The sequence below is a fragment of the Streptomyces sp. NPDC029169 genome, from assembly GCF_055563935.1.
The window spans coordinates 1-57,671 of record NZ_JBVHXA010000001.1 but is presented as its reverse complement, the minus strand read 5'-3'; the positions used below and the strand labels follow the sequence as shown (position 1 = coordinate 57,671).

The following is a 57,671-nucleotide window of genomic DNA, read 5'->3' as shown; positions in this document are numbered from 1 at the left end:
GCTCCAGGGCGGCCCGGAAGCGCTTGACCACGGTCTCGCGCTCGGCCTCCGGCGCGCCGAAGGGGATGAGGTCGTCGTCGTGGAAGGTGACGCCGTACGCCCCCAGTGCGGCGAGCCGCTCGACCGACTCGACGGGGTCGAGCGCGGGGCGGGTCGCCTCGCCGAAGGGGTCGCGGCCCTGCCAGCCGACGGTCCACAGGCCGAAGGTGAACCGGTCCTCGGGGGCGGGGGTGAAGCGTTCAGTCATGGTCTGTCCCATTTCCTTCGATCCATGGGGAAAGAGGGGCGTGGCGAGGCCTGGCCCCTCTATTTGTTTTCTGAGATAACTAATACCGGCACGGGCGGTCCCGCGCCAGAGTGGTCAGGCGGTTCGACGAAAGGTGAGACCCATGGCGAGGACGCGCCCCGCGCGCCCGGTCGTGATCGGTGTGGACAGTTCCACCCAGTCCACGAAGGCGGTCGTCGTGGATGCGACCACCGGTGCCGTACGCGGCCTCGGACGGGCTCCGCACACGGTCACGGGGGAGGGCGGAGCCCGCGAGAGCGACCCCGAGCAGTGGTGGTCCGCGCTGCGCGAGGCGGTCGCGGCGGCGCTGGCCGCCGCCGGCGTACGACCGTCGGCCGTCACCGGCATCGCCGTCGCCGGCCAGCAGCACGGCCTCGTCCTCCTCGACCCGGCGGGCCGCCCGCTGCGCCCCGCGGTCCTCTGGAACGACACCCGCTCGGCGCCGCAGGCCGCCGAACTCACCGACGCGCTCGGCGGCCCGGACGGCTGGCTCGCCCGGACCGGCTCGCTGCCGGTGGCCTCCATGACCGCCACCACGTGGCAGTGGCTGCGCGCCCATGAACCCGCCGTGGCGGCCGCGGCGGCGGCGGTCCGGCTGCCCCACGACTTCCTCACGGAGCGGCTCTCCGGCGTCGCCGCAACCGACCCCGGGGACGCCTCCGGCACCTGCTGGTACTCCACGGCGACCTCTGCCTACGACCCCGAGATCCTCCGGCTCCTCGGCCTCGACCCGGCCCTGCTGCCGGCCGTCGCCCCGAGCGGGGCCACCCGCGTCGGCACGCTCACCGCGGACGCCGCCCGGGCCCTCGGACTGCCGTCCGGCGTCGCCGTCGCCGCCGGTACGGGAGACAACATGGCCGCCGCCGTCGGCCTGGGCCTCGGCGGCGCGGGGCTCCTCGATCATCCCGTCGTGAGCCTCGGCACCTCGGGAACGGTCTTCGCCGCCACGGGTACCCGTCCCGCCGCACCCGGCCTGGCGGGGTTCGCGGCGGCCGACGGTACGTACCTGCCTCTGGGCTGCACCCTCAACTGCTCACTGGCCGTGGACCGGTTCGCCGGGCTGCTGGGCCTCGACCGCGAGGACGCCGGGCCCGGCGACGGGGTCGTCGTCCTGCCCTACCTCGACGGCGAACGCACTCCCGACCTGCCGCACGCCACCGGCCTCGTCACCGGCCTGCGCCACACCACCACGCCACAGGCCATCCTCGGCGCGGCCTACGAGGGCGCCGCGTTCACCGTGCTGCGCGCCCTCGACGACCTCCTCGCCGCCTGCGGCCTCGATCCGGCGGACCCGGCGGTACGGGACCGTCCGCTGCGCCTGATCGGCGGCGGCGCCCAGGGCCGTGCGTGGCGGGACACGATCCGCCGCCTCTCCGGTCGGCCCCTGGTCGTGCCCACCGCGACCGAACTCGTGGCCCTCGGCGCGGCCGCCCTCGCCGCCTCCGCCGCGACCGGCGAGGACCCGGTCGCTCTCGCCACGACGTGGGGAACGGGACACGGCGAGACAGTGGAGCCGGTCGCCCGCGACGAGGAGACGTGGGACCGGATCGCGACGGTCCTGGACCGAGCCGCGCCCAGCCTCCTCACCTGACCCGCACCCGCCACCACGGCTTCGTGCCCGCCCCCCTTCGCACCCTCCGAGGACTCCGATGAAGTTCACCGAAGGCTTCTGGCTGATGCGCGAAGGCGTTCACGCCTCGTATGCCACCGACGTACCCACCATGCCCCGACGGCGGTCAGCCGGCGCTGCCACGGAAGGGCCGTCGGTGGCGGCGGGCTTCGCGACGGCTCGTACGCGCGTCGTGGTGGCAGCCCGCCATCTTCTGACGGGCCGCCAGCATCCTCAGCATCCAGATGAGCTCCTTGCGGTTCCTCGGGTCCATCGCCGCGAGTCGGCGGTAGGCCTCCACCGCCCGCTCCATCGCTTCGAGGGCCTCCGGACGGCGGCCCGCCCTCCACAGTTCGTCGCCGATCGACAGCAGCGTGGAGGCGAGCAGGTATGTATAGCCCGACGGATCGTGCCGGGCCAGACCCCGCTGCACGTCGGCGACCTCCTCCATGAGAGGGATGTCCGCGGGTTCGCCCACCCGCGGGCATGCCCTGTACAGGCGGGGCAGGAGATGCTTCCCGTACCTCGTCACGTCCACGCGGGCCATGTACCGGAACACCGCGAGTTCCACGGCGTCCACGGCGTCCGAAGCCTCCTGGGGGTCGTATTCCACGTAAGGGAGGCCGGCGCGACGGCTCGCCGGGGGCGGACCGAAGGAGAGCAGCTCGGCCTCGTCGAGAGCCGTCCGCGCGTCCGCGGGCCGGCCGGCCGCTGCGAGGGCCCTGGCGTGGATCCGGAGGGACTGTTCGAGATCCTCCGCCAACGCGAACCGGTTCGCCTTCACCCGCCGACGGTTGATCTCCACCGCGCGGGCGCTCGCCGCCAGGGCCCGCTCACGCCAATCGGTCCCGTCTCGCAGCTGCGGGCTCTGGGTCAGCAGGAGACGTGCCAGGTTGGTCAGGGCCGTCGCCAGTGGCCCTTCGCGGACCGGCGAACCGCTGCCGGTCTCGCGCTCCAGGAGGAGGACCGCGGCGTGCGTCGCGGCGAGCGCGGCCGGCTCCCGCAAGGCGGCCAGCAGGGTGACACCCAGGCCGAGGAACTGGAGGCCCAGCGTGTGTTCGTACACACCGGGACGCTCCTCGGCCAGCAGGCTGACCAGTTCCAGCGATTCGGCGTACGCACGCAGGGCTTCGATGTCCCGCCCGCTCTGTCGAAGCACTGCCGCGTAGTTGGTCAGGGCATCGGCCAGTGGGGCTCGGTGGGTGCCCGGGTCGGTCGACGCCAGACGGCGCAGGACCTCGACCGCGCGGCCGCCCGCCTCGACGGCCTCCGGCAGGCGGTCGAGGTGGTTGAGGCTCGCGCAGAGGTTGTTCAGCGCCATCGCCAGGCCTGCCGTGTGCCCCGCCGGGTCCCGTGCCGCCAGACCGTCGTACAGCTCGACGGCCCGTACGGTGGCGGCGTTCGCATCGAGGAGCCGTCCGGAGCCCACCAGGGCGAAGGCGAGTTTGGTGTGCACCTCGGCGTGCCTGACCGGGTCGTCGGAGGTGGCCAGCCAGTGGGCGGCGAGACGTTCGACGAGGACGGTGCGGGGTGGGTCGAATTCGGGGCTCTCATGGGTGGGCAGCTCCGCCTCGATGGCCTCCAGCAGCCCGAAGTCGATGTCGTCCAGGGCCAGAAGTGTGCCGAGCGCCGGGCCCCCGGCCGCGACGGCGAGCCAAGGGGCCCGTCGCAACAGCGGGTACAACTGGTCGTGGCGCACATGCGGCCAGCGCGCGGCGGAGGCGGCCAGGAAGGTCAGCGCGCGCGGTGCCCAGGAGGCCGCCGTCCGGTCCACGCCGCGCGGCAGCAGCGCGCGGAGGGTCGGCGGAGCCCAGGGGGCCGAGGGATAGGCGGTCTCGGCGCTGTGCCCGGGGAGGGTGAGGGCGAGGAAGTCCTCGGCGAGCCGGTCCGGCAGCAGGGGTTCGAGTACGGTCGACCGGTCGGGTTCGGGCGGCGGGTAGCAGGTCGTGTGGTCCGTGAGGGTCCGCTCGGCAGGGTGCTTCAGGGCGGGAGAGTTCGCGGCCACACGCTCGACGACGCCGAGTCCGGTACGCCGGGCGACCGGCCCCGTGAGGGCAGCCGCGAACACCGTCCGGTTCATCACCTCGGGCGGCGTGGTCCAGGTCCGTCCGACCGCGGCGGGGCGGCGGCCCGCGTCCTGGGTGTGGAGCCGGGCCCAGTGGGACCTTTCCCGGTTGAGCAGGTACGTGACCAGAAAGGCGGCGTCCGTGGGTGGCCGCTCGCCGGTCACGTGGGCGTCGACGGCCACCAGGGCGGCCATGTGGATGCTGAGCGTCAGCCCGAAGTCGCCCCCGTCCAGGGACATCGGCGGCTGAACCTCCGCGGCGGACGCCAGGTTGCGGCAGGCGGCGAAGGCATCCCGGGCGACACGGAACATCTCCGCGCGCGGCCCGCCCTCCCCACCCTCCCCGCCCGGCAGCGGCTCGAGGATCTGGGTGGAGGTGGCGGCCCCGACGTCGTTGAGAGTGGCCTGCACGGCCGGCCACATGTCGGAACTGCGAGCCAGCAGTAGCACGCGCGTCGGCAGGCCTGAGCGGTGGAGGAGCCGGTTGCTCAGGAGCCAGGTCAGATGCGGCAGCGGCCAATGGTCGGCGTAGTCGACGACGAGGAGGAGCCCGGCCGCGTCGTCGGTCCCCAGATCCACGCTCTCGTCGGCGGCGGGTGCCAACACGTTGCCCGGGCCGTGGATGGCCCTGACCACCTTCCAGCCGTCCGCGAGGGCTTCCCGGGCGAGGGCCGCCGCGAGGCGGCTCTTGCCCTGGCCGCCGGGTCCCTGAAGCCACCGAACGGCCAGGCGGCGCCTCGAGGAGCGCCAGGCGTGCAGATCGGCGAGCTCCTCGGCCCGGCCGGTGAACGGCACGATCTCGTGGCGGGCGCTCAGCATGCGGCTGGGCAGCTCCTGCAGCCACTCAGGATCCGCCTCCGGGGCGGGGCGCCAGTTCTCCAGTACGTAGACGGGCAGCCCGTCCACGTAGACGTGGATGTCACCCCCGATCACCGCGTAGGCGAACCCGCCCTTCGCGCTGACGTGTTGGCGTGCGGCGGAGGGGTCCTGACCGCTCATGCGGGGGCGTCGCCGGAGGCCGGACGGTGATGGTGCACCTGGACGCTGCTGCCGGGCCCCTGTGCTCCGAAGGCCGCGCCGCCCGCGTGCGCGGTGATGTGCTGAGACCAGCTCTGCGCGGCGTGGGGCAGGGCGGCCTCCTCGACCAGGGCCCGCAGCTCGTCGGCCGCCTCGGGGTGGTCGCGCAGCAGCGCGGCGATCCGGCGTGCCCACGGACGCACCAGGTCGCCGCGGACGCCGTCGGTGTCCTCGCCCTCTTCGAGGACGAGTTCGGCGTCGCCGTCCAACTGGGCCCGCAGGGCCGCCGCTCGATCCTCATCCCGGCGCCGGAAGAGTTCCACGACCCGGTCCCGTGTGCCTTCCCAGACGTTGGTGGCCATCGCCGCCACGAGGGTGGTCGCCCCGGTCATGGCCAGGACGGTCATCGGATCCGACATCAGAACCCCTGTCACTCGCTGAAGTTGCCCGATTCAGACTAGTGACGGTGCGGTGCTCCTCCCGCTCGAATCCCTCGATGGAGTGGCGTGGAGACCGGTGCCTGTCCTCCACGAGATCTCAGGTGCGCCGTTTCGTCTCGCGCACAGCGCGGGGCCCGGCACCGGAAGGCATCGGTGCCGGGCCCTGCTGGTCGACTTCGGCCGGACCCTCAGCCGGCGAAGTCGACCCGCGCGAGCCGAACAGGCCCGCGCAGCCTGATGTGCAGGTCCGTCACGCCGCGCGCGAGGATCCCGGCACCGAGGGTGGTGTACGCGTACCGGCCGCCGGTCGCCGGGACGTCGATCACGACCGGCGCCGTCCGGCCGCCGAGCGCCAGCTCGACCCGGCCTTCGCCCGCGACCTCGACGGCCACCTCCGTCACGCCGTCCCCGAAGTCGCAGTTCAGGAAGACCAGTTCGCCCTCGCGCGCTTCGCCGGCGGGCGTCACGGCGTCGCCCGACACCTTCGTCCGGTCCACGATCTCCGTGCCCGTCTGCTCGTCGTAGTCGACCGCGGCGAGACCGCCCTCAAGCACTGGACGCGGACCGGGGCGCACCCTGTCGAGCTCGACCGTGACCGAGCGCCGCACGTCCGCGCTGGACGCGCCGACCTGGATCTCGTACGCCCCGGGCTCCACCGTCCACCGGCCGTGCGCCACGTCCCAGAAGCCGAGCGAGGAGCGCGGGACCTCGAACGACACCGTCTCGGAGGCGCCCGCCGCCAGGTGCAGTCTGCGGTGGGTGAGGAGTTCGCGGTGCGGGCGCGGTACGGAGGGGGCCACGGCCCGCGCGTACACCTGCACGACCTCGTCCGAGGCGACGGCGCCCGTGTTGGTGACGGTGCACGTCACCCGTACGACCTCCGCGTCGACCGAGGCCGACAGCTCCTCGTAGGCGAAGGAGGTGTACGACAGGCCGTGGCCGAAGGGGAACAGCGGAGTTCCGTCGAAGTACAGATACGTCTGGCGGCTGCCGATGATGTCGTAGTCGAGGATGCCCGGCAGGTCGGCGTCGGAGGCGTACCACGTCTGCGGCAGTCGGCCGGCGGGGGAGACGTCCCCGGCGAGCACCCTCGCCAGCGCCGTGCCCGCGGCCTGGCCGCCGTGTGCCGTCCAGAGCAGGGCGGGCAGCGTGGCGGCGGCGTCGGGAACGGCGTACGGGTAGGCGGAGACGAGGACGAGGGCGGTACGGGGGTTGGCGGCGTGGGCGGCCCGCCACAGCCGCTCCTGGTGGGCGGGCAGCGCGAGCGTCGCCCGGTCCTCCGTCTCACGGCCGCACAGATGGGGGTCGTTGCCCGCCACCACCAGGACCACGTCCGCTTCGCCGGCGGCCCGGGCCACCGCGTCCTCGCCCCGCTCGACGGTCTCGATCGTGAAGGTCTCGGCCGATGCGCGGTCGGCGGCAACCTTTACGCCCTCGGCGGCGACACACACGTATCCACCGGTCGCGACGTGCACGAGGAGGTGCCCCGAGTCATGGCCCGTCCCCCGTGCCTCGAACCGGAAGGCCTCCTGGACGACCCAGCCCCCCGGCTGGTCGGCCGAGGCCCGTACCAGGCGGTCGTCGGCGACGGACAGATACCGGCCGTCCGGCGCGCGCAGCGTCAGCAGGCCGCCGCCCCAGTCGATCAGCGCGAACTCCGAGCCCTCGGCGTCCGTGGTCAGCGCCGGAAGGTCGGTACGCCCGGCGAGGAGGGCCGGGTCCAGAGCGCCCTCCGCGCCACGCGTCTCGTCCGCGACGCCGCTCTCCGGAACCCGCAGCCGGGCACCGGACTCGGTCCTCAGCCGCACCCGGTCCACGCCCTCGGCGAAGACGAGGTGCTCGGCCCCGAACCGTTCGCGCACTCCGTCCAGCGGGGTGGAGCGGCGCAGCAGACTCCCGCTGTACCAGTCGAGCTTGCACGCGTCGCCGAGCAGCCCGACCACCGCGATCCGGGTGCCGGGGCGCAGCGGCAACAGCGGGTTGCCGTCCTCGGCCGGACCGTTCTTGAGCAGCACGACGGCCTGCTCCGCCGCCTCCTGGGCCAGCGCCCGATGAACGGGCGTGTCGAAGTCCTGTTCGTCGGCGTAGGGGTCGAGCCCGGGATCGAACTCTCCCAGGGCGAAGCGCACCGCCAGCCGGCGACGCACGGCGGTGTCGATGTCCTCCTGGCCGATCAGCCCCTGCTCCAGCGCGCCCCGCAGCCGGACCACGGTCGTCGTGCTGTCGGCGCCGTGGTCCGTGAACGAGTCCACGCCGGCGAGCAGCGCGGCGGCGGTCGCCTCCTCGTGCGTGGCGAAGTACCTCTCGGAGTCGACGAGATGGGAGGGCGCCCCCGCGTCGGAACAGACCAGCAGCTCCTGTTCCGTCCAGGTCCGCAGGTGCTCGCGCAGATACGGCGAGAGGTGGTTGGGACGGCCGTTGACCAGGTTGTAGGCAGGCATGACACCGGCCACTGCGCCCGCCTCGACGGCGCCGCGGAAGGCCCGCAGGTCGTACTCGTGGAGAACGCGCGGACGGACCGACGCGGACGAGGTGTCACGGTCAGCCTCGTTGTTGTGGGCGAGCCAGTGCTTGAGGACGGGCGCCGTGCGCCAGTACGTGGGGTGGTCGCCGCGCAGCCCCCGGGTGTACGCCGTCGCGAGGGCGGAGGTCAGGCCCGGGTCCTCCGAGTAGCCCTCCTCGCCGCGGCCCCACAGCGGGTGGCGCAGCAGATTCACCGTCGGGGCCCAGACGTTGAGCCCGACACGGTCGTCCTTGGCGCGCATCGCGCGGGCCTCCCGCGAGACGGCCTCGCCGACCCGGCGCACGAGCGCCGGATTCCAGGTGGCGCCGAGGCCGACGGCCTGCGGGAACACGGTGGCCGGGCCCATCCACGCGACGCCGTGCAGCGCCTCCTGTCCGGTGCGGAACGCCGCGAGGCCGAGGCGGGGAACGGCCGGGGCGAACTGGTGCAGCATCGCGATCCGTTCAGCCGGGGTCAGCCGGTCGAGCAGGTCATCGACGCGCCGGCCGACAGGCATCGCGGGGTCACGGAAGGGCGGCCGTTCTGCGGTCACGTGCACATCCCTGGGCAGTGGAGGGTCTCGGCACTTTTCGAAGCGCTTCGATGCTCTGCCTGAGGCCGGGACCATGTCAAGGCACATGGCGCGATCGGCCCCCTCCAGGCTCCCGCACTCAAGGGATCCCGTGGCGCGGCGAGTTGGTCGAGGAATCTTGGGATCGACTCTTGCCGGGCCGGTGGGCTTCACTTAACCTCGCAGCAACATATCGAAGCGCTTCGACGCAGGGACTGCGTCGACAGCGCCGCGGGTCGCCGTGCCCGCCAGCCTGCCCGCCTCACACATCGCAGCCGACCGGCGGTACGCCCCGCCGGATGTCCTGGCGCGCCACGAAGGGTTGACGCAATGACGCCGAACGCCGTCACCACGGGTTCCCCGAGTTCCTCAGGGATCTCCGGGGGTTCCTCCCCGAGCCGGAGAGGCTTCCTCGGATCCACCGCCGTCGCCGCGGTCGCCGTGGCGGGCGGAATGCCGCTGCTCGCGGCCTGCGGCGGCGGGGAGACCGGGAAGAAGGACGGCACCACCACAGGCAAGGACGCGCAGAAAATCCTCCCGTCGTACGTCGCGCGTACCGTCGTCACCCCCGACATCGCCCCGAAGAACGGCTCGGCGGCCGGATTCACCCGCCCCATCGCCACGGCGCAGCTCGCCACCTCGGTCGCCGCCAAGCGCGGCAAGGGCAGCACGATCCGCGTCATGGCCCCTCTCTGGGGCACCCCGCCGGCCAACGACAACCCGTACTACACGGCCATGAACGAGGCCATCGGCGTCAAGACCGTCTGGCAGAACCAGGACGGCAACGTCTACGACCAGAAGCTCGGCGCCGTCCTCGCCTCCAGCGACATTCCCGACCTCGTCGTCGTCCCCGGCTGGAACCTCGGCGGCAAGATCCCCAGCGCCATCAACGCCAAGTTCGAGGACCTCGGCCCGTACCTCTCGGGCGACAAGGTCAAGGCGTACCCGAACCTCGCCGCCATCCCCACCGACGCCTGGCAGCGCTCCATCTTCGGCGGCAAGCTGCGCGGACTGCCCATGCCGGCCTCGTACGTCACCAACATCGCGCCCTTCTACCGCAAGGACATCTTCGACACCAAGGGCTGGCAACTCCCCAAGAGCGCCGAGGAGTTCTTCGCCCTCGCCAAGGAGATCACCAGCGCCAAGGCGAAGGTCTGGGCCTGCGACGACATGACGTGGACCGCGTTCAACATGTTCGGGGTCCTCTCCGGCAGCGAGAAGTCGCTCGGCTGGCACATGGTCGACGGCAAGCTGATCAACCGCATCGAGACGCAGGAGTACCTCGAAGCCCTGGAATGGACCCGCAAGCTCTACGACGCGGGCCTGGTCCACCCGGACGCCAAGGCGCAGAACCAGGGCGACGCCGGCAACCGGTTCACCGCCGGACAGGTCCTCATCTACAACAACGACCTCTCCCACTGGTACGCCAAGACCACCGAACAGGCCGCTCAGAACCCGAAGTTCGCCATCTCCGCCATGGACATCCCCGGGCACGCGGGCGGCAGTCCGAAACTCTGGGCCACGAACCCGGCCAACATCTGGGCCTTCGTGAAGAAGGGCAGCTCCAAGGCGGTCATCGAGGACATCCTCGCCATCGCCGACTTCACCGCCGCTCCGTACGGCACCAAGGAGCGGATGCTCACCGACTACGGCGTCGAAGGCGTCGACCACACCGTCAAGGACGGCCTTCCGGTCAAGACAGACCAGGGCAACAACGAGGTCAACAGCTCCTGGCTCTTCGTCGCCAGCCCCGCCCCCTACGTCGCCCACCCCGACACCCCCGAGGTCACCCGGGCGATGGCCGAGTGGCAGCAGCGCATGGGCGCCTTCACGAGCAAGTCCTCCTTCTACGGGATGACCGTCACCGAACCCTCCCAATGGACCGGCCTGATGAACGACTTCGAGCAGCTGGAGAAGGACATCGTCCGCGGCCGCAAGAAGATCTCCGACATGCAGCAGGCCGTCTCGGAGTGGAAGAGCAAGGGCGGCGACCAGCTGCGCGACTGGTACAAGAAGCTGCTCGACTCCAACGGGTCCGCGGCGAGCTGACCGTGGCCACGCTCAACCCTCACAGGCCGGACCGTGGGTACAAGCCCCGGCGTACCGCGCCGGGCGGCGGCCCCTCTCCCCGGCCGTCGGCGAAGGTCCCGCTCGGCCGCCGGCTGAAGCGGGACCGCACCCTGCTCCTCATGACGCTGCCCGCGCTCGTCCTGGTCCTGGTCTTCAACTACATCCCGATCCTCGGCAATGTGATCGCCTTCCAGGACTACGACCCGTACGTCTCCACCAACGGCGTCACGGCCATGCTGGAGAGCCCCTGGGTGGGCCTCGTCCAGTTCGAGAAGGTCCTCTCCGATCCCTCGTTCTGGCACGCCGTGGAGAACACCTTCGTCCTGTTCCTCCTCCAGCTCATCCTCTACTTCCCCGTGCCGATCGTCCTCGCACTGCTCATCAACAGTGTCCTGCGGCCCCGGGTACGGGCGGTCATCCAGGCGGTGCTCTACCTGCCGCACTTCTTCTCCTGGGTCCTGGTCGTCACCGTCTTCCAGCAGATCCTCGGCGGCGCCGGCATCATCGCGCAGACCCTGCGACAGCACGGCCGCGAGGGTTTCGACCTCATGACCGACCCGGAGATCTTCAAGTACCTGGTCACGGCGGAAGGCATCTGGAAGGACGCGGGATGGGGCGTCATCGTCTTCCTCGCGGCTCTCGCCGCCGTCAACCAGGACCTGTACGAGGCCGCGGCGATGGACGGCGCGAACCGATGGCGCCGGATGTGGCACGTCACGCTTCCGGCGCTGCGCCCGATCATCGCGCTGCTCCTCGTCCTGCGGGTCGGCGACGCGCTCACCGTCGGCTTCGAGCAACTGCTGCTGCAGCGCGACGCGGTCGGCCCCGGCGCGGCGGAGGTCCTCGACACGTTCGTCTGGTGGACGGGTCTGCGCAGCCAGGACTTCAGCTACGCGGCCGCCGCCGGACTGATCAAGGGAGTCGTCGGCCTCGTGCTCGTGCTCTCGGCGAACAAGGCCGCCCATCTCATGGGCGAGCAGGGGGTGTACCGGAAATGACCACCACAACGACGACCCGGCCCGGCCGCTGGGCCGCCCCCGCCCGCCCCGTCTGGGAGGAACCGCCCACCCGCACCGGCCTCACCGCCAAGGGGGCGGTTCTCGCACTGGCCTGCCTCGCCGTGCTCTTCCCGCTCTGGATCGTGATCGTCACCAGCATCTCCTCCAAGAAGACGATCACGGAGGCCGGGGGGCTGGTCATCGTCCCGAAGGACATCACCTTCATCGCCTACCAGGAGCTGCTGAGCGGCGGCCAGGTGACGCGCGCCGCGCTCGTCAGCGTCGGTGTGACGGTGACCGGCACGCTGTTCTCGATGACCGTCTCGATCCTCTGCGCCTACGGCCTCTCCCGGCCGGGCTCACCAGGCCACCGCGCCATCCTGCTGACGCTCATGGCGACGATGTTCTTCGGCGCCGGCCTGATACCCACCTACCTGCTCGTGCAGACACTCGGCCTCACCGATACATACCTGGCGCTGATCCTGCCGAGCGCCGTGAGCGTCTTCAACATCCTGGTGCTGCGCGGGTTCTTCATGGGTGTCTCGCCCGAACTCATCGACAGCGCGCGCATCGACGGAGCCGGCGACCTGCGCATCCTCTGGCAGATCGTGATGCCGCTGTCCCGCGCGGTGATCGCCGTGATCACCCTCTTCTACGCGGTCGGGTACTGGAGCGCCTGGTTCAACGCCTCCATCTATCTGAGCGACCAGAGGATGATGCCGCTCCAGAACGTCCTCATCCAGCTCGTGCAGAAGCAGGAGATCCCGGTGGGGCTGGGCCAGGCCGTCAAGGCCGGCCCGCTGTCCGGGGTCGCCGTCCAGATGGCCGTGATGGTGCTGGCCCTCCTGCCGGTCGCGGTCTTCTCCCCCTTCGTCCAGAAGCACTTCAAGAAGGGCATGCTCACCGGCGCGGTCAAGGGCTGAGCCGCCCCCCCCGCATCCTGTTCGCCGGTGACGACAACCCGGAGCAGTGGCCGGAGGAGACCTGGCAGGAGGGACGTCCGCCAGAACAACCTGACGGTCAAAGCGAGTTGAATCCGGACGCCGGTCCCGAGCTGTCCCGCACGGTCAGCTCGGGCGGCAGGAGGACGATCTCCTCGCCCTGGTCGCCCCGCAGCTTGGCCATGAGCATCTCCACCGCCCGCCGCCCGAGTTCCTGAGCGGGTACCGCGACGGACGTGAGCCGTACGGAGGCCTGCGTGGCGACCTGTTCCGGGCAGACGGCGACCACGGACACGTCCTCCGGCACGGCCCGCCCACCCTGGCGCAGAAGGGCGAGCAGAGGCTCCACCGCCGCCTCGTTCTGCACGACGAACCCGGTGGTTCCCGGCCGTTCGTCGAAGATCCTCGAGAGTGTCCCGGCGAGGGGGCCGTAGCCACCCTCGCAGGGCCGGTGCAGCACACTGATCCCCCGCCGCACGGCGCGGTCGCGCAGCCCGGCGAGGGTCCGCTCGGCGAAGCCGGTGTGGCGTTCATAGACGCCGGGGGCCTCGCCGATGACGGCGATGTCCCGGTGACCGAGCTCCGCCAGATGGTCGGCGCACAGCGCGCCGGTCGCCGTGAAGTCCAGATCGACGCAGGTCAGCCCCGAAGGGTCGGCCGGCAGTCCGACGAGGACCGCAGGCTGGCCGCCTTCGCGGAGCAACGGGAGCCGTTCGTCGTCGAGTTGGATGTCCATGAGGATCATCGCCTCTGCGAGCCCGCTGCCGGTGACGCGTTGCACCGCGGCGGGTCCCTCCTCGCCCGTGAGGAGGAGGACGTCGTAGCCGTGGACGCGGGCCGCGGTCGCGACGGCGAGGGCGATCTCCATCATCACGGGGAGGTACATGTCGGTGCGCAGCGGCACCATCAGGGCGATGATGCGGGACCGGCTGCTGGCAAGGGCCCTGGCTCCCGCGTGGGGGTGGTACCCGAGGTGCTCGACGCTGTCGAGGACGCGCTGCCGGGTGACGGCGGAGATGGGGCGCTTGCCACTCAGGACGTAGCTGACCGTGCTGGCCGACACTCCGGCGTGCCGGGCTACCTCGGCAAGGGTGACCATCCACACTCCCGGTGTGAAGCGCTTCGACGAAGCCTGGCCCGGATCATCCGGCTCTGAACAGGAGGACAGTAGCCCGGGCCTCTGAAACTGTCCAGCGTCTAAGGGTCAATTAGTCGAAGCGCTTCAATGCCGACGCCGTGTTCCTCGGGGCGTCCCCGCGGTTCAGTCCGACGCGTGAGGTGAGGGCGGCACCACCGCGACCGGGCAGTGGGCGTGGTGCAGGACGGCGTGGGCGACCGAGCCCATCAGCAGGGACTCGACCCGGCGCCGACGGTGGCGGCCCACCACGACGAGACCCGCGCTCCGCGACCCCTCCACGAGCCGCCCCGCCGCGTCCGACGGTACGACGTCGGTCACCACCTCGACGTCCGGGTACCGCTCCTTGAAGGGCCGCAGCCGCGCCTCCTGCCGCCCGGTGGTCTCCTTCACGATCTCGGGCGTCTCGTCCACGGGGACCGGCGGCGGCACCTGGAGCGCGGGGGCCGGCGGGCCGACCAGCATGACCGGCGAGGGCGGGAGCCGGAACGCCGTCACCGCCTCCAGGGCCACGCCCCGCTGCCGCGCCGCGTGGAAGGCGAAGTCGAGGACCTCGTCCGCCGTCTCCTCTGGGTGGAGCCCGACGAGGACCCGGCCCGCCTCCGCGCCGCTCTCCAGCGACACGTCCCGCGCCTCGTGCGGCACGACGACGACCGGGCACGGTGCAGACGTGGCGAGCGCCCGGCTGGTGGAGCCGAGCAGCAGGCTGGCGAAGCCGCCGCGCCCACGCGAGCCGGTCACCAGGAGCCGAGCGTTCCTGGCCTCGGCGAGCAGGGCGTCCGGCACGGGGCCGTCGAGCGACGCGTACCGTACGGGCGTGCTCCCGCCCTGCTCCTCGATCCAGGCGCGGACGCCGTCGATGACGCTGTCCGGGATCTCGGGCGCCTTGCCCAGCGAGGCGATGCGCGCGGCCCCGAGCTGGAGCGCCTCGGAACGTACATGCGCCACCACGAGCGGAGCGTCGAGCTCGCGCGCGGTGCTCAGCGCCCACTCCAGGGCGCGGTGACTGTGCTCGGACCCGTCCACGCCGACAACAACGGCTTCTGCGCTCATATCGGGATTATCCCCCTTTCCCTCCTCCGTCCCATGCCGGAGGGGGCGGGTCGGCGGGTCTACGAGGCCGGTGCACCGAGGTCGTAGCGCTCCTTGACCAGCTCCAGATGGATCCAGCTCTCGACGGTGCGCACACCCGGCAGGGCCCGCATCGCGTCCAGGACCGTCCGTACCGACCCCAGGGAGTCCGCCGTGACCGTGCCGACCAGCTCGGCCCGTCCGAGGCAGGCCGACAGGAAGGTCACCTCCTCCCGTGCGGCCACCTCCCGCGCCACGGGTTCCCGCGCGCCCTCGACGCGTACCGCGAACCCGCACGTGTAACCAAGGCCCAGCACCTCGGGGCGGACCAGCGCGAGCACCTTCACCACGCCTCCGTCCAGGAGGCGCAGGGTGCGGGCGCGGGTGGCGCCGGGGGAGAGCCCGACGCGCTCGGCCAGATCGGCGAACGTCCTGTTCGAGGGCGTCGAGGATCCGCAGGTCGGTGTCGTCCAGGTCCGGGGTGGTCGGCTCGTCCGCCATCAGGTACGGGTCCTTGAGGTGGCGGGTGCCGATCAGCGGTTCGACCAGCGCGACGCCGGGGACCGACCGGACGCGCTCGATGGCCCGCTCCAGGGCCTCGACGCCCTCCGTGCGCAGCTCGGTCATGATGGCCCGCCGCCCGGCCGTGAGGCTGACGAACGGGGCCTCGGGCAGCTCGGCGATCGCCCGCGCCACCGGCTCCGCCGCGCCGTCGACGTCGATCGAGAGGTGCGCGGACGCGGTCAGTCCGCGGACCGCGGGGTGGACGACGGCCACGACCCGGACCGCACCCGACTCCAGGAGGCGCCGCACCCGTGCGCGGGTCGCGGGCCGGGACAGGCCGACGTGCTGGGCCAGCGTCTCGTACGCGAGGCGCCCGTCCTGCTGCAGCGCGCGCACGACGGCCAGGTCGATGGGGTCCAGGTCCACCCGGTGATCTCCTCGGCTCGGCGGCCCCTGTCTTCGGACGCGTCGCCGCCCACGACCCGCACACCGACCCCGCCCACTGGCCGGCCGGCGTCGCCCGCCACGACGACCTCGGGGAACTGGCCGCGGCGACCGACGTCCTCTCCCAGCACGTCCCGCTCACCCCGGCCACGCGCGGCCTCGTCGACGGAGCGCTGCTCGGACGGATGCGCCCCGGCGGCTCCCTCGTCAACGTCGCACGCGGCGAACTCGTCGACTCCGAAGCCCTGGTGACCGCCCTGGACGCGGACCACCTCGCCGGCGCGGCGCTCGACGTCCTCCCCGTCGAACCGCCCCCGGCCGACGACCCGCTGCGCCGCCACCCCCGTATCCAGCTCTCCCCGCACAGCGCACCCGCAACGCCGACCCCGGCCGCCGAGGAGCTCCGCCTGCGCCGCGAACTCGCCGCCGTCTACCGGCTCGTGGCCCACTTCAAGATGACCGACCTGATCTTCACCCACATCTCGCTGCGGCTGCCCGGCCCTGAGCACCACTTCCTCATCAACCCCTACGGGCTGCTCTTCGAGGAGATCACCGCCTCCAACCTCGTGAAGATCGACCTCGACGGCAACCCCGTCGAACCGACCCCGTACCAGGTCAACCCGGCGGGCTTCGTCATCCACAGCGCGATCCACGCCGCCCGCGCCGACGCGCACTGCGTCCTGCACACCCACACCAAGGCCGGCTGCGCCGTCGCCGCGCAGGAAGGCGGACTGCTCCCGCTCAACCAGATGTCGATGGAGTTCTACGACCGCGTCGGCTACCAAGACTACGAGGGCGTCGCCCTCAACCTCGACGAACAGCACCGCCTCGTCGCCGACATCGGCACGCACCCCGCCCTCGTCCTGCGCAACCACGGACTGCTGACCGTGGGCGAGACCGCGGCCCAGGCGTTCCTGCGCATGCACTACCTGGAGCGCGCCTGCGAGATCCAGATCGCCGCCCAGGCGAGTGGCGTCCCCCTGGTCGTCCCGCCTGCCGAGGTCTGCGCGTACACGGCGCGGCAGCTCACGGGCGAGGCGGCAGGGACTTCCAGGACGACGACGCGTACGACCTGGCCTGGGCGGCGCTGTTCCGCCTCCTGGACCGCACCTGCCCGGACTACAAGGACTGAGGGCCTCGGCGGCAACACCGGCTCCGCCATACTGGGCGCGGCGGGACCTGAGAGGCGGTAACAGTGAGTCAACAGCACGACCGGTACGACGTCGTGGTGGTCGGTGGCACCGGAGTGGACACCGTCATCCGGGTCGACGCCCTGCCGGTCCCCCTCGCCGACTCGGTCCATGTCGGGCCGATCGAGGAGTGGCCCGGACACACCGGCGGCAACGTGGCCCTCGGGACGCGGGCCCTCGGCCTGCGGGTCGCCCTGCTCGACTGTGTGGGCGACGACTGGATCGGCACGCTCGTACGGCAGCGCATGGCCGAGGGGGACGTGGAGTTCGCCCCGGTGATCTCGCACGCCGGCACCCGGCGCGCGGTCAACCTCGTGGACGCGACCGGACGCCGGATGTCCTTCTACGACGGCCGGGACCCGGCGGACCTGCGCATGCCCAGGGCCCACTACCTGCCCCGGCTGCGCCGCGCGCGCCACGTCCACGTCTCCATCATGAACTTCGCGCGCTTCCTCTACGACGACCTGGAGGAGCTCGGCGTCCCCGTCTCCACCGATCTGCACGACTGGGACGGACTGAACGACCACCACCGGGAGTTCGCCCTGCGCTCCGATCTCGTCTTCCTCAGCGCGGCGGGCGCCGGTGACGGCACCACGGCTCTGATGCGGGAGATCCTGCGCGAGGGCCGCGCCCGGACCGTGGTCGCCACGGCGGGCGCCGAGGGCTCCCACGTCCTCACCCGGGACGGCGGCCCCACCCCGTACCACGTTCCGGCCGTCGCCCCCCACGCCCCTGTTGTGGACACCAACGGCGCCGGCGACGCGTACGTCAGCGGCTTCCTCTACGGCAGGCTCGCCGGCCGGGACGTCCTGGACTGCGCCCGCCTGGGCGCGGTCGCCGGAGCCCACGCCTGTACGGCCCCGGGCTCCACCGCCCTCATCACCCCCGAGGCCCTCCTGGCGACCGCGCCGGTCTGACCCCCGCCCGGTGGACGTGCACCCCACCCGCCCGTCCACCGGGACCGTCCCGCCGCGAAGCCCCGTGCCGAGTGGCGGACCGAGCCACCCGGCTGCTGCGCAGCCGTCGCCGCTGTGTCGCCGAGGCCGACACCCGCCCGCGCTGACCGCCGTCGCCGCCAGCACCGTGCTCGGAGTCCGCGTGGCCCTCCTCGGCTGGACCCCTCTGGCCGCCGTGCTCCTCGCGGGGGCCGCCGTGCTGTGGGCCGTGCTGCTCACGGCGGTGCTGGAGCATCTGCGGCTCCGCATGCCGGGCGCCGTCTTCCTGATCTGCGTCGCCACCCAGGGCCTCGTGGTCCTGGGCGCCACCCTGGCCCCCTCGGCGGGCGACTGGCTCGCCCGGACGGCACTGGTCTTCTTCGTCCTCGGGCTGCTGCGCTACCTGGCCGCCCTGTTGTGCTTCGACCTCCGGCAGATCACCGCGGGCCCCGGCGACCAGTGGGTGGCCGACGGCGCCATGGCCATCTCCGCGCTGGCCGGCTCCAAGCTGCTCGCCACCGGCGTCTGGGCCGGCTACTTCCACACCACCCTGCGGACGACCACCCTGATCCTGCTGGCCGCCGACCTCGGCTGGCGCATGGCTCGTCACCCTCGCGGGGATGGTCCACGCGGTCTCCCGACAGCCGGTCCCCTCACGGGGAGCCTAGGGCGCCGCGTCCGTACGCCTCGCCTCTCAGCCCGCGAAGGGCGGCAGCGCCGCGAACTCGGGTGCCACCCCGACGCCCTCGGCGAGCGCGCCGAGGGATGAAGACCTGCCCGTTGGGCTGCCCGGGCAGCTGCAGCTCGAGTATCTGCCGCAGCGCAGGCAGCTGATGGCGCGTGCCTCCGCCTTTGGCGATGACGGCGGACGGCTGCCGGGCGCACGCTGATCAGGGCGGCCGGGCGGCCGGGGGAGTCCCGCCCACGCCCCGTCGGTGGCACACTGACCGCTGATCGTCCCGAGGAGCCCCCACGTGCCCATCATCCGCAACCTCCGCCGCACCGTCCGCCGTGCCTACCGCCGGACCGTCGACCTGAGCCACCCGGCGCGCTCGCCGCTGGGGAGTTCGGTGGTCAACTGTGTGCTGTACGAGGACGGGGCGCGGCAGCGCGGCGCCTGCCCCGCGGAGGAGGCGGTGCGACGGGTCCGCAAGTCCGGCGACGGGTTCGTCTGGATCGGACTGCACGAGCCGTCCGTCGAGGAGTTCGCCGGGCTCGCCGAGCTGTTCGGACTCCATCCCCTCGCCGTCGAGGACGCCGTCCATGCCCACCAGCGGCCCAAGCTGGAGCGGTACGACGACACGCTCTTCGCCGTCTTCAAGACGGTCCGCTACGTGGAGCACGAGGAACTCACCGCCACCAGCGAGGTCGTCGACACCGGCGAGCTCATGGTCTTCACCGGACCGGACTTCGTCATCACCGTCCGGCACGGCCGGCACGGTTCGCTCGGCCCGCTGCGGGAGGCGCTCGAAGCGGACGCCGAACAACTGGCCAAGGGGCCCGCGGCCGTTCTGCACGCCATCGCCGACCACGTCGTCGACGACTACCTCTCGGTCGCCGACGCCGTGCAGAACGACATAGACGCCGTCGAGACGGCCGTCTTCAGCGAGCAGGCCTCCCGGGGCGACGCCGGCCGCGTCTACCAGCTCAAGCGCGAACTGCTCGAACTCAAACGGGCCGTGGCCCCGCTCGACCGCCCGCTCCAGACCCTGGCCGCGCAGCCGCTGTCGCTGGTCACGGCGGACATCCAGCCGTACTTCCGTGACGTCGCCGACCACCTCTCGCGGATCACGGAACAGATCACGTCCTTCGACGCGCTCCTCGACTCGATCCTCCAGGCCCATCTCGCCCAGGTGACCGTCGCCCAGAACGAGGACATGCGCAAGATCACGGCATGGGCGGCCATCGTCGCCGTACCCACGATGGTCTGCGGGGTCTACGGCATGAACTTCGAGCACATGCCGGAACTGCGCTGGACCTACGGATACCCGCTCGTCGTCGGGGCGATGGCCGTCGCCTGCTTCCTCCTCCACCGCAGCTTCCGCCGCAACGGCTGGCTCTGACGCGTCAGCCCCGAGCGCGCAGGGCGGCGGTGTGGGCCCGTACCTGCTCGGGCGTGAGGTAGGCGTCCGTGTGCTCGAAGTCGGCGAGGGTTCCGGGCCGGGACGACAGGAATCCCGTACGCACGAAGTCGTCCCCGGCCACCGCGTTGAGCAGCCAGTTCGTCATCACCCGCGTCTTGGCGACATTCGTCCGCAGCGCCGACCAGTGGTACGCGCGGGCCACCGCTTGGGCGGGCGTGCCGTGCAGTTCGATCCCGAGCGGCTTCGAGACGGCGTCCCTGCCGCCCAGGTCCACCACCAGGCCGAGATCCCGGTGGTGGTACGGGTACGTCTGCTTGCCGCGCAGGGTCGCGACGAGGTTGTCGGCGACCTGCCTGCCCTGCCGGAGGGCGTGCTGGGCGGTCGGCGGGCAGATCGCGTCCTCCTCGTCCTTCGCCAGGTCCGGTACGGCGGCGGCGTCGCCGAGCGCGTGCACACCGTGCAGACCCGGGACCACCATGTCGGGCCCGACGACGAGCCTCCCCCGGTTCGTCTCCGCTTCCAGGGTGCCGATCAGCGGGCTGGCGGCGACGCCCGCCGTCCAGATCAGGGTCCGGCTCGGGAGCACCCGCCCGTCGGTGAGCGTCACCGCCTCGTCGTCCACGGAGGTGACCGAGACACCGAGCGAGACCTCGATCCCGCGCCGCCGCAGGATCTCCAGCGCTGCCCGGCCCAGCTTCTCGCCCAGCTCGGGCATGAGCCGGGGCGCGAGGTCCACCAGATGCCACTTGATCAGCGCCGGGTCGAGGCGCGGATAGCGGTGGACCGCGTTGTGGGTCAGCCGCTGCAGACAGGCGGCCGTCTCGGTCCCCGCGTACCCGCCGCCGACCACCACGAAGCAGAGCCGCGCCGCACGCTCCGCCTCGTCCTGGCCCGCGTCGGCCAGATCGAGCTGGGCGATCACGTGGTCGCGGATGTAGACGGCCTCGGCGAGCGTCTTCATGCCCCGCGCGTGCTCCTTCAGACCCGGGATGTCGAAGGTGCGGGTCACACTGCCGGGCGCCAGGACCAGGTGGTCGTACGGCTCGTCGACGAGTTCACCCGTGATCGTCCGTACGACACAGACCTTCGCCTTCGTGTCCACGCCGACGGCGCCGCCGGGGATGATCCGCGTACGGTGCCGCTTGCTCCGTCGCAGCGACAGCGCGACCGACTGGGGGGTCAGGACACCGGCCGCCACCTGGGGGAGGAGCGGCAGATAGAGCTGGTACGACAGGGGTGAGAGCAGCGAGACCTGGGCCTCGCGGTCCGTCAGGCGCCGTTCGAGCCGCCGCACGCACGCGACCCCGGCGAAGCCGGCACCCACCACGAGAATCTTCGGTCGAGTCACGCTGCCCGCCTCCCGGATCGTCGGTCCTCTGGACCTGACTAACCTCTCCGGTCGGCCGGGAACCCGGACTGTCCGCCGAAGAGGTGACGGCATGTCCGGACATGGCGGCTGAAGTGCGAGCATGGTGTGGTAGAAGGGATGAACAGGGCGGGGGTGTGAGAACGGAGCCGACGGCCGTGGGGAGACCCGAGGACACAGACACCACCGCGCACGAGGCGGTGTTCGGCGTCGCCGACTCCGTCGTCCTCCTCTTCGACGAGGGCGGTGCGGTCGTCGGCCGTCCCTACGCGGCCGAGCGGCTGCTCGGCTACCCCGCGGCGGAGCTGACCGGCCGACGCGTCGACGCCCTGCTCGCCGGGGACGAGGCCGCCCGGCTCCCCGCGATCCTGGAGACCTCGACGCGCGACGGCGGCTGGTCGGGAGTCCTGCTCGCACGTCACCGGGACGGCCGTACCGTCGCCGTGGACGTCACCGTCCTGCCGCTCCCCGGCGAGGCGGGCCCGGCCCGCTGGCTCGTCGTTGCCGTCGGCGCGGCGCCGTCCCGGCAGTGGACCATGGGGCCCGCCCTCCTGGAGCGCATGGTCACCAAGATGCCCGTCGGTCTCTGCCTCGTCGACACCGAGCTGCGCTGCGTCTGGTCGAACACCGCGCTCGAGCACTTCGGCGGCGGCACGGTCGAGGAGCGCCGCGGCAAGCGCCTGGCGGAGATCCAGCCCGGGCTGAACGCCGAGCTGGTGGAGTCGAAGATGCGCCAGGTGCTGGCCACCGGCGAACCGGCCGTCGGGTACGAGCATGTGGGCCGCACCCGCGCCCACCCCGGCCGGGACCAGGCCCACGCCATGTCGTTCGTCCGGCTCGACGACGACAACGGCCGTGCCATCGGCGTCTGTTACGCGGTCGTCGACATCACCGAGCGCTACCGGGCCCGGCTGCGCCTCGCCCTCATGGCGAGGGCGAGCGAGCGCATCGGCCGCAGCCTCGACGTCATGACCACTGCCCAGGACCTGGCCGACGTGGCCGTACCCGGACTGGCGGACTTCGTCTCCGTCGACCTGCTCGACACCGTCCTCAGAGGCGCGGAGCCGTCCCCGGGCCCGACCGCCGGCGCCACCGCCGTACGACTGGTCCGCGCGGGCGCGCAGAACGTACGTTCCGGCGGGGTGAAGGACGTCCTGGAGCCCGGGGAGCCGTCCGGGTACCGGGCGTCGTCACCGCAGATCGACTCCCTGGCCCGCGGCCGCTCCTGGCGCGCGGCCCAGCTGGACGCGGCGACACGGGCGTCGGCCCTGCCGATTCCCCTGAGGGAAGCCGCGGAGTCGGCAGAGTCAACGGAGGGACCGGCGACGACCGACCCCGCACCGCACACGGCGATGGTCGTGCCCATCCTCGCCCGGGGCGTCACGCTCGGCGTGACCACGTTCCTCCGCACGCGACGGGACGAGGCATTCGACGAGGACGATCTGCGGCTCGCGGAAGAGCTCGTGGCCCGCGCCGCCGTCTGCCTGGACAACGCCCGCCGCTACGCCCGCGAGCGCGCCGCCGCGCTCGTACTCCAGCGCAGCCTCCTGCCGCACAGCGTCCCGGCGCAGGAAGCCGTCGACGCGGCCTCGTTCTACCGGCCGGCCGACGAGCTCTCCGGCCTCGGCGGCGACTGGTTCGACGTCATCCCCCTGTCGGGCGCCAGGGTCGCCCTGGTCGTCGGCGAGGTCCTCGGCCACGGGATCGAGGCCGCCGCCACCATGGGCCGGCTCCGCACCGCCGTACGGACCCTCGCCGATCTGGACCTCGCGCCCGAGGAACTCCTGGCCCATCTCGACGACCTCGTCGTCCAGGTGACCCGCGAGGGGGCCGAGGCCGGCCTCACCGGCGCCGCCACCCCCGCAGGCGTCGGCGCCAGTTGTCTCTACGCGGTCTACGACCCGGTCGGTCTGCGCTGCGAGCTGGCGAGCGCCGGCCACCTCGCGCCCGCAGTCCGGGCCCCCGACGGCACCGTCACCTTCCCGGAACTCCCGCCCGGGGCGGCCCTCGGCATCGGCGGACTCCCCTTCGAATCCGTCGAGCTGCCCCTCGCGGAGGGCAGCGTCCTCGCCTTCTACACCGACGGACTGATCGCGGCCCCTGGGGCGGGCAAGGAGGGTCTGCGCCGGGTCCTGGAGTCCCGGGCCCGGGACCTGCCGCTCGACGAGCTCTGCCTCAGCGTCGCCGACGAACTGGCGCCCAGCAGGCCCTACACCGACGACGCGGCCCTCCTCCTCGTCAGGACCCGCGGACTGGCGGCCGGCCGGGTCGCCGTGTGGGACCTGCCCACCGACCCGGCCGTCGTCGCCCGGGCCCGGGTGATGGCCGCCCGCCAGCTCGCCGCCTGGGGCCTGGACGAGCTCGCCTTCACCACCGAACTCGTCGTCAGCGAACTCGTCACCAACGCCATCCGGCACGCCTCCGGACCCATCCGGCTGCGCCTGATCCTCGAACGCACCCTGATCTGTGAGGTCTTCGACGCCAGCAGCACCTCACCGCACCTCCGCCACGCGCGCATCACCGACGAGGGCGGCCGGGGCCTCTTCCTGATCTCCCAGTTCACCCGCCGCTGGGGGACCCGCTACACGGCCGAGGGCAAGGTGATCTGGGCCGAACAGCCCCTGGACCGTGACGACCCGGCTGTGGGCTCCGTCCAAGATCTTTAATCGATTGTCCGGCGCCCGGGCCCCGTGCGAGGGTGTGCTGCCGTACGGAGAGGCCGGCGGCGGCGAGAAGGAGATCCACCTGTGCGTGCCGGCAGCGCCGACCACACCGTCGTGACGAAGCAGGGCCCAATCCGCGGCACGGTCGCCGACGGGCTGCGGATCACGCTCGGCATCCCGTACGCCGCACCGCCGTTCGGCGCGCGGCGCTTCCAGGCGCCGGGGCCCGCGGAGGCCTGGGACGACGAGGTACGGGACTGCACCCGCTTCGGCCCGGTCGCCCCGCAGTCGGCGGAACTGCCCGGCTCCCCGGTCTGGCAGCCGGACGACGAGGACGTCCTCACGCTCAACGTCTGGGCCCCGGTGGCGCCTTCGGGGCCACTGCCGGTGCTCTTCTGGATCCACGGCGGCGCCTACACCTTCGGCTCCTCCGCCCAGCCCGACTACGACGGATCCGCCCTGGCCCGCGCCGGCACCGTCGTCGTGACCTGCAACTACCGACTCGGCTTCGAAGGCTTCGGCCACGTCCCCGGATTCCCCGACAACCGGGGGCTCCTCGACCAGATCGCCGCGCTGGAGTGGGTACGCGACAACATCGCGGCCTTCGGCGGCGACCCGGACAACATCACGGTGGCCGGCCAGTCCGCCGGCGGCGGCTCGATCGCCTGCCTGCTCAGCAGCGCACGGGCCGACGGACTCTTCCGCCGTGCCATCGCGCACAGCGTCCCCGACGCCTTCTTCCCACCGGAGTTCGCCGAGCGCCTGACCCGCGAGGTGGCCGAGGCCGCGGGCGTTGCCCCCACCGCCGACGGCCTGCTCTCCGCGACCCCGCAGACGCTCGTCGAGGCCTCGGACCGGGTGGCGGCACGGTACGCGGGCGATCCCTCCGCCGGCTTCCTCCACTACGACACAGTCCTCTACGGGCCCGTCCTCGACGGCGTGCTCCTGACGCGGGACCCCGTCGAGGCCCCTGCCGACGGCGGTCCGGCGCGCCCCGTCGACCTCCTCGTCTGCCACACCACCGAGGAGTACTGGCTGATGCACCAGGTCGGCAGCATGCCGCCGGTCACCACCGACGAGGGCCTCGCCCGGTTCGCCGCCGTCTACGGGCTCCCCGCGGACCTCGTCGCCGCCTACCGCGACCTGATGCCCGGGGCGCCGGTCCTCGACGTCTTCCTCGCCCTCGCCGGCGACGCGGTCTTCACCGTCCCCACCGTCCGCCTCGCCGAGGCGCACGCCCGCGCGGGCGGCGGCCGCACGTACCGGTCCCGCTTCGACCGGCGCCGTACCCGCCCCGACGGCAGCAGGGTGCGCGCCTGGCACGCAGCCGACGTGCCCTTCGCCCTCGGCACCCTGGACGCCACGGGCGTCGACTTCCTGACCGGCGGCCCCGCCGACGCCGACGACCGGGCCCTGTCCCGGCGGATGGTCGACGCCTGGGCCGCCTTCGCGGCCACCGGCGACCCCGGCTGGGCCCCCCTCACCGTCCATGTCTGGGACGTCCCCCAGGACCGCACCGAGGGCGCGAGCGCCGCGCACGCCCTCTGGGGCGCCCTACGGATGGCCCCGCCGTCGCTCCCGTAGCGCGACGCACGGGATAATCAGCACGCAGACGAAGCACCCGAGAAGCCTGCCGTCCCCCTGGCGCACGGCAGGAGATGGAGAGAGCCCGATGAACGTCCAGCACTTCGAGCACATCACCACGTTCATCGAGGACCGTCTCCGGCCGCTGTTCGATCCCGAGAACGGCAGCGACCACGGATTCGGGATGGACGACACCTCCCGCGCCCTGCGGGCCCTCCTCGGCACGGTCAAGGCCGCCGCGGCCGTCAAGGGCCTCGCCGCACAGCGGGCGGAGGCCGACCTGGCACTTCGTCACATCATCGACCAGGCCCTCGAGCACAACTGGGACGTCCTGCGCGGCGTCGCCCGCAACTGGGAGGACCACCCCGACTTCGTCCGCGACTTCAAGCGCCACGCCTGGGAACTCGACGAGACCCCCACCGCCACCGCCTGACCCTGCCCCCGGTCGGGTGAGTGCGCGACTCTCCCGACAGGCGCGGACGCGGACCGGGTACGTATCGGCGCATTGCCGTCCGCCAGCGTCGGAGGATGCTGCCCCATGCCTGTCAGGAACGTCCGCCCCGGCCCGCGCGTGCTGGCCACCGCACTGTGCGCGACCCTCGCCGTCATCGGCTACATGACGGTGTCGCCGGAGGAATCCGCGCAGAGCGCCCCACCCGGTGCCCGCGCCGCGGCCAAGAACGCCGGCCCAGGAACCTCACCTTCGGGGACTCCCGGCAGCACAGGCGCGGCCGGGGCGAAGACCTCCGCCGCCCCGCCCGGTGTCGGTCCGGTGACCCGGACGCTCATCCCGGACGGGACGAGCCAGGCGTTCGTGGTGACGGGCCGGTCCCAGGACGACAACGTGGCCACGGCCGTGCTCTACGAGCGGGACGCGGCGGGCCGGTGGCACCGTACGGCCGGGCCCTGGACGGCGCACAACGCCCTGCGCGGCTGGACGGCCGACCACTGGGCCGACGACCTGCGCACCCCGACCGGTGTCTTCCGGCTCGGCGACGCCGGCGGACGGCTGCCCGACCCCGGGTCGAAGCTGCCCTACGACCAGGACGAGGAGTTCGTCTCCCCGGGCACCGGATTCCTCGGCGAACCGCTCGAGGGCTCCTTCGACTACGTCGTCGCCATCGACTACAACCGCGTCCCCGGGACGACCCCCCTGAACAAGGAGCGACCGCTCGGCCTGGAACGCGGCGGAGGCGTCTGGGTCCACGTCGACCACGGCGGCCCCACGCAGGCGTGTGTCTCCCTGACCGCCGACGCCATGCGCGAGCTGCTGCGCGCACTGGACCCCACCAAGCAACCGGTCATCGTCATGGGACCGGCCGCCGAGATCGGGCGGTGATCCCCCAGAGCCGCTGACAGCCCGGCGAAAAGCGACCGGCCCCGCCTCCTCAGGGAGACGGAGCCGGCCGCAGTGGTTTCGGTCAGCGGTGGGCCAGCCAGGACGCCGCCGGCAGCAGCCTGCTGTCATAGTCGAACAGGGCCTGGTTCTCCCAGCCGTTGCCCGAGGACGGATCGGCCGGGTTCCAGCCGTTGCCGCTCACGGCCGTCCAGGTGGGCTCCCAGTAGACGACGCCGAGACCGCGGCCGTTCGGCACCGCCTCCACGACGTTCATCACGTCCCGCAGCCACGCCGCCTGACCGGCCGAACTCGCCGCGTATCCGGAGACCAGCTCGGCCGTGGTGTCGATGATGTTCTCGTGGCTGTCCTCGCTGTCCAGCCGGAAGGGGTACGCGGTCTCGGCGACCATCACCTTCTTCCCGTAACGGGCCGAGATGTCGTCCAGGTTGGCCTGGAGCGAGGACAGCGGCCCGTGCCAGTAGCCGTAGAAGGACAGCGCGATCACGTCGTACGGCACACCCTGCGCGGTCGCGTTGTCGAACCACCAGCGGTACAGGGCGTTGTCGCCGCCGTGGGCGAGGTGGAGCGCGATCTGCGTGGACGAGGAGACCGCCTTGGTGGCATTGATCCCGGACTTCAGCAGCCCAGCGAGCTGTGACCAGTTGTCCGTGGACCCCTCGGGCCACAGCATCCCGGTGTTGATCTCGTTGCCGATCTGCACCATGTCGGCCGTCGTGCCCTGCGCCTTCAGGGCGTTCAGGACGTCGTACGTGTGGTTGTACACGTCCGTGGTGAGCTGGCTGTACGAGTGCCCGGCCCAGGCGGCCGGCTTGGTCTGGGCGCCGGGGTCGGCCCAGGTGTCGGAGTAGTGGAAGTCGACGAGCAGCTTCATGCCCTGGGCCTTGATGCGCTGGGCCGTCGCCAGCACCCGCGCCTTGTTGTTGTAGCCGTCGGCCGGGTTCACCCACACCTTGAGGCGGCCGTAGTTCGCGCCCGCGGACTTCAGCAGGGCCACGGCGTCACCGCTCGCCCCGGCGGCCGTGCGGTAGGTACCGCCGAGGTCCTCGCTCTTCTTCAGCGAGGAGATGTCGACGCCCTTGACGGACAGGCCCGTCGAGCCGGAGGCGAAGGTGAGATCGTCGACGTTGAGCCACTGACCCGCGGCGGCGTTGGAGTTGACGCTGATCGTGCACTGGCCGCTCGTGACGTTGACCGAGGTGACCAGGCGTATCCAGGCGCCGTTGGGGGTGGGCGGCAGGTCGGTGCGCTGCTCGGCGGAGCCGCAGTTGCGCAGGGCGAGGTAGGCGGAGCTCTGGCCACCGCTGGAGCGCACCCAGGCGCTCAGCGTGTAGGTGCCGTTGGTCAGCCCGGACAGGTACTGGTACGTCTCGACCTGGTACGCGGAGGACGCCCAGTGGCTCAGCCGGTAGCCGCCGCTGTGTCCGCCCGCCTCCGTGAACGAGGCCGCGTTCTGGCCCGTCGCGGAGTAGGTGGACCAGCCGGTCGGTGTGGCGGTTCCGGTGCCGTTGGCCTCGAAACCGGTGTTGGTGAGGGTGGTCGCCGCCTGGGCGGGTGGAGTGGGCAGCGCGGCGAGGAGCAGGGCGGCGCCGAGCGCGGAGGCCGCGGCAGCCCTCAAGCGTGTACCTGACATGAACGACCGCAGAGTGCGGCGGGGAACGGCGTGCATCGTCGAGTCCCTTCGACGGTGGAGGGAGGGGGATGTGGTGCGGTGGTGCCGTTCACCCGGGTGCGCGCGTGCGAGACGCCCGCCCCCGGGGAGTCATGAGGGACGGTCAGGCGTCGAGCCGTACGACGCGGACCGCGCCCGCCGGGACGGCGAGCCGGCCGGCGACGCGTTCGCCGCCGAGGAGTTCGGTGCCGGGGGAGTCCAGCGGCACCTTCGCGTCGTGCGCGGTGTGGTTGAGCGCGAAGAGGAACGTGCCGCCGTCGCCGGACCGGCGGACCACCTCGACGTCACGGGGGAGCGCGTCCCGCGGCTCGATCCCCGCGTCCTCGCAGGCCGCGCCCAGGATCACGTCCAGCGCGGCGGCGTCGAACCGGGTGGAGACGTACCAGGCGGTGCCCCGGCCAAGCCGATGGCGGGTGACCGCCGGCCGCCCGGCGGCAGGACCGTCGCCGTACGTCCACACCGGCTGCGCGCCGCGCTCCACCACGAACTCGGTCCAGACGTCACCGGTCAGCGTCGCCCCGCCGGGGCCCGTGACGGTCACCGTCTCGCCCTCCCCGAGGGGGGACCACTCCTCCACGGTCAGCCCGAGGACGTCCCGCAGAGCGCCCGGGTACGCGCCCGGGTGGACGGCGTCGTGCTCGTCGACGATCCCGGAGAAGTACGAGACGACGAGCGTGCCGCCGTTCTCGACGTACTCCCGCAGACTGCTGCCGGCAGCCTCGGTGGTCAGATAGAGCGCCGGGACGACGACCAGCGGGTAGGCCGACAGATCGGCCTCCGGGTGGGCGAAGTCCACGGTCAGATGACGGTCGTAGAGGGTCTCGTAGAAACTGTCGGCGCGCTCACGCGCGTCGTGGTCCTCCGTCGGGCGCCACTCCAGGCCCTGCGCCCACCAGGACTCCCAGTCCCAGACCATCGCGACGTCCGCGACCGTGCGCGTACCGCGCACGCCGGCGAGCGCGTCGAGGCCCGAGCCGAGCTCGACGACCTCCTGCCACACCCGGGAGTCGGTCCCCGCGTGCGGCACCATCGCGGAGTGGAACTTCTCCGCGCCGCGCCGCGACTGGCGCCACTGGAAGAACATCGCGCCCTCGGAGCCGCGTGCCACATGGGCGAGGGAGTTGCGGGCCATCTCACGGGGGCGCTTGGCGGGGTTGCGCGGCTGCCAGTTCACGCCGGACGTGGCGTGTTCGAGCAGCAGCCAGGGCGCGCCGCCCGCGACGGAGCGGGTGAGATCGGCGGCCATCGCCAGGTTGACGTGGGTCCGGCGGCCGTCGGTGATCAGATAGTGGTCGTTGGTGACGAGGTCGACCTCGCGGCCCCAGGCCCAGTAGTCGACGGAGTCGCACTGGCTCAGCGCCGTCATGAAGTTGGTGGTGACGGGGATGCCGGGGGAGAGCCGGTGCAGGATGTCCCGTTCTGCCCGGAAATTCTCGCGCATCGTGGCGTCGGCGAAACGTCGGTAGTCGAGCTGCTGCGCCGGGTTGCCCACGGTGGGGGTCAGGCGCGGCGGGTCGATCTGCTCGTACGAGGTGTAGTGCTGGCCCCAGAAGGCGGTGCCCCACGCCTCGTTGACGCCCGCCACGGAGCCGTAGCGGGCGGCGAGCCAGCGGCGGAAGTGCGGGGCGCAGTTCTCGCAGTAACAGGCGCTGACGGGGACGCCGTACTCGTTGTGCACGTGCCAGAGGGCGAGCGCGGGGTGGTTGCCGTACCGCTCGGCCAGCTTCGTGGTGATCCCGGCCGCCGCCGCGCGGTACGCCGGTGAGCTGTGGCAGATCGCGCCGCGTGAACCGAGCGCGTACCGCACGCCCTCGCGGCTGACCGGCAGCGCTTCGGGGTGGGCGCGGTAGAACCAGGCGGGCGGCGCGACCGTAGGCGTGCCGAGGTCGACGCGGACGCCGTGCTCGTGCAGCAGGTCCAGGACGCGGTCGAGCCAGCCGAAGTCGTACGTGCCCGGCTCGGGTTCGAGCAGGGCCCAGGAGAAGATCCCGACGCTGACCATGGTGACGCCGGCCTCGCGCATCAGCCGGACGTCCTCCTGCCAGACGCTTTCCGGCCACTGCTCGGGGTTGTAGTCCCCGCCGAACGCGAGCCCGCGCAGGCCTTGGGGAGTCGTCTCCGGCATGGGTTCTCCTGACATCGGAACGTCGCAACGTCGACCAACTGTGAACGTACACACATCAGATCTCGATGTGGCAACGCAACATAACCGCACACGATCCACCATTGACAAGTGTCCGGAACGTTTCTCTACTGTGAACGCTCACAGATGCATGGCAGGTCCTTCCACAACGGAAGGCCGCTCGTCAGGGGAGAGGCTCCATGCCCATCGTTTTGCGCCACCGTGTTGTCGCCACTGCCACCGCCGTCGCCCTCGGCGCGGCCGCTCTCACCGCCTGCGGCTCGTCCGACGACGGCGCCGAGCAGGCCGAGTCCGGACCCGTCTCGCTCACCTACTGGGCCTGGGCGCCCAACATGGACAAGGTGGCGGCGATCTGGAACAAGAAGAACCCGGACATCAAGGTCACCGTCCAGAAGCAGGCCTCCGGCGACGACCTGGTCACCAAGATCATCACGGCCTCCAAGGCCCACCAGGCCCCCGACCTCGTCCAGGCCGAGTTCCAGGCCCTGCCGACGCTGGTCTCCAATGACGCCCTCGCCGACATCTCCAAGGAGGTCGGCGGCGCCAAGGACAAGTTCGCCCCCGGCCTCTGGCAGCAGACCACCCTCGGCTCCGACGCCGTCTACGCCGTGCCCCAGGACTCCGGGCCGCTGATGTTCTTCTACCGGACCGACCTCTTCCAGCAGTACGGCCTGAAGGTGCCCACCACCTGGGACGAGTTCGCCACGACCGCCAAGGCTCTGAAGGCCAAGGCCCCCGACAAGGCGCTCACCACTTTCTCCTCCAACGACGCGGGCCTCTTCGCCGGCCTCTCGCAGCAGGCCGGCGCCCAGTGGTGGACCGCCCAGGATCAGAAGTGGAAGGTCGGCATCGACGACCCCGCCACCCAGAAGGTCGCCGACTTCTGGGGTGGCCTCGTCAAGGAGGGCGCCATCGACAACCAGCCGATGTACACACCCGCCTGGAACAAGGCCCTCAACACCGGACAGCAGATCGCCTGGGTCAGCGCCGTCTGGGCGCCGGGCGTCCTGACCACCGCCGCGCCCGACACCAAGGGCAAGTGGGCGATGGCCCCGCTGCCCCAGTGGGACACCACCAAGCCCGCCACCGGCAGCTGGGGCGGCTCCACCACCGCCGTCACCACCGACTCCAAGCACAAGGCGGCCGCCGCGAAGTTCGCGACCTGGCTCAACACCGACCCCGAGGCGCTCGCCGCCCTGGTGAAGGAGGCCGGCATCTACCCGGCCGCCACCGCCGCCCAGACCGGCGGCGCGCTCGCCCAGGCCCCCGACTTCTTCGCCAACCAGCCCGACTTCTACACGCAGGCCGCGACGATCGCGAAGACCACCGCCCCCGCCGCGTGGGGCCCCAACGTCAACGTCGCGTACACCTCCTTCAAGGACGAGTTCGGTAAGGCCGCCAAGGCCAAGTCCGACTTCGGCGCCGCGCTGACCGCGATGCAGGCCGCCACCGTCGCGGACCTGAAGAAGCAGGGCTTCGAGGTCGCCCAGTGACGCAGCCCTCCACGGGCGTGCGCCGGTCGTACGGGGCCAAGGCGGCCCCGTACGGCTTCCTCCTTCCGGCCGCCGTCCTGTTCGCCCTCTTCTTCGCGCTGCCCATCGGCTACGCGCTCTGGGTCAGCGTCCACAAGATCGAGGTCAAGGGCCTCGGTCTGGGCAAGGGAGCCAGGAGCGAGGTCTGGGCGGGCCTGGAGAACTACACCGCCGCCCTCACCGACTCCGAACTCGGCGCGAGCGCCCTGCGGATCCTCGGCTACGGCGCGATCGTCGTCCCCGTCATGCTGGGCCTGGCCCTGCTGTTCGCGCTGCTGCTCGACTCCGAGCGGGTACGGGCCCGCTCCTTCTCCCGCCTCGCGATCTTCCTGCCGTACGCCGTCCCCGGAGTCATCGCCGCGCTCATGTGGGGCTTCCTGTACCTGCCGGACGTCAGCCCCTTCTACTACCTCCTCGACGCCCTCGGGCTGCCGGAACCGGACCTGATGGACGGCGGCCCGCTGTACCTGGCGATGGCGAACATCGCCGTCTGGGGCGGCACCGGCTTCAACATGATCGTGATCTACACCTCGCTGCGCTCGCTGCCCGCCGAGGTCTTCGAGGCGGCCAAGCTCGACGGCTGCTCCGAGCTGCAGATCGCCCTGCGGATCAAGATCCCGATGGTGGCGCCCTCCCTGGTCCTGACCTTCTTCTTCTCGATCATCGCCACCCTCCAGGTCTTCAACGAGCCCACTACGCTCCGGCCGCTCACCAACGGCATCCCCACCACCTGGAGCCCCCTGATGAAGGTCTACAACGACGCCTTCACCGGCGGGAACATCCACGCCGCCTCCGCCACCGCCGTGGTCCTCGCCGCGGCCACCTTCCTGCTCTCCTTCGGCCTGCTCAGGGCCTCCAACCGCCGTACGAAGCAAGGAGCCACCCGATGAGCGGGCTCGCCTCCCCGCCCCAGGTGCGCAAGGCCGCCCCGGCAGCCGGCACCACCCCCGGGACGTCCCAGGGCCCGCCGCGCGTTCGCCGCGTCGCCCTCCTGCCGACCGCCGCCCTGGTCCTCGGCGCGCTCTACTGCCTGCTGCCGATCGCCTGGGTCCTGGTGGCCTCCACCAAGTCGGGCGCCGACCTCTTCTCCACCTTCACCTTCCTCCCCGGCGACGGCTTCGGCGACAACCTCGCCGACCTCGCCGCGTACCGGGACGGCCTGTACTGGCGGTGGATGGGCAACTCCGTGTTCTACGCGGGCCTGGGCGCCGTCCTCTCCACGATCGTCTCGGCGCTCGCCGGCTACGCCCTCGCGATCTACCGTTTCCGCGGCCGCGAGACCTTCTTCAACCTGATCCTGACCGGCGTGCTGATGCCCCCGGTGATCCTCGCCATCCCGCAGTACCTGCTGATGGCCGAGGCCGACCTGACGGACACGTACCTCTCCGTCCTGCTGCCGCTGATCCTCTCGCCGTACGGCGTCTACCTCGGCCGGATCTACGCCGAGGCCGCCATCCCGACGGAGCTGGTCGAGGCCGGCCGGATGGACGGCGCGGGGGAGTGGCGGATCTTCCTGCGGATCGCCCTCCCGATGATGTCCCCGGGCCTGGTGACGATCTTCCTCTTCCAGTTCGTCGCCATCTGGAACAACTTCCTCCTGCCGTTCATCATGCTCGGCGACGACGAGAAGTTCCCCATGACCGTCGGTCTGTTCACGCTCCTCAAGCAGGGCGCCGGTCAACCCGCCCTCTACACGCTGGTGATCACCGGCGCGCTGCTCGCGATCGTCCCGCTCATCGCCCTGTTCCTGGTCATCCAGCGGTTCTGGAGCCTCGATCTGCTGTCCGGCGCCGTAAAGTCCTGAGCAACGGGGAACAAGGGGAACTGAGCATGAGCATTCCAGCGGGCAGGCGCCGCCCGGCCACCATCCACGACGTGGCACGCGAGGCAGGGGTCTCGCGCGGCACGGTCTCGCGCGTCCTCAACGGCGGGCACTACGTCAGCCCCACCGCCAAGGCGGCCGTCGACGCCGCGATCCGCAGAACGGGCTACGTCGTGAACCGGCACGCCCGCTCGCTGATCACCGGCAAGTCGGACTCGGTGGCGTTCCTGCTGACCGAGCCTCAGGAGCGGTTCTTCGAGGATCCCAACTTCAACGTGCTGCTCCGGGCCTGTACGCAGGCGCTCGCCGCGCGGGACATCCCGCTGCTGCTGATGATCGCGGGCACGGACGACGAACGCCGGCGCAACCTGCGCTACATCGAGGCGGGCCACGTGGACGGTGTCCTGCTGGTCTCCAGCCACTCCGGGGAGCCGGTCGTCGCCCAGCTCCACGAGGCCGGAGTCCCGGTCGTCGCCTGCGGCAAGCCGCTCGGCCAGACGGCGAAGATCGGTTATGTGGCGGCGGACGACCGGGACGGCGCACGGGACATGGTGCGGCATCTGTACGAGACGGGCCGGCGCCGGATCGCCACCGTCACCGGCCCCCCGGACACCCCGGGCGGCGTCGAGCGCCTGGCCGGATACCGCGAGACGCTCGCCGCGTGCGGACTGCCCGTCGACGAGACGCTGATCGTCACCGGCGACTACAGCCGGGCGAGCGGAGCGGCGGCCGCCACCAGGCTCCTGGAGCGCGCACCCGACATCGACGCCGTGTTCGTGGCCTCGGACCTCATGGCGCAGGGGGTGCTCGACACCCTCGACCGCGCCGGCCGCCGCGTGCCCGAGGACATCGCCGTGGGCGGCTTCGACGACTCGCCGGCCGCACTGTCCTCCCGCCCGCCGCTCACCACGATCCGTCAGCCCTGGGACCGCATCAGCACCGAGATGGTCCGCACCCTGCTCGCGCGGATAGCCGGCGAGGAGCCCGCCACGGTCATCCTGCCGACGGAACTCGTGCGCAGAGAGTCGACCTGACGGGCCGTCACCGGCGCCCGCGACCGCGCCGATGACCGGAACGCACCGCTCCAAACCGGGGCGGTGCGTCAATTCCCGTCACGTACCGAAGGTATTCGGCCACCTCGTCGGCAGAATCGTGACTCTGCGGAGATCACCGGTAACTTCATGCCGTCGCCGCCACACCAGGGGCACAAGGCCCCGACGGGACTAGCGGCCCGAAGGACAACTCCTCACTTGACGACGACAGCGACCGACAGCTTCAAGGTCCAGCCGTACACGCAGCACTGCCAAGTGATCCACACCGAAGGCGCCCACGCGGTCATCGGCATCTCCCCGGGCAACGGTTACTTCTCCGCCCAGCGGGTGGCCGACCTCGCCGCCTGGGGACTCCGGAACTTCGAGCAGGTCGACCTCATCTACACCGACCTGCACGTCGCCGACATGTACGAGGCCCTCGGCTACCCGCCGGACGAGGCCCGCCGCAAGACGGTCAAGAACCTCCGCGGCGTCCGCGCCAAGGTCAACAACGCCGTCGCCGCCACCGACCCCGGCGGCGAACGGCTCCGAGGGCGCCCCATGTCCGCGCTCCTCGACATCCCCGCCTACCGGCACCTGCGCAAGCACCTGGACGACCTGCTCGCCACCGACGCCGAGTTCCTCGCCACCTGCGACAAGCTCGTCACGGCGTTCCTCTCCTCCAAGGTCCTCGAAGGACAGGCCCCCACCGCCCGCCAGCGCGAGGTCTGCCTCCAGTACATCTGCGCCGAGGCACCGCTCTTCCTGGACACCCCCGCGATCCTCGGGGTCCCGTCCTCCCTCAACTGCTACCACCAGCTCCTGCCGATGGCCGAACTCCTCTACTCCAGAGGCTCCGGACTGCGCGCCTCCCGCAACCAGGGCCACGCCATCGTCAGCGCGATCCCCGGAGACCACGATGACCACTGACACGCTGATCGACTTCCCGTTCTCCGCCCGCGGCGACCGCCTCCCGCCCGAGATCGAGTCCCTGCGCGCCGAGCCGGTCAAACGGGTCCGTACCATCGCCGGCGACGAAGCCTGGCTGGTCTCCTCCTACGAGCTCTGCAAGCAGGTCCTCGAAGACCCGAGGTTCTCGCTCAAGGACACCTCGGCGCCCGGAGTGCCCAGGCAGTACGCGCTGACCATCCCGCCCGAGGTGGTCAACAACATGGGCAACATCACCGGCGCCGGCCTGCGCAAGGCCGTCCTCAAGGCCATCAACCCCAAGACGGACGGCCTCACGGACTGGATGCGCGACCACGCCGCCACGCTGGCCGACGGACTCCTCGCCTACGGCCCGCCCGTCGACCTCCGGGGCCGGTTCACCAGCCCGTACGCGGAGCACCTGCACTGCAGGATCCTCGGCATACCCGAGTCCGACGCACCGCGCCTCGCCGCCAGCCTGGACATCGCGTTCATGAACTCCGCCTGCCCCGTCACGGGCGCCCGGCTCAACTGGGACCGCGACATCGCGTACATGGTCGAGCGGCTCGACGACCCGGCCACGACCGGCCTCATGGCCGAACTCGCCGCCCTGCGCGGCAACCCCGACTACGCCCATCTGACCGACGAGATGCTCGCCACGGTCGGCGTCACCTTCTTCGGCGCGGGCGTCATCTCCACCATGGGCTTCCTCACCATGGCCCTCTTCTCCCTGCTCCAGAACCCCGACGTCTGGGAGCGGCTCCGGGCCGAACCCGACCGGATCCCCGCCGCCGTGGACGAGCTGCTCCGGATCAACCTGTCCATCGCCGACGGACTGCCCCGGCTCGCGCTCGAGGACGTCACGCTCGGGGACGTCGAGGTACGGAAGGGAGAACTCCTGCTCGTCCTCGTCGAGGCCGCCAACACCGACCCCGACGTCTTCCCCGACCCGCACACCGTGGACATCGCCCGGCCGAACGCCGGCACCCACCTCTCCTTCGGCGGCGGCGGTCACTACTGCCCGGCCACGGCCCTCGGGAAGAAGCACACCGAGATCGCCCTGGAGGTCCTGCTCGACCGGATGCCCGACCTCCACCTGGCGGTCCCCGTCGACCAACTGGTCTGGCGCACCCGCTTCATGAAGCGCATCCCCGAACGCCTGCCGGTCGCCTGGTGACCACTGCCTGACCGCTCGCCCGCCGCCCGCCGTCGCCCCCGGTCACCCGCCGGGGGCGACGGCGTGCCCCTCGGCGGCTACGCCCTGCGGCGGGGCTTGCCGGGCTTGCTGCCGCGCTTGACGTTCTTCGAACCCTTGGCTGCCGGTCTGCCCCCGGTGCTCTTCTCCGGACGCTTGGCCTTTGCCTTGGCCTTGGGCTGCGGGGGAGTCGGGGGACGGCCCCGGGTGCTGTTCACGGTCCGGCCGCGCACGATCCCGATGAAGTGCTCCACCAGGTCAGGGGTCGTCTCGGCCTGCGGCCAGGACAGTCCGACCCGCGACTCCGGGGTGTCCGACAGGGGACGGTAGGTGAGGTCCTTGCGGTGGTGCAGCCGCGCGAGCGACTGCGGGACCACGAGCAGCCCCACCCCGGCCGCGACGAGCTCGATCGCGTCCGCCGTCGTCGCCGGGCGCTCCAGCGCCGGCAGCCCCGGCGGGCGCTCCCAGTCGAGGGTGTCGTCGAGCGGATGCAGCACGATCTCGTCCGCCAGATCCTCGGGCGACACCTCCTCGACCGTCGCCACCACGTGGTCCTTCGGGACCACGACCACGGTCGTCTCGGTGTACAGGGGGATCGCGCTGAGATCCGTACGGTCGACCGGCAGGCGCACGAAACCCGCGTCCGCGCCGCCGCCCCGCAGCAGCTCGAAGGCTTCGCCGGCCGGCACCTGGACAAGGGTCAGCGGGACGTCCGGCAGCCGCTCGTTCCAGATCCGCACCCACTTCGTGGGCGTCACTCCCGGTACGTACGCGAGCCGGAACGAGGAGGGTTCTTCCTGGCCAGTCACCCCGCCAGGTTACCGGTCGTGGTCAGAGGTAGCTCACACGCTCGATACCCTTGACACCATGACGTCGCACCAGACCGCCCAGACGATGAAGCCCGCGACCGCGGCGAAGAAGCTGGGTGTGTACCTCGAGGCCACCCCCGCCGAGTTCCAGGAGGGTGTCGTCTCGCGCACCGAGCTGAACGCCCTGCAGACCGATCCGCCCGAGTGGCTCCGCGAGCTCCGCCGCAACGGCCCCCACCCCCGGCCGGTGATCGCGGCCAAGCTCGGCATCTCCATCTCCGGTCTCGCCCGGGGCGGCATCACCGAGGCCCTCACCACCGAGCAGATCGAGGCGCTGAAGCAGGAAGCCCCCGAGTGGCTCCAGAAGGAGCGCGCCACCCAGGCCGAGGTCCGCAAGGAAGCCGCCCGCATCAAGGAGAAGCAGGCCGAGAAGGCCGCGAGGACCGACCGCGCGGACTCCTGACGCTACTGCCTCCCTCCCGGCCGGACCGGCTCCAGCGCGGGACGCTTGGCCGTGCGGCCCTCCCCGGAGGGCCGGCCGCGCGGACTCCTGACACCATCTGGCCGCTACTGCCTCCCTCCCGGCCGTACCGGCTCCAGCGCGGGACGCTTGGCCGTGCGGCCCTCCCCGGAAGAGCGGCCGCGCAGGCGCCTGCCGATCCACGGGCCGAGGAAGCCCACGACCCACCGCGCCTCGTCGAGCGCCCTCCGCGGGCCGGACGGCGGGGTGCCCGGCAGCGCCGGCAGCGGACGGGTCCAGGCGTCGTCGCTGCCGGGAAGGCCGAGGGCCTCGGCCACCGCGGCGGCGATGCGCTTGTGACCGAGCGGACTGGCGTGGAGCCGGTCCGGGCTCCACAGCCGGGCGTCGGTCACCACCGGATGGTGGAACGTCTCGGCGACCGCGACGCCGTGCCGCGCCGCCGCCTCACGGATGCGCGCGTTGAGCGCGGTGACCCGCGAGCCGAGCGGGCGCGCAAGCGGGATGATCCGCCCGGCGTCCGGAAACGTCACCGTCGCCACGCGCGCGCCCTGGGCGGTGAGCGCGGCGAACATCGCCTCCAGATGACCGGCCACCTCGTCGGCGTCGAACCGCGGCCGGAGCAGGTCGTTCATCCCCGCGACCACGGTGGCCACGTCCGGGCGCAGCGCGAGCGCCGGCCCGAGCTGCTCGGCCCGCACCTGCCCGGCCAGCCGGCCCCGCACGGCCAGGTTGGCGTAGACGAGTCCGGGGCTGCAGGCCGCCAGCGACTCCGCGAGCCGGTCGGCACAGCCGCGCAGGCCGGTGATGTCGTCGCCGTCCCCGAGGCCTTCGGTCTGACTGTCGCCCAGGGCGACGTAACGCGTGTACGGGCCGGTGTGCATGAGCCTGCTGCTCCTCCGTGCGGCGGGGTGCCCCGGACGGCACGCCTCGACGGTATTCAACACCGTACCTATTCAATTCCGCGACTAGGGTGGAGAGCCCACTGTCAGTGGCCGCTGCGAAGATCGACGGATGACCGATCGCACAGCGGCCATCGCCGCCTACTGGGACGCCGCCGCAGCGGCCTTCGACGACGAACCGGACCACGGGCTGCGGGCGGACCGCACCCGCGATGCGTGGGCCCGGCTCCTGGACACCTGGTTGCCACCCGGACCGGCCGACGTCCTGGACATCGGATGCGGGACGGGTTCGCTGTCCTTGCTCCTCGCCGCGGCGGGGCACCGGGTGACGGGCGTCGACCTGGCGCCCAACATGGTGGAACAGGCGCGCGCGAAGCTCACGGCCGCGGGCTTCGCGGGCCGTTTCCTGTCGGGCGACGCGATGGCGCCGCCGACCGGAGCGGCGCGGTTCGACGTCGTCCTGTCACGGCATCTGCTGTGGACCCTGCCCGACCCCGAGGCCGCCCTGCGCGCGTGGATCAGCCGTCTGCGACCCGGCGGCCGGCTGGTCCTCGTCGAGGGGCGCTGGCGCGAGTCGGGCCAGAGCGGTGTGCCGTACGTCGCCGGAGCCGAGTCGCTGCCGTGGAACGGCGGAATCGGGGCCGAGGACCTCGCCGCGGCCGTGCGGCCCCTCGTCTCCCGCCTGCGCGTCGAACCGCTCGACGGGGATCGGGACAGCGACCTGTGGGGGAGGCGGGTGGACGACGAACGGTACGCGCTGATCGCCGAGGTCTGATCCGTCACCACTGACGCACCACGTGGTAGCGGTGGAACGGGCCCTCCTCGATGGGCAGTTCGGGAAGCCAGGTCCTGAGCGCCTGCGCGGACGGCGTGAACAGCGGCCTGGGGAGGCGATCGAGCGGGGTCCACTCCCAGCGCAGGATCTTGTCCGGCTCCGCGACGGCCGGGGTGCCCGTGAAGGCCCGTACCACCGCCACCGCCGTCAGCCGGGTGAGCTCCGTGGAGGTCAGCGAGTCCAGCAGGATCCCGACGACCTCCACATCGGCGACCTCGGCCACGAGCGTGGTCTCCTCGGCGAGTTCACGGACGGCCGCCTGTTCGATGGACTCGCCCGGATCGACCTTCCCGCCGGGCAGCTCCCACGCGCCCGTCGGGTGCAGCCCGAGCAGGACCCGCCCGGCCTCGTCGGTCACCACGACACCGGCCCCGAGCGAGGCCTGAGCGGTCGGCGGCTGGGCGTTGCGGTGGGGCATGGGCGGCGGCTGGTCGGCAGGGCGCAAGACGACTCCTCGTACGGACGGGGACACGTGTCGTCCACCAGCCAACACCACGCCCGCCTACGCGCCGTGGCGGGCGCCCCGACGCGGCGACGCCGCGAAGCGTCCGCCTGCCCGCCCGACAAGCCCGGAGCCGGAGCGACGTGTCACGACACGGGCAAGGAGGCCTCGCTCACCCGCACTTCGAGCGGTGCCCGGAACGACAGCAGGTCCAGAACGGGCGGGGGCGGCGCGCCCGGGGCGAGGAGAAGTGCAGGGAGGCGCCGGGCCGCCGCGCGAAGGGCGACCGCGGCTTCCGTACGGGCCAGGGACGCGCCCGGGCAGCGGTGGCGGCCCGCGCCGAAGGACAGGTGGTGGCGGACGTTGGCGCGGAAGGGGCGCAGCTCCTCCGGGGCGTCGAAGACCGCCGGGTCGGAGCCGCTGCCCATGAGCATCAGCAGCAACTCGGCACCGGCGGGGAGCCGTACGCCGCCCAGTTCCACCGGCCCCGCCGTCACCCGGCGCCAGGTCGTCACGGGCGGCTCGCGGCGCAGCACCTCCTCGACCCACGCCTCGGCCAGGCCCTCCTCGTGCGCCGCCCGCCGCCACAGACCGGGTTCGGCGAGCGCGCTGCACAGGACCGTGGCGATGAGCTGGCCGGTCGTGGACTGGCCGGCGATGAAGACGAAGAAGCACGCGCCGACGGCCGTCTGGACGTCCACCGGCTCGCCGTCCGGAAGGCGGTGGCGGGCCAGCGCTCCGACGAAACTGTCCGGCGGGGCCGTCCGGTCGGCCACGAGCGCCGTCAGCCACTGATGGAACTCGCCGACGAGCACGGCGAGTTCGAGCTGCCGCTCCGGCGCCGGCCGTCCGTAGAAGAGTTCCAGCGACGCGTCGCTCCAGCGCACCAGCGTCTCGGGATCGAGACCGTCGATTCCCAGGAGCTCCATCATGACCCGGCAGGGCAGCGTGTGCGCGAACGCGCCGAACAGGTCGCTGTCGCCCTGCTCGTCGATCTCCGCCCGTACGGTGTTCAGCAGTTCGCCGGCGACCCGCTCGATTACGGGAACCGCCGCCGCGACCCGCTGGGCGTTGAAGAACCGGGTGACCACGCGGCGCAGCCCGGCGTGGCTCGCGGTCGCGTTGTTCGCCAGTGCGGGCCGCAGCCGGAAGCCCGCGCGGGCGAGCATCCGGAGAGCCGGAACGCCCAGCGGGGTGACCGCGTGCTGGGCGTTGTCCGGCCGGAACGCCTCCGGATCGAGCAGCACCCGGCGGATGTCCTCGTACCGGCTGACCAGCCACAGCCCGGTGGCCGCGTCGCGATGGACCGGGGCGTCGGCCCGCAGCGTGTCCAGCCACGGGTACGGGTCGCCGACGAAGTCCGCACCGAACAGGTCGAGCGGGCCGAGCGGGCCGAGCAGGTCGAGCGGCCGGGGCGGCGAGCCGCCGGCGCCGGTCGCCCCACCGTACGGGCAGGGGCCGGCCGGGCCCGTCGGGGAAGCGGGCACGGGCCCGCCGGGGGCGGATGTCACGCTCGCGGACGCTAGCACGCGGCCGCACGCCTACCGGCCGGTCTGTGCGGCGGATCACGTCGGGATCCGCGCAGGCCAGAGGCGGTGCGACGGCTTTGTCCACAAGCTCCCGCTCCTGCCCGTCACACAGGCCAGAATGACCCCCATGACCCTTCGCGAGAATCCCGTAGAGGCGCTGCTGGTGGTGGACGTCCAGTCGGCCTTCGTCACCGGCCCCGGGGCCGTACCGGAGGCGGACCGTCTCCTGGACCGCACGGCCCGGTTGATCGCGCGGGCACGCGAGAACGGATCGCTGGTCGTCCACGTACAGAACGACGGCCCTCCGGGAGCGGACTGCGAACCCCACACCCCCGGCTGGGAACTCCACCATCGCGTCGAGCCCGGCCCCGCCGAGGTGGTGATCCGCAAGGTCAGGGACGACAGCTTCGAAGGGACGTCACTGGGAGAGCTGTTGACGCGCGCGGGCGTCCGCTCGCTCGCCGTCAGCGGCATGATGTCCGAGATGTGCGTCCAGGCGACGGCCCGCACGGCCCTGGCGCTCGGCTACCGCGTGGTCCTCCCGTACGACGCCCACGCCACACACGACATCCCCGCGGCCGCCGGAATCAGCGACGCGGTCCCGGCCGCCACGGTGTCCCGGGTGGCGGCCTGGGCCCTCAGCCGCGAGGCCGACACCACCACCCCGACATCGTCCGTCACCTTCACCTCACCACCCACGCGCCCGTCCTGACCCCATGGCCGCGGTCCTACGATGAGCGAGGGAGGCCGAGAGAGGTGGGGGCACCGGTCGACTTCAGGAAGAGCGAGCCCGACGTGTCCGTCTTCGACGCGTTCACACCGGCGTTCGGGGCCTTGCTGTAGTCGACGTTCTCCTTGCCCGCCCAGTCCAGGATCGTCGCGCCGTTCTCGGCCAGGTGCTGGTACGCCGACGGGTCGGCGGCCGAGCTGCCGATCTGGTACAGGCGCCGGCGGTCGGGGTAGTACGGCTGGTACGCGCCGCCGGCCGCGGTCTGCTTGCTGAGGTCGTTGCCGTAGAAGACGTTCTGCGGGCCGGTGGCACCGGACCACTTGACGGCCTTGGGGCCCGCGCCCCACCAGATCGGCCACCAGGTCGAGGGGTCGGGGTCGGTGCCGCCCTCGCCGCCGCAGTTGACGCGACAGTTCTGCGAGGAGTTCTCGAAGGGGACCGCGGCCCTGTTGTTCTCGAACAGGTTGCGACGCTCCCAGCCACCGTGCAGGTTCAGGTCGCTGTCGAAGTCGTTGCCGATCGCGACGTTGTTCGACGCGGACCACTGGAAGGTGAAGTGGCGCAGGTTACGGCTGGTGTTGTACGCGTACAGCGAGTCCCAGACGCGGGAGCCGCGGAAGTAGCCGTTGCCGCCCTTGCCCTTGTTCCAGGAGCCGTCGAAGGACGACTCCTGGACCTGGATGTTCTTGGCGCTCTCGGTGACGACGGCGTGCGAGCCCGTCATCTCCGTGCCGACCCGGCGGATCCAGCTGTTGGCGGCCCACTTCAGGACGATGCCGTGCTGCGCGTACTCCGGGGCGATATTGCCGAAGTTGGTCGTGGCGTCGGCGGGGGTGACGTCGTACGTGCCGCCGCCGAGCTTGGGCATGCCGTCGAGCTCCTGGGTGATGCTGAGGTCCTCGATGCCGACGCCCTGGACGACCTTGAGCGGGGTGACGCGGCTCGGATAGACGGTTCCGCCGATCGCGGCCGAGCCGTCGGAGGTCGAGTTGAGCGGGAGGTCGTACTCGAGGGGCTTGTCCAGGGTGAGGTTCTTGCCCCTGGCGTCCACGGCGGCGATCTGGAAGATCTGCTGCCGCATGTGCAGGTTCACGTACGTGGACGAGTCCGTAACCGTCTGCCGCTGGTAGAACTTTGCCGTGTTCGCCGCGCCGACCCAGAGATGGCCGCCGACCTTGAAGCGCGACATGTCCGCGGCGGTAGCGAGCTTGATCCGTGTGGAGCCGATCGCCGAGCCCTCCCGCAGGGGGACTCCGCTCGCCCAGTGCTGGTTCACACTGCCCTCGAAGAGGTCCCTGCGGTTGGCCGGCGCGGAGGCATGGTCGGTCGCGTACTTCGACGAGACCTCGCGGATCTGCACGCGGAGCAGGCCGCGACCCGGCCAGGTCCAGCCGCCCTTGCCGGCCCCGTGGGTCATCGCGTCCTCGTCCCAGTCACTGCCGTCGGCGGTGAGGGTGTCGTAACGGGTGTCGACGTCGGGACGGAAGGCGAGCGTCGTCTGCCCCATTCCCGCGCCCCGGAGCACCATGTAGTCGGCGTCCAGGGCCAGTTGACGCGTCACCAGGATCCGGCCGACCGGCAGGGTGATCGAGGACAGCCTGGTGTAGCCGGCCGAGGGGGTGCAGGTGGTCCTGATCGCGTCGACGGCCCGCTGGAGGCCCGTCGTGGCGTCGCTGCCATCGGCGCGTACGCCGTACTGGGAGGCGAGCTCGGCGGCCGTGATGTGACAGGCCGCGTCGGGGTTGGCCTCGGCGGGGCCCGGGAGCGCGGCGCCGCCCCGGTATCCGGCCTTGCTCCAGTCGGGCAGTCCGGGGATGGGCGCCCGCCGGTTGGCACTGGTCAGGTCGGGTATCGCGGCGGCCGTCGTGGTGACGGCCTGGTCGTCGACCGAGCCGGCGGCGGTGGCACCGGCCAGGCCGGTGATCCCGGTCAGCGCGGTGGCGAGGGCTGCGGTGAGCGCGAGGGGGCGAAACCGGCCTGGCCAGTGTGTATATGACATCCGACGTCCTCGGGGTGAGTGCTGCACGAAGGGGTTCAGCCAATGGTTAGGAAATATTCCTAACCATTGCGCGGGAGGGTAGAGACGGTCGAGGGGTGGCGCAAGCCCTTCGACACGAACCGCAGATGTGACCTCAGTTCAGATACGCGTGTGTCGAAGGGGTTTGGAACCCCGCTCCGGCGCGCGCGTGCGCGGCCAGGGTGCCGATGAAGGCCGAGGCGAGCGGGCCGCCGGGCCTCCTGACGTGCCGAGCGCCGGGCGGCGTGCCTCATCACGAGCGCGGCCGTACGGTGGGCCCTGTGATCGTCCGCATGCCCCGCCCCCTCCTGAGCGCCCTGTCGGCCCTGGCCCTGGTCGGCCTCCTCGCCGCCGCCGCGGCCGGATGCGCGTCGTCCGGTGACGGAGGGAGCGGAGGCGACTCCGCCCCGACCTCACCGCCGCCCGCCGGCCGCGAGGTGGTCCCGCCCGAGCCCCACGTCGGCTTCGACTACCAGATCGGGGGCCCGTACCCGCCACCCCCCGAAGTGGGCGCGGTCTCCCGGGACCGCACGGCGAAGCCGGCCCTCGGGCTGTACAACATCTGCTACGTCAACGCCTTTCAGGCCCAGCCGGACGCCACCGACTGGTGGCAGGAGAACCACCCCGACCTCCTCCTCCGGGACGCCGAAGGGGAACCGGTCGTCGACCAGGACTGGGACGAGGTCCTCTTCGACGTCTCCACACCGGCCAAGCGCGAGCGGCTCGCCGCGATCGTCGGCGAGTGGATCGACGGCTGCGCCGCCGCCGGCTACCAGGCGGTGGAGGCGGACAACCTCGACTCGTACGAGCGCTCCGAGGGCCGCCTCACGCGCGAACACGACCTCGCCTTCGCCCGGTTGCTCGTCGACCGCGCCCACGCGGCCGGACTCGCGATCGGGCAGAAGAACGCCGCCGAACTCGCCCAGCGGGGCCGGAACCTCGGCTTCGACTTCGCGGTCGCCGAGGAGTGCGGCCAGTACGACGAATGCGGCCCGTACGCGACCGCCTTCGACAACCGGGTCCTGGTCATCGAGTACGAGCCCGCCGGACTCGCACGGGTATGCGCCCGGTGGGGCCGGATCCTCTCCATCGTCCTGCGCGACACCGACGTCCGCCCCGCCGGTGAAACGGGGTACGTCCGCTCGACCTGCTGACGGGTGTGGCGTGACCGGTGCCGCCGAGCCGCAAGCACCTCGACTTGATAGGCAAGTGATAGCTTGCCTATCCTGTGGTCGTGGCCGACGACCTCTTCAAAGCCCTGGCCGACCCCACCCGCCGCACCATCCTCGACGAGCTCACGGAGAAGTCCGGACAGACACTGTTCGAGATCTGCTCGCGGCTGAGCATGAAGCATCAGCTCGGCATCACACGTCAGGCGGTCTCCCAGCACCTCGCCGTGCTGGAGGCGGCCGGGCTCGTCGAGACCAGGCGGGAGGGCCGCTACAAGTTCCACGACCTGAACACGGCCCCGCTGCGGCAGATAGCCGAGCGATGGCTCGTACCCGACCCATCCGGACCGGAGGAGAGCACCCCATGAAGATCCATCTGACCAGCGTCTTCGTCGACGACCAGGCCAAAGCCGAGCGCTTCTACACCGAAATCCTCGGTTTCGTGAAGAAGCACGACGTTCCGCTGGGTGAGAAGGACCGATGGCTGACCGTCGTCTCGCCCGACGAGCCCGGCGGCACCGAGCTCCTCCTGGAGCCCGCCGGCCACCCGGCCGTCAAGCCCTACCGCGACGCGCTCGTCCAGGACGGCATCCCGCTCGCCCAGTTCGCCGTCGACGACGTGAAGGCGGAGTACGACCGCCTGCGCGGGCTCGGCGTCCGCTTCACCCAGGAGCCCCTGGAGATGGGCCCCGTCACCACCGCCGTCTTCGACGACACCTGCGGCAACCTGATCCAGATCGCGACCCAGCCGCAGTAGAACATCAGGCCGCCCGGAGCGTGGTCAGCCACGCCGTCCTGAGTGCTGTCCTGGACGGGGCCGTACGCGGCGGTGAAGAAGCCGTTGGCCGGGCAGGCGCCGGGGCCGGTGGCCTGCGTCGAGACCGTCGGGCTCAAGGCCGCAGCCGATGGAGCATGTCGCGTGCCAGAGCGAGATGGCGATGTCCGGGCTCCAGGACTCGACCCGCCTCGTCGAGGATCCGAGCGAGTTCCTCCCGCGCCTCCTCACTCCGGCCCACCGTGACCAGGCCCTCGGCCCGTTGAAGCCGGGTGTGTACGACATGAGGGTGCTCGCGACCCAGAACCCGGCCGCGTTCCGCCACCAGCCGCGTGAACTCCGCGAGCGCCTCGTCGGCGCGGCCGGCCTGCGCGGCGAAGGCCGCCCGGGTGCTGCGTATCGCGAGTGTGTGCGGGTCCTCCGGCCCCAGCGCCCGCTCGGCGTCGGCCAGGAGCTCTCGGAGCCGCCCCTCGGCTTCCCCGAGATCGCCGTGCTGAGCGGAGAACCAGATGAGGCTGCGCCGTACCGCCAGGGCCTGAGGATGATCGTGCCCTGTCAGCCGTACCCGATCCGCCAGAAGGGCGCGCAGACGCGCCTCGGCCAGAGCCGTCTCACCCGCTTCCCCCAGGAAGTAGGCCTCCTGGTGGCGTGCAGCCAGCGTGTCCGTGTGCTCGGGCCCCAGGGCCGCGGTGGCCTCATCCACCAGCCGGCCGAACGCCTCGGCGGCCTCGTGGGCGTCACCGGCCTCGCCCAGGAAGAACGCCCACTGATGGAACGCGGCCAGCGTCTCGGGATGACGCGGCCCGAGCTCGGCCCGCCGCCGCGCCACGATGCTCTCGAGCTCCCCGGCGGCCTGCCGGGGACGGCCCCGGTCCCCGACCACGATCGCCAGCAGGAAGTCCGCTCCCACCACACTCCCCGCGCGGGCGCGTTCGAGCGCCGCGGCCGCCCGTGCCAGCTGGCCTGCCTGATGGGCGACGAGCCCCAAGTCGTAGGCGTCGGCGGGTTCGACCCGGGAGAGCAGCGCCTCCCACAGATGGTCCGGAACGGCAGGCAGATTCGGCGCGGCCAGCAGATAGTCGAAGGCGACATAGCCCTGGCTGTAGTTCCCGACCAGGAGTCCGCTGGTGGCGTAGGCGGGCCGGCACGCCCACGACATCGCCTCGGCGAACGGCTCGGGCTGCAGATCGGGACCGCCGCGCTCGGCGAGATAGGGAAGATGGAGATCCCGCAGCCACTCCCTGCTGGCCGGCCGCCGCAGTCCCACCCGGCGGCAGTCGACGGCCGCCGCGACCACGGCCGCGCCCCGCGGGTTGGCCCCCGGCGCCCAGGCGTTCTGCCACGCCGTCAACAACTCCGGCCCGGCCGCCACCACTTCCGCGATCCCGAACCGGTCGCAGCTCTCCAGCGCCAGCCTGATCCGCGGATCCTCCCGGTGCGCCGCGGCCCGCAACTGCTCCGCCGCGGACCAGTGTCGCTCCAGACGGATCTTCACCGCGGCGTTCAGCACATCGCGCTCGACTCGCCAGGCGTCCCGGTCGGACCCCGTCAGCCTGCTCTCCTCGCGGGCGTCGTACTGGCGGAACTCCTCCGACCGCATCGTGGCCACCACCACGACGCGCCCGCCCCGCGCGCGTGACAGCCGGGCCAGCGTCGACGCGGTGACGCCCCCGGCGCCCAGATACTTCTCCAGATCGTCCAGCCACAGGACGGCACGGCGGCCGCGCCCGGCCGCCTCCACCGCGGGGCCGAGATCCGTCCGGTCCATGGGGCGGACGAACGCGTGACGCGGGAATCGGGACCGTACGACCTCGTACGCCAGACGCGTCTTGCCGGCGGTCGATTCACCGACGATGAGGACGAAACTCCCGTCCTGCAGCGCCTGTCGCAGCAGGGGCTCGGCGTCGCGTTCCACATAGGGCGGTGGAAGGCGCGGGTGGAGGGGGTGGTGTCCCTCCGCGGGGTGGACGCCGGCGATTTCAGGACGGTCCACCTCTTCGACCCGGGGGACGCGTCCCGACGCCGTGCGGACGAGCGTGTCGGCAGGAGCGTCGTCGTGCTGCGGCTGCATCCGGTCGGCGACGAGCGTGTAGAGGGTCGTGACGGCCGCACCGATACCGGTGGCGAGCGGGCCGGAAGTCCACGTGGCGGCAAGCGCCAGCGCGGACGCGCCGATGCCCACGGCCGTCACGTACCTCAGCCAGCCCCGAGCCCCGCTGCCTGCCTGGCGCAGAAACAGTGACACGCTGCCCCCATCGCGTGACGTGGTCTCCCATTCTCACCAGGGGGCCGCCGATGTCGAGGGGCAACCGCGCCACATCCGGACGAGGACCGGCCGATCCGGCGAAGGCCGTTCCGGCACACGGCACCGAGGGCGCGGGGTGCCGTGTGCCGGAACGGCCTTGAGGACGGCCGCCGGGCGATCAGTCGGTACCGGACTCCATGGCCGCCCGGTCGAGCAGCGCGTCGTCTGCGGAGACCTCGCCGCGCGAGGCGATCGCCTCGGCGCCGCCCTGGGGCATGCTGCCGATCAGCCCGGTCGCGGCCGCCTGGGCGGCACCGATGGCCGGACCGGCCGTGCCGATGAGGCCGAGTTCGGCGTACTGTTCCAGCTTGGCGCGCGAGTCCGCGATGTCGAGGTTACGCATCGTGAGCTGGCCGATCCGGTCCACCGGGCCGAACGCGGAGTCCTCGGTACGCTCCATGGACAGCTTGTCCGGGTGGTAGCTGAACGCCGGGCCCCTGGTGTCGAGGATCGAGTAGTCCTCGCCGCGCCGCAGCCGCAGTGTGACCTCGCCGGTGACGGCCGCGCCGACCCAGCGCTGCAGCGACTCACGGATCATCAGCGCCTGCGGGTCGAGCCAGCGGCCCTCGTACATCAGCCGGCCAAGGCGCCGTCCCTCGTTGTGGTACTGAGCGAGGGTGTCCTCGTTGTGGATGGCGTTGACGAGGCGCTCGTACGCCGCGTGCAGGAGGGCCATGCCGGGCGCCTCGTAGATGCCGCGGCTCTTGGCCTCGATGATCCGGTTCTCGATCTGGTCCGACATGCCCATGCCGTGGCGGCCGCCGATCGCGTTCGCCTCCATGACGAGGGCGACCGGGGAGGCGAACTCCTTGCCGTTGATCGTCACCGGCCGGCCCTGGTCGAAGCCGATCGTCACGTCCTCGGCGGCGATCTCGACCGACGGGTCCCAGAACCGCACGCCCATGATCGGCTCCACGGTCTCCACACCGGTGTCGAGGTGCTCGAGGATCTTGGCCTCGTGGGTGGCACCCCAGATGTTGGCGTCGGTGGAGTAGGCCTTCTCGGTGCTGTCCCGGTAAGGCAGGCCGTGCGCGACCAGCCACTCGGACATCTCCGTGCGGCCGCCGAGCTCGGTCACGAAGTCCGCGTCGAGCCAGGGCTTGTAGATCCGCAGGTGCGGGTTGGCGAGCAGGCCGTACCGGTAGAACCGCTCGATGTCGTTGCCCTTGAAGGTCGAGCCGTCGCCCCAGATCTGCACGTCGTCCTCGAGCATCGCCCGCACCAGAAGGGTGCCGGTGACCGCGCGGCCGAGCGGCGTGGTGTTGAAATAGGCGCGCCCGCCCGAGCGGATGTGGAACGCCCCACAGGTGAGCGCGGCCAGACCTTCCTCGACCAGCGCCGCACGACAGTCGACCAGCCGGGCGATCTCGGCGCCGTAGGTCTTGGCGCGACCGGGCACGGAGGCGATGTCGGGCTCGTCGTACTGGCCGATGTCGGCGGTGTACGTGCAGGGGACGGCGCCCTTGTCACGCATCCAGGCGACGGCGACCGACGTGTCGAGCCCGCCGGAGAAGGCGATTCCGACCCGCTCGCCGGAAGGAAGGGAGGTGAGGACCTTAGACATAGGAAGATTATGCATCATCCCGCATGATCATGCAAAGCCGCTCTTCGGCACGGAACAGGCCGTACGGATCACGTGGCGGGCAGATCGAGCTGGAACGCCCGGGTGCGCCGATAGGAGCGGAAGCCCAGCTCCCGGTTGACCGCCGGCATATGGAGCCCTCACCGACCGGATCAACGAACTCGCCCTCGACCCGGCGATGCTCGCCGACTTCGCCCGGGTCCGCGCCATCGTCGAGCCGGACCGAGGGGCGCCGAAACGCGCGAGCCGCATCCTCCTCGAATGCGCCGACCGGATCGGCGCTTCCACCGATCTCGCCCCGGTACTGGCCGAGGCCGTCCAGACGGCACAGTCCGCCGGCGACGCGGAGCTAATGGCGGCGACGACGAGAGCGATGGCCGGCCTGGCCTGGAACAGGGAAACGATCCGGCGCGCGCCCGCCGAGGACGGCGGTTCTACTCGCTTCGCCGAGAGGATCCTCGCAGGGACGTTCCGCCAACTCGTCGCCGATCACCGCACCGCTCTCGCCGACGCCACCGCCTGCGTGGACGACTGCCGGGCGCAGGACGTGGTCGGCTGGCTCCCCACCGCGCTCCACCTGCTCGCCGAGACCCACCTGTCCCCACGCGCAACGAGCCCTCGGCCTGCTCGACCTCGGCCTCGGCCACGCCGAGCGTGCGCTCGCACACCTGGAGGCGGCCAGGGCCCGCGTGGGCCACCCGTCCTGTCGGCCTTCCTCCTGCCCGATCTCGTCGAGGCCGCGACACGCGCCGGACAGCCGGACCGCGCGGCGGAGCCGGTCGCGCACCTGGTGCGATGGGCCGAGGCCGCCCACCGGCCCGCGGCCACCGTGCTCTCCCGTCGGTGCCAGGCACTGACCGCCCCAAGGACGAGACCGAGCAGCACTTCGCCGCGGCCCTGCACCACCACGGCGAGAGGTCCAGTCAGCCGTTCGAACAGGCCCGCACCCATGTGCTGTACGGAGAGTGGCTCCGCCGCGAGCGCCGCCGAACCGAAGCCCGCCGCCATCTTCGCGCCGCACTGGAGACGTTCGGGGAACTCGGCGCCCGGCCATGGGCGTCCAGGGCACGCACCGAACTACAGGCCGCCGGCGAGGCCGTCGGCCAGGACAGCCGGCCGCATGTGCTGCTCGATCGCACCGTCAGCCACCACCGCTACCGCGCCTTCCCCAAACTCGACATCACCTCCCGCACCGAACTACCCCAGCTCCTCGGCCAGAACAACTGAACCGGTACCACCCTGACGAGCGAGAAGGAGGCTCTTTCAGCGCCTCGCTGCACTGGATATTTCGCGCATGACCACGGAGCTTGCCCGGATTCGCGTGGTGCAGGACTGGCAAGTGCTTGCCATGGCGAGGACTTGCCGCCACCTGGCCTTCACCTCGGCGGCAACCGGCCGATAAACCCATGGCATGTTCTTCCCCTCGCACTCATCCGCCTTCCGGCGCAGGCGCTGGCAGCTGATCTCGGCCGCCACCGCGGTGCCGCTGCTGGCATCGGGTCTCGCGGTTCTGCAAGCGCCCGCACAAGCCGCTCCGAGCAAGCCCCCCGTTCCCGCCAAGCCTTCGGCGACCCACAAGGTCACCCTGGTCACCGGCGACGTCGTCACGGTCACCACGATGGCCGACGGCAAGCAGACGGCCGACGTCGACCGGCCGGACAGCGCCGTCGGCGGCGTGAAAGTCCAGGAGATCAAGGGCGACTTGTTCGTCATCCCGGACGAGGCCGCGCCGCTCCTCGGCACGGACAAACTGGACCGGCGGCTGTTCAACGTCACCGACCTGATCGAGATGGGTTACGACGACGCGAAGTCGGCCGCCGTCCCGCTGATCGCGACGTACACCCAGCCGAAGTCCCGCGCGGCCGTCGAGCCGACGGCGCCCCGGGGCAGCAAGCTGACCCGCAAGCTCAAGGGCATCCGCGGCGCCGCCCTCAGCACCGACAAGCGGCAGGCCCGCACCTTCTGGACCGACCTCGCGCCGCAGGACGTCGCCCCGCAGGACGGCGCGACGTTGGGCGCGGGTGTGGCCAAGCTGTGGCTCGACGGCCGTGTGAAGGCCAACCTGAAGGAGAGCGTGCCGCTGATCGGCGCGCCCGAGGCCTGGGCGGCCGGCCACACCGGGAAGGGCGTCAAGGTCGCGGTGCTCGACACCGGCATCGACGCCGACCACCCAGACTTCGCAGGCCTGATCGACGGCACGGCCAGCTTCGTACCGGGCGAGGCCGTCACCGACGTCAACGGGCACGGCACGCACGTGGCCGGCACGATCGTCGGTTCGGGCGCCGCGTCCGCAGGCGACAACAAGGGCGTCGCACCCGGCGCCGACCTGTTCGTCGGCAAGGTGCTCGGCGGCGAGGAGGGCTACGGCCAGGACTCCTGGGTCATGGCCGGCATGCAGTGGGCCGCCGAGTCCGGCGCCGACGTCGTCAACATGAGCCTCGGCGACTCCTATCCGACCGACGGCAGCGACCCGATGTCGCAGACGGTCGACGCGCTGTCCGCGCAGTACGGCACGCTGTTCGTCATAGCCGCCGGCAACTCGGGCCCGGAGAGCATCTCCGCCCCGGGCGCCGCCGCCTCGGCGCTGACCGTGGCCGCCACGGACAAGGAAGACCGGCTCGCGTCCTTCTCCAGCACCGGCCCGCTGGCGTACTCCGGCGGCATGAAGCCGGACCTCGCGGCGCCCGGCGTGGACATCACCGCGGCCCGCTCCCAGGAGATGACCGACGGCGGAGAGGGCCTCTACCGCACCATCAGCGGCACCTCGATGGCCACCCCGCACGTCGCCGGCGCGGCGGCGGTCCTGGCCCAGCAGCACCCGGACTGGACCGGCGCGCAGCTCAAGGAACACCTGATGAGCACCGCGAAGGGCCTGGACGGCGGGTACTCGCCGTACGAGGTCGGCACCGGCCGTCTCGACGTGGCCGCCGCCGTGCGCACCACGGTCCGCGCCACCGGATCGCTCTTCTTCGGCAACTACACCTGGCCGCACGAGCCGAGCGACGTCGCCGTCACGAAGGACCTGACCTTCACCAACACCGGTTCCGCCGACGTCACGCTGAACCTGGCGCTGAGCGACGGCGACGGCCCGTTCACGCTCGGCGCCACCACGGTCACCGTCCCGGCGGGCGGAAAGGCGACCGTCCCGGTGACCGGTGACCCGCAGACCGCCCCGGCCGGCCGGCACGTCGGCTACGTGACGGCCACCGACGCGGCCACCGGACAGCCGGTGACCCGTACGTCCGTGGCGCTGCTCGAGGAGGAGGAGCGCTACGACCTGAACATCAAGCTGGTCGGCCGGGACGGCAAGCCCGCCGCCGGCTGGGTCGGCATCAACCTGGCAGGCGATTCCTGGCCGTGGAATGTCTACGTCGACGGCTCGACCACCATGCGCATGCCACCCGGCCTGTACACCGTCGCGGGGTACCTCGACGTGGCCGGCGAGAAGGCGGACCGCTCGGGCCTCGCCGTGCTGGTCGACCCGGAGACCGTGCTCAGGGACGGCTCCGCCGACGTCGTACTGGACGCGAGCAAGGCCCGCCTCCTGCAGACCGAGGCGCCCGAGCGCACCGAGGACCAGCAGCGCAAGGTCGACTTCAACGTCCACTACAAGGACCACGACCCGTACTTCGACTACCGCAGCGCGTACGTGCTGCCGCCGACGTACGACGACGTCTACGTCACACCGACAGAGCCCATGAAGCAGGGCGAGTTCATGCTGATCACCCGCTGGCGCAAGGGCGAACCGCAGCTCACCCTGAGCACTCCGGGCGGCCGGCTCGAATTCGAGACGCTGGTGCAGGCGGGCAGCGCCCTGGGCACCGCCACGGACAGGCTGGACGCCGTCCACGCGGGCAACGGCGCGGCGGCCGCGTACGAGAACGTCACGGCCGAGGGCAAGATCGTCGTCATCGAGCGCAGCGACGAGGTCTCGCCGCAGGAGCGCACCGAGGCCGCCGTCGCGGCCGGCGCCAAGGCGCTGATCGTGGTCAACGACGGTGTCGGTGCCCTGATGGAGTACGTCGGCCAGTCGGCCATCCCGGTCGCCACCGTGCACCGCGACGAGGGCAAGGCCCTCGTCTCGATGGCCAAGGCCGGCACGCTCAAACTGACCGTGAAGCAGACCGAGTTCACGCCGTTCGTCTACGACCTGACCCGGGACTACCCTGGCCAGGTGCCGGACCGGGCCCTGGTCTACAAGCCGACCAAGAATGACCTCGCCCGCATCGACGCCCGCTACTACGCGGCTGCGGGCGGCCGGCTGGCGGAAGGCTACCGCTCCGACTTCACCCTCAGCCCGTCCTTCAACTTCCCCGAGATCGAGTGGCACCCGGGCACCCGCACCGAATGGGTGACCCCGGGCCAGGTCTGGCGGGAGTTCCACGCGCAGGGCATCGACGGAAACCTGCCGTGGGTGATGGTGTCGGGCGACAACACGTACGCCAAGGGCAGCACCACCCGCCTGGACTGGTTCGCTCCGGCGACCCGCCCCGGCCAGAGCGAGTCCTTCGGTGTGTACAACTCCCGCTGGCAGAACTACATGACCTGGAACGTGCAGGCGTGGGCCTCCGCCAGCGACACCATGCGGCTCGGCGGCTACCTGCCGTGGGGAGAGACGCCGTCCCACCTCCAGGTCTTCCAGGGCGACACACTGATCCACGACAACCCGGTCAGCGGAGACATGCAATGGCATGAGGTACCTGCGGGCAACCTCCCCTACCGCGCCGTCCTCGACGTGGAGCGGCCCGCTGAGGCCTTCCGCCTGTCGACGCGCACCCACACCGATTGGACGTTCATGTCCGACACCGTCGACTCGGACTTCTTCGAGCGGTTCTCCGTCCTGAACCTGGACTACAAGCTGGAGACGGACCTCCACGGCGACCTCAAGGCCAACGCCACCCAGCAGATCGCGCTCAAGCCGGTGTCCATGGACCTCGGCACCGTGCCGGGCACTGTCACCACGGTGACGCTGGACGTCTCGTACGACGACGGCGCCACCTGGCAGAAGGTGACCCTCACCAAGCGCGCTGACGGCTCCTGGACGGGCTCGTTCCGGACCGCCAAGAAGCCCGGCGGCTTCGTCTCACTCCGCGCGAGCGCCGGGACGGACAGCGGCTACAGCGTCAAGAACGAGATCATCCGGGCGTACGGCCTGCGATGAACCGCACGAGCGGGCCCCGGGGCGGCGACTCCCCGGGGCCCTCCCCGTCACACCCGTTCCCGCCATGGCACATACTCTCCCCGCTGCGCCAAGCGGAAGAGAGACGGTCGCCGATGCTGGATGTTCTGGGCCTCGACCCTGATGACGAGCGCGTCTACCGGGCGCTGCTCGGACGGCCGAACTCCACCGCGACGCTGCTCTCGGATGTGCTGGCCGTATCGCAGGCCGACGTGGACAAGGCCTTGTCCCGCCTGCTCGGATGGGGCCTGGTGACCAGGTCGGCGGACGAGCGGTTCACCGCCGCACCGCCTGCCATGGCACTCGGCGCTCTCATCAGCCAGCGCCGGGACGGGCTGCGTCTGGCCGAGCAGGCACTGGTGACCTTCGCCGAGGAACACCGGGCGGCGATGACCGGGAACAGCATCAGCGACCTGATCGAGGTCGTCACGGGCGTCGACGCCATCCGCCATCGCTTCCTCCAGGTCCAGCAGGCGGCCCGCACACAGGTCCGGAGCTTCATCACCGCACCGTTCGTCGCCCTGCCACCCGACGAGAACACGGCCGAACCCGTGGCCATCGGCCGCGGCGTGCAGTTCCGGGCCGTACTGGACCGGGCCGTGCTGGCAGAACCGGGCATCATCGACGACGCGATCGATTCCCTTCACAAGGGCGTACAACTCCGTGTCGCCGACCAGCTCCCGATGAAACTCGTCCTGGCCGACGCCGACCTCGGCCTCGTCCCGCTCGCGGTCACCCCGGACGGAGAGCCCGGCGCCGTACTGCTGCACCGCAGCGGCCTGCTGGACGCGCTGGACGCCCTGTTCGAGACGGTATGGCGCACCGCCCACCCGCTCGCGCTCTCGGCCACCGGGGGAGAGGCCGAACCCACCGTCGGGCTCGTCGCGGAAGGCCCCACCGACCTCGACCGAAGAATCCTCGGGCTCCTCCTGGCAGGCCTGACCGACCTGACGGCCGCAACCCAGCTCGGCCTCTCCCCGCGCACGCTGCACCGACGCCTGCGCCACCTCATGGACCTGGCCGGAGTCCGGACCCGGATGCAGCTCGGCGGGCACGCCGTCCGACACGGCTGGGTGGACCCGCGCTGACCGTCGGACCCGCTCCGTTTGACGGCACCCCTCGTCCGGCGTACTCCGGAAGAGGGGGAAAGCGGAGAGGAGTCTCATCATGCTCGGCGACCTGATCGGCGAGGAACTGGGAGAAACCACGGGAATCAGGGTGCTCTCCACCGAAGGCGGCCACCCCGTCATGGAGTCATCCTTCCAGGCGACCGGCACGCTCCTGGGCGTCGCCGTCAAGGACATGGGCACGTACGAATCGGTCGTACGCCCCGACGGCACGCTCTTCGGAGAAGGCCAGGGCGTGTCGATGACCAGGGAAGGCGAGACAGCCACCTGGCACGGCTCCGGCGTCGGCCACTTCGACGATTCCGGCGCGGTGGACTGGCGCGGCGCCGTCTTCTTCGAGTCCGCCGCCGCGAAGTTCGCCCCACTCAACGGAATCGCCGGCGTCTTCGAGTTCCACGTGGACGAGAGCGGCAAGTTGACGGCGAAGCTGTACGAGTGGAAGTAACCCCATAGGGGCTCACGGCTGGGGATGCGCGACACATCCACCTGCGCGTGCACGCCGACCTTAAGGTCGCCGTCCGCGGCGGCCGCGTCGCCGCCGGCGGCCTCCTCGTCGAGCAGTTCTTCGGCGGCGCACCCGTCCCCAGCGCCTGCCTCGGCGACGGCTGCGTGGCCCCCGAAGAAACGCGGCGACCAC

The 57,671-nt window shown here is 71.7% G+C and carries 44 protein-coding genes and 3 pseudogenes (1 of these 47 running past the window's edge); 29 read left to right on the top strand and 18 right to left on the bottom strand.

Annotated elements, in window-relative coordinates; all coding sequences use genetic code 11:
• Positions 1–247, bottom strand: the 5' portion of a protein-coding gene (xylA, locus tag ACZ4VI_RS00235; protein ID WP_467995195.1) for a xylose isomerase. 923 nt of this gene lie to the left of the window's left edge; 247 of the gene's 1,170 nt are visible here — the first part of the coding sequence; the start codon lies at positions 245–247; the stop codon falls past the left edge of the window.
• A gap of 142 nt (positions 248–389) precedes the next feature.
• Here xylA and xylB point away from each other — a divergent pair, with 142 nt between their 5' ends.
• Positions 390–1,877, top strand: a complete 1,488-nt coding sequence (gene xylB / locus ACZ4VI_RS00230; RefSeq protein ID WP_467995193.1) for a xylulokinase — start codon at positions 390–392, stop codon at positions 1,875–1,877.
• 145 nt (positions 1,878–2,022) lie between these two features.
• Here xylB and ACZ4VI_RS00225 read toward each other — a convergent pair whose 3' ends face one another.
• From ACZ4VI_RS00225 to ACZ4VI_RS00215, 3 genes are all read right to left on the bottom strand, one after another.
• A complete protein-coding gene (locus ACZ4VI_RS00225; protein WP_467995191.1) occupies positions 2,023–4,959 on the bottom strand; it encodes a hypothetical protein in 2,937 nt (978 codons plus the stop codon).
• Positions 4,956–5,396 carry a hypothetical protein gene (locus ACZ4VI_RS00220; protein ID WP_467995190.1) on the bottom strand — a complete coding sequence of 147 codons (441 nt, stop codon included), beginning with the start codon at positions 5,394–5,396 and terminating at the stop codon, positions 4,956–4,958. The genes ACZ4VI_RS00225 and ACZ4VI_RS00220 overlap by 4 nt, the downstream gene beginning before the upstream one ends.
• Before the next feature lie 209 nt (positions 5,397–5,605).
• On the bottom strand, positions 5,606–8,437 hold the full coding sequence (locus ACZ4VI_RS00215; protein ID WP_467996239.1) for a glycoside hydrolase family 3 C-terminal domain-containing protein: 2,832 nt from the start codon (positions 8,435–8,437) through the stop codon (positions 5,606–5,608).
• Positions 8,438–8,821: 384 nt separating this feature from the next.
• On the opposite strand from ACZ4VI_RS00215, the gene ACZ4VI_RS00210 reads away from it, so the two are divergent.
• The 3 genes from ACZ4VI_RS00210 to ACZ4VI_RS00200 are packed head-to-tail and all read left to right on the top strand — an operon-like array spanning position 8,822 to position 12,482.
• Entirely contained in the window at positions 8,822–10,540 is a 1,719-nt protein-coding gene (locus ACZ4VI_RS00210; protein WP_467995188.1) for a type 2 periplasmic-binding domain-containing protein, read from the top strand.
• A 2-nt stretch (positions 10,541–10,542) separates the two neighbouring features.
• On the top strand, positions 10,543–11,559 hold the full coding sequence (locus tag ACZ4VI_RS00205; protein ID WP_467995186.1) for an ABC transporter permease: 1,017 nt from the start codon (positions 10,543–10,545) through the stop codon (positions 11,557–11,559).
• Positions 11,556–12,482, top strand: a complete 927-nt coding sequence (locus tag ACZ4VI_RS00200; RefSeq protein WP_467995184.1) for a carbohydrate ABC transporter permease — start codon at positions 11,556–11,558, stop codon at positions 12,480–12,482. The genes ACZ4VI_RS00205 and ACZ4VI_RS00200 overlap by 4 nt, the downstream gene beginning before the upstream one ends.
• A 97-nt stretch (positions 12,483–12,579) precedes the next feature.
• Here ACZ4VI_RS00200 and ACZ4VI_RS00195 read toward each other — a convergent pair whose 3' ends face one another.
• The 4 genes and pseudogenes from ACZ4VI_RS00195 to ACZ4VI_RS00180 all read right to left on the bottom strand — a co-directional run.
• Positions 12,580–13,599, bottom strand: coding sequence for a LacI family DNA-binding transcriptional regulator (locus ACZ4VI_RS00195; RefSeq protein WP_467995182.1), 1,020 nt, complete (start codon positions 13,597–13,599; stop codon positions 12,580–12,582).
• 162 nt (positions 13,600–13,761) lie between these two features.
• Positions 13,762–14,688 (bottom strand): universal stress protein, encoded by a 927-nt coding sequence (locus ACZ4VI_RS00190; RefSeq protein WP_467996237.1) that lies wholly within the window; start codon positions 14,686–14,688, stop codon positions 13,762–13,764.
• A gap of 59 nt (positions 14,689–14,747) precedes the next feature.
• A complete protein-coding gene (locus tag ACZ4VI_RS00185) occupies positions 14,748–15,053 on the bottom strand; it encodes an Lrp/AsnC ligand binding domain-containing protein (protein WP_467995180.1) in 306 nt (101 codons plus the stop codon).
• A gap of 496 nt (positions 15,054–15,549) precedes the next feature.
• Positions 15,550–15,606 (bottom strand): annotated as a pseudogene (locus ACZ4VI_RS00180) (hypothetical protein); the annotation flags it as partial.
• A gap of 125 nt (positions 15,607–15,731) precedes the next feature.
• Between ACZ4VI_RS00180 and ACZ4VI_RS00175 the strand changes: the two are divergent.
• The 5 genes and pseudogenes from ACZ4VI_RS00175 to ACZ4VI_RS00155 form a co-directional block, all read left to right on the top strand.
• A pseudogene (locus ACZ4VI_RS00175) lies at positions 15,732–15,965 on the top strand (NAD(P)-dependent oxidoreductase); the annotation flags it as partial.
• Between the two features lie 36 nt (positions 15,966–16,001).
• Positions 16,002–16,786, top strand: a pseudogene (locus ACZ4VI_RS00170) (class II aldolase/adducin family protein).
• 63 nt (positions 16,787–16,849) lie between these two features.
• Positions 16,850–17,761 (top strand): carbohydrate kinase family protein, encoded by a 912-nt coding sequence (locus ACZ4VI_RS00165; protein ID WP_467995178.1) that lies wholly within the window; start codon positions 16,850–16,852, stop codon positions 17,759–17,761.
• Positions 17,762–17,942: 181 nt separating this feature from the next.
• On the top strand, positions 17,943–18,548 hold the full coding sequence (locus tag ACZ4VI_RS00160; RefSeq protein ID WP_467995176.1) for a TDT family transporter: 606 nt from the start codon (positions 17,943–17,945) through the stop codon (positions 18,546–18,548).
• Positions 18,549–18,759: 211 nt separating this feature from the next.
• Positions 18,760–19,842, top strand: coding sequence for a magnesium and cobalt transport protein CorA (locus tag ACZ4VI_RS00155; RefSeq protein WP_467996235.1), 1,083 nt, complete (start codon positions 18,760–18,762; stop codon positions 19,840–19,842).
• Between the two features lie 4 nt (positions 19,843–19,846).
• Here the strand turns inward: ACZ4VI_RS00155 and ACZ4VI_RS00150 are convergent, their stop codons facing one another.
• A complete protein-coding gene (locus ACZ4VI_RS00150) occupies positions 19,847–21,211 on the bottom strand; it encodes an NAD(P)/FAD-dependent oxidoreductase (protein WP_467995174.1) in 1,365 nt (454 codons plus the stop codon).
• 176 nt (positions 21,212–21,387) lie between these two features.
• On the opposite strand from ACZ4VI_RS00150, the gene ACZ4VI_RS00145 reads away from it, so the two are divergent.
• The 4 genes from ACZ4VI_RS00145 (at position 21,388) to ACZ4VI_RS00130 (ending at position 26,815) form a co-directional block, all read left to right on the top strand.
• Positions 21,388–23,895 (top strand): SpoIIE family protein phosphatase, encoded by a 2,508-nt coding sequence (locus ACZ4VI_RS00145; RefSeq protein WP_467995172.1) that lies wholly within the window; start codon positions 21,388–21,390, stop codon positions 23,893–23,895.
• An 81-nt stretch (positions 23,896–23,976) separates the two neighbouring features.
• A complete protein-coding gene (locus ACZ4VI_RS00140) occupies positions 23,977–25,476 on the top strand; it encodes a carboxylesterase/lipase family protein (RefSeq protein WP_467995170.1) in 1,500 nt (499 codons plus the stop codon).
• Between the two features lie 88 nt (positions 25,477–25,564).
• Positions 25,565–25,909, top strand: a complete 345-nt coding sequence (locus ACZ4VI_RS00135) for a hypothetical protein (protein ID WP_467995169.1) — start codon at positions 25,565–25,567, stop codon at positions 25,907–25,909.
• 105 nt (positions 25,910–26,014) lie between these two features.
• Positions 26,015–26,815, top strand: a complete 801-nt coding sequence (locus ACZ4VI_RS00130; RefSeq protein ID WP_467995167.1) for a hypothetical protein — start codon at positions 26,015–26,017, stop codon at positions 26,813–26,815.
• Positions 26,816–26,897: 82 nt separating this feature from the next.
• On the opposite strand, the gene ACZ4VI_RS00125 is transcribed toward ACZ4VI_RS00130, so the two are convergent.
• Both ACZ4VI_RS00125 and ACZ4VI_RS00120 read right to left on the bottom strand, forming a co-directional pair.
• A complete protein-coding gene (locus ACZ4VI_RS00125; RefSeq protein ID WP_467995165.1) occupies positions 26,898–28,466 on the bottom strand; it encodes a glycoside hydrolase family 53 protein in 1,569 nt (522 codons plus the stop codon).
• Between the two features lie 142 nt (positions 28,467–28,608).
• Positions 28,609–30,630, bottom strand: a complete 2,022-nt coding sequence (locus ACZ4VI_RS00120) for a beta-galactosidase (protein ID WP_467995163.1) — start codon at positions 30,628–30,630, stop codon at positions 28,609–28,611.
• A 197-nt stretch (positions 30,631–30,827) separates the two neighbouring features.
• Between ACZ4VI_RS00120 and ACZ4VI_RS00115 the strand changes: the two genes are divergently transcribed.
• The 6 genes from ACZ4VI_RS00115 to ACZ4VI_RS00090 all read left to right on the top strand — a co-directional run bounded on the left by ACZ4VI_RS00115 (position 30,828) and on the right by ACZ4VI_RS00090 (position 37,137).
• Positions 30,828–32,141, top strand: coding sequence for an ABC transporter substrate-binding protein (locus ACZ4VI_RS00115; RefSeq protein ID WP_467995161.1), 1,314 nt, complete (start codon positions 30,828–30,830; stop codon positions 32,139–32,141).
• Positions 32,138–33,070, top strand: coding sequence for a carbohydrate ABC transporter permease (locus ACZ4VI_RS00110; protein WP_467995159.1), 933 nt, complete (start codon positions 32,138–32,140; stop codon positions 33,068–33,070). The genes ACZ4VI_RS00115 and ACZ4VI_RS00110 overlap by 4 nt, the downstream gene beginning before the upstream one ends.
• Entirely contained in the window at positions 33,067–33,984 is a 918-nt protein-coding gene (locus tag ACZ4VI_RS00105) for a carbohydrate ABC transporter permease (RefSeq protein WP_467995158.1), read from the top strand. Before ACZ4VI_RS00110 ends, ACZ4VI_RS00105 begins: the two co-directional genes overlap by 4 nt.
• Before the next feature lie 26 nt (positions 33,985–34,010).
• Positions 34,011–35,036 (top strand): LacI family DNA-binding transcriptional regulator, encoded by a 1,026-nt coding sequence (locus ACZ4VI_RS00100; RefSeq protein ID WP_467995156.1) that lies wholly within the window; start codon positions 34,011–34,013, stop codon positions 35,034–35,036.
• Between the two features lie 216 nt (positions 35,037–35,252).
• Positions 35,253–35,963, top strand: coding sequence for a cyclodityrosine synthase (locus ACZ4VI_RS00095; protein WP_467995155.1), 711 nt, complete (start codon positions 35,253–35,255; stop codon positions 35,961–35,963).
• Positions 35,953–37,137: a cytochrome P450 gene (locus tag ACZ4VI_RS00090; RefSeq protein ID WP_467995154.1), complete on the top strand. Its 1,185-nt coding sequence runs from the start codon at positions 35,953–35,955 to the stop codon at positions 37,135–37,137. Before ACZ4VI_RS00095 ends, ACZ4VI_RS00090 begins: the two co-directional genes overlap by 11 nt.
• 77 nt (positions 37,138–37,214) lie before the next feature.
• Here ACZ4VI_RS00090 and ACZ4VI_RS00085 read toward each other — a convergent pair whose 3' ends face one another.
• A complete protein-coding gene (locus tag ACZ4VI_RS00085; protein WP_467995152.1) occupies positions 37,215–37,964 on the bottom strand; it encodes a LysR substrate-binding domain-containing protein in 750 nt (249 codons plus the stop codon).
• 58 nt (positions 37,965–38,022) lie between these two features.
• Between ACZ4VI_RS00085 and ACZ4VI_RS00080 the strand changes: the two genes are divergently transcribed.
• On the top strand, positions 38,023–38,427 hold the full coding sequence (locus ACZ4VI_RS00080; RefSeq protein WP_467995150.1) for a DUF5997 family protein: 405 nt from the start codon (positions 38,023–38,025) through the stop codon (positions 38,425–38,427).
• A 104-nt stretch (positions 38,428–38,531) separates the two neighbouring features.
• Here the strand turns inward: ACZ4VI_RS00080 and ACZ4VI_RS00075 are convergent, their stop codons facing one another.
• On the bottom strand, positions 38,532–39,326 hold the full coding sequence (locus ACZ4VI_RS00075) for an SGNH/GDSL hydrolase family protein (protein ID WP_467995148.1): 795 nt from the start codon (positions 39,324–39,326) through the stop codon (positions 38,532–38,534).
• Positions 39,327–39,456: 130 nt separating this feature from the next.
• Between ACZ4VI_RS00075 and ACZ4VI_RS00070 the strand changes: the two genes are divergently transcribed.
• Entirely contained in the window at positions 39,457–40,119 is a 663-nt protein-coding gene (locus tag ACZ4VI_RS00070; RefSeq protein ID WP_467995146.1) for a class I SAM-dependent methyltransferase, read from the top strand.
• Positions 40,120–40,123: 4 nt separating this feature from the next.
• Here ACZ4VI_RS00070 and ACZ4VI_RS00065 read toward each other — a convergent pair whose 3' ends face one another.
• Together ACZ4VI_RS00065 and ACZ4VI_RS00060 are read right to left on the bottom strand one after the other, a co-directional pair.
• Complete coding sequence (locus ACZ4VI_RS00065) at positions 40,124–40,624, bottom strand: nucleotide triphosphate diphosphatase NUDT15 (protein ID WP_467995145.1); 501 nt, start codon at positions 40,622–40,624, stop codon at positions 40,124–40,126.
• A gap of 143 nt (positions 40,625–40,767) precedes the next feature.
• Positions 40,768–42,132 (bottom strand): cytochrome P450, encoded by a 1,365-nt coding sequence (locus ACZ4VI_RS00060; protein WP_467995143.1) that lies wholly within the window; start codon positions 42,130–42,132, stop codon positions 40,768–40,770.
• Between the two features lie 145 nt (positions 42,133–42,277).
• On the opposite strand from ACZ4VI_RS00060, the gene ACZ4VI_RS00055 reads away from it, so the two are divergent.
• A complete protein-coding gene (locus ACZ4VI_RS00055) occupies positions 42,278–42,862 on the top strand; it encodes a cysteine hydrolase family protein (RefSeq protein WP_467995141.1) in 585 nt (194 codons plus the stop codon).
• A 16-nt stretch (positions 42,863–42,878) separates the two neighbouring features.
• Here ACZ4VI_RS00055 and ACZ4VI_RS00050 read toward each other — a convergent pair whose 3' ends face one another.
• On the bottom strand, positions 42,879–44,879 hold the full coding sequence (locus ACZ4VI_RS00050) for a hypothetical protein (RefSeq protein WP_467995139.1): 2,001 nt from the start codon (positions 44,877–44,879) through the stop codon (positions 42,879–42,881).
• 311 nt (positions 44,880–45,190) lie between these two features.
• Here ACZ4VI_RS00050 and ACZ4VI_RS00045 point away from each other — a divergent pair, with 311 nt between their 5' ends.
• The 3 genes from ACZ4VI_RS00045 (at position 45,191) to ACZ4VI_RS00035 (ending at position 46,823) form a co-directional block, all read left to right on the top strand.
• A complete protein-coding gene (locus ACZ4VI_RS00045) occupies positions 45,191–46,051 on the top strand; it encodes an endo alpha-1,4 polygalactosaminidase (RefSeq protein ID WP_467995137.1) in 861 nt (286 codons plus the stop codon).
• Between the two features lie 80 nt (positions 46,052–46,131).
• Entirely contained in the window at positions 46,132–46,434 is a 303-nt protein-coding gene (locus tag ACZ4VI_RS00040; RefSeq protein WP_467995135.1) for an ArsR/SmtB family transcription factor, read from the top strand.
• Entirely contained in the window at positions 46,431–46,823 is a 393-nt protein-coding gene (locus ACZ4VI_RS00035; RefSeq protein WP_467995134.1) for a VOC family protein, read from the top strand. Before ACZ4VI_RS00040 ends, ACZ4VI_RS00035 begins: the two co-directional genes overlap by 4 nt.
• Before the next feature lie 133 nt (positions 46,824–46,956).
• Here ACZ4VI_RS00035 and ACZ4VI_RS00030 read toward each other — a convergent pair whose 3' ends face one another.
• Both ACZ4VI_RS00030 and argG read right to left on the bottom strand, forming a co-directional pair.
• Entirely contained in the window at positions 46,957–49,086 is a 2,130-nt protein-coding gene (locus ACZ4VI_RS00030) for a hypothetical protein (protein ID WP_467995132.1), read from the bottom strand.
• A gap of 178 nt (positions 49,087–49,264) precedes the next feature.
• Positions 49,265–50,710, bottom strand: a complete 1,446-nt coding sequence (gene argG / locus ACZ4VI_RS00025; protein WP_467995130.1) for an argininosuccinate synthase — start codon at positions 50,708–50,710, stop codon at positions 49,265–49,267.
• 861 nt (positions 50,711–51,571) lie between these two features.
• Here argG and ACZ4VI_RS00020 point away from each other — a divergent pair.
• The 4 genes from ACZ4VI_RS00020 to ACZ4VI_RS00005 all read left to right on the top strand — a co-directional run bounded on the left by ACZ4VI_RS00020 (position 51,572) and on the right by ACZ4VI_RS00005 (position 57,479).
• The gene (locus ACZ4VI_RS00020; protein ID WP_467995128.1) at positions 51,572–51,955 is read left to right on the top strand and encodes a hypothetical protein; all 384 of its coding nucleotides are present in this window, start codon (positions 51,572–51,574) and stop codon (positions 51,953–51,955) included.
• Between the two features lie 184 nt (positions 51,956–52,139).
• Complete coding sequence (locus ACZ4VI_RS00015; protein WP_467995126.1) at positions 52,140–55,889, top strand: S8 family peptidase; 3,750 nt, start codon at positions 52,140–52,142, stop codon at positions 55,887–55,889.
• A gap of 113 nt (positions 55,890–56,002) precedes the next feature.
• Complete coding sequence (locus ACZ4VI_RS00010) at positions 56,003–56,995, top strand: helix-turn-helix domain-containing protein (protein WP_467995124.1); 993 nt, start codon at positions 56,003–56,005, stop codon at positions 56,993–56,995.
• A 79-nt stretch (positions 56,996–57,074) separates the two neighbouring features.
• Positions 57,075–57,479: a hypothetical protein gene (locus ACZ4VI_RS00005; protein ID WP_467995122.1), complete on the top strand. Its 405-nt coding sequence runs from the start codon at positions 57,075–57,077 to the stop codon at positions 57,477–57,479.
• Positions 57,480–57,671: the final 192 nt, after the last annotated feature.

What these genes read in the sequence shown, in the direction of transcription:
- xylB (WP_467995193.1), top strand. Translation starts at nt 390, where the DNA reads ATGGCGAGGACGCGCCCCGCGCGCCCGGTCGTGATCGGTGTGGACAGT.
- ACZ4VI_RS00225 (WP_467995191.1), bottom strand. Translation starts at nt 4,959, where the DNA reads ATGAGCGGTCAGGACCCCTCCGCCGCACGCCAACACGTCAGCGCGAAG.
- ACZ4VI_RS00220 (WP_467995190.1), bottom strand. Translation starts at nt 5,396, where the DNA reads ATGTCGGATCCGATGACCGTCCTGGCCATGACCGGGGCGACCACCCTC.
- ACZ4VI_RS00215 (WP_467996239.1), bottom strand. Translation starts at nt 8,437, where the DNA reads ATGCCTGTCGGCCGGCGCGTCGATGACCTGCTCGACCGGCTGACCCCG.
- ACZ4VI_RS00210 (WP_467995188.1), top strand. Translation starts at nt 8,822, where the DNA reads ATGACGCCGAACGCCGTCACCACGGGTTCCCCGAGTTCCTCAGGGATC.
- ACZ4VI_RS00200 (WP_467995184.1), top strand. Translation starts at nt 11,556, where the DNA reads ATGACCACCACAACGACGACCCGGCCCGGCCGCTGGGCCGCCCCCGCC.
- ACZ4VI_RS00195 (WP_467995182.1), bottom strand. Translation starts at nt 13,599, where the DNA reads ATGGTCACCCTTGCCGAGGTAGCCCGGCACGCCGGAGTGTCGGCCAGC.
- ACZ4VI_RS00190 (WP_467996237.1), bottom strand. Translation starts at nt 14,688, where the DNA reads ATGAGCGCAGAAGCCGTTGTTGTCGGCGTGGACGGGTCCGAGCACAGT.
- ACZ4VI_RS00135 (WP_467995169.1), top strand. Translation starts at nt 25,565, where the DNA reads ATGAACGTCCAGCACTTCGAGCACATCACCACGTTCATCGAGGACCGT.
- ACZ4VI_RS00130 (WP_467995167.1), top strand. Translation starts at nt 26,015, where the DNA reads ATGCCTGTCAGGAACGTCCGCCCCGGCCCGCGCGTGCTGGCCACCGCA.
- ACZ4VI_RS00125 (WP_467995165.1), bottom strand. Translation starts at nt 28,466, where the DNA reads ATGTCAGGTACACGCTTGAGGGCTGCCGCGGCCTCCGCGCTCGGCGCC.
- ACZ4VI_RS00120 (WP_467995163.1), bottom strand. Translation starts at nt 30,630, where the DNA reads ATGCCGGAGACGACTCCCCAAGGCCTGCGCGGGCTCGCGTTCGGCGGG.
- ACZ4VI_RS00115 (WP_467995161.1), top strand. Translation starts at nt 30,828, where the DNA reads ATGCCCATCGTTTTGCGCCACCGTGTTGTCGCCACTGCCACCGCCGTC.
- ACZ4VI_RS00105 (WP_467995158.1), top strand. Translation starts at nt 33,067, where the DNA reads ATGAGCGGGCTCGCCTCCCCGCCCCAGGTGCGCAAGGCCGCCCCGGCA.
- ACZ4VI_RS00100 (WP_467995156.1), top strand. Translation starts at nt 34,011, where the DNA reads ATGAGCATTCCAGCGGGCAGGCGCCGCCCGGCCACCATCCACGACGTG.
- ACZ4VI_RS00090 (WP_467995154.1), top strand. Translation starts at nt 35,953, where the DNA reads ATGACCACTGACACGCTGATCGACTTCCCGTTCTCCGCCCGCGGCGAC.
- ACZ4VI_RS00080 (WP_467995150.1), top strand. Translation starts at nt 38,023, where the DNA reads ATGACGTCGCACCAGACCGCCCAGACGATGAAGCCCGCGACCGCGGCG.
- ACZ4VI_RS00075 (WP_467995148.1), bottom strand. Translation starts at nt 39,326, where the DNA reads ATGCACACCGGCCCGTACACGCGTTACGTCGCCCTGGGCGACAGTCAG.
- ACZ4VI_RS00070 (WP_467995146.1), top strand. Translation starts at nt 39,457, where the DNA reads ATGACCGATCGCACAGCGGCCATCGCCGCCTACTGGGACGCCGCCGCA.
- ACZ4VI_RS00055 (WP_467995141.1), top strand. Translation starts at nt 42,278, where the DNA reads ATGACCCTTCGCGAGAATCCCGTAGAGGCGCTGCTGGTGGTGGACGTC.
- ACZ4VI_RS00050 (WP_467995139.1), bottom strand. Translation starts at nt 44,879, where the DNA reads ATGTCATATACACACTGGCCAGGCCGGTTTCGCCCCCTCGCGCTCACC.
- ACZ4VI_RS00045 (WP_467995137.1), top strand. Translation starts at nt 45,191, where the DNA reads ATGCCCCGCCCCCTCCTGAGCGCCCTGTCGGCCCTGGCCCTGGTCGGC.
- ACZ4VI_RS00035 (WP_467995134.1), top strand. Translation starts at nt 46,431, where the DNA reads ATGAAGATCCATCTGACCAGCGTCTTCGTCGACGACCAGGCCAAAGCC.
- argG (WP_467995130.1), bottom strand. Translation starts at nt 50,710, where the DNA reads ATGTCTAAGGTCCTCACCTCCCTTCCTTCCGGCGAGCGGGTCGGAATC.
- ACZ4VI_RS00015 (WP_467995126.1), top strand. Translation starts at nt 52,140, where the DNA reads ATGTTCTTCCCCTCGCACTCATCCGCCTTCCGGCGCAGGCGCTGGCAG.
- ACZ4VI_RS00010 (WP_467995124.1), top strand. Translation starts at nt 56,003, where the DNA reads ATGCTGGATGTTCTGGGCCTCGACCCTGATGACGAGCGCGTCTACCGG.
- ACZ4VI_RS00005 (WP_467995122.1), top strand. Translation starts at nt 57,075, where the DNA reads ATGCTCGGCGACCTGATCGGCGAGGAACTGGGAGAAACCACGGGAATC.